Origin of the sequence: Streptomyces sp. NPDC050418, from assembly GCF_044458745.1 — a bacterium.
Taxonomy (GTDB): domain Bacteria; phylum Actinomycetota; class Actinomycetes; order Streptomycetales; family Streptomycetaceae; genus Streptomyces.
The window spans coordinates 57672-115342 of sequence record NZ_JBITIG010000017.1 but is presented as its reverse complement, the minus strand read 5'-3'; the positions used below and the strand labels follow the sequence as shown (position 1 = coordinate 115342).

The following is a 57671-nucleotide window of genomic DNA, read 5'->3' as shown; positions in this document are numbered from 1 at the left end:
GCACCGCCTGCGCCACGGCCTGCCGCATCACCGCCGCCGAACCGGTCACGCAGTCGAGCCGGGTCGCCGCCACCATCCCGATGATGGTGCGCACCCCGCGCCCCTCCTCGCCGACCCGGCGCGCCCAGGTGCCCGCGAACTCGACCTCGGCGGACGCGTTGGACCGGTTGCCCAGTTTGTCCTTGAGGCGCTGGAGCGCGAACGGATTGCGCGTGCCGTCGTCGAGGACCCGCGGCACGAGGAAGCACGTCAGCCCGCCCGGCGCCTGCGCGAGCACCAGGAACGCGTCCGACATCGGCGCCGAACAGAACCACTTGTGCCCGGTCAGCGTGTACGTCCCCGCCTCGGCGAGCGGTTCGGCACGAGTCGTGTTGGCCCGAACGTCGCTGCCGCCCTGCTTCTCCGTCATCCCCATCCCGACGAGCGCACCGGCCTTGCCCGCCACGGGCCGCAGCGCCGGCTCGTACACGTCCGACGCCAGCTTCGGCTCCCACAGGGCGGCGAGCGCGGGATCATTGCGCAGCGCGGGCACCGCCGCGTTGGTCATCGACAGCGGACAGCCGTGCCCCGCGTCGGTCTGCGTCCACACCAGGAACCCCGCGGCCCGCCGCACGTGACCATGCTCACGGGTCCACGCCGAGGTCAGACCCGCCGCGACGCCCTTGCCGAGCAGCCGGTGCCAGGCCGGATGGAACTCCACCTCGTCGATCCGGTGCCCGTACCGGTCATGGGTACGCAGCCGCGGCGGATGACGGTCGGCCTGAACTCCCCACTCCTGGGCCTGGACCGACCCGGCCGCGCGCCCGAGCTCGCTCAGCTCCCGGCGTACGGGGGCGTGCAGCCGCTCGGGCAGATGGCGCTCGACGCCCTCCGTCAGGGCGCGGTCGGCGGCGAACACGTCGTATCCGACCAGCGGCTCGGCCTGGTTGGTGACGGTGTGGGTGGGTGCGGTCATGCGGATACGGTAAGGACGTGCACCAGGCAAAAGAAACACCCGAGCGGCCCTCGGGGCGGCTCCACCGGGCCCGCGCCGTTTACCGCAACGTGTCCAAGCGCAGGACCGCCTGGCTGCTCCTCAAGGACACGGTCAACTCCTGCATCGAGTACCGCATTCTGGGCCTGGCCGCGGAGGCCGCGTTCTTCACGCTCCTGTCCGTGCCGCCGCTGCTCCTGTCCCTGGTCGGGCTGCTCGGCTACGTGGACGCCTGGACCGGCGCGGAAACCATTCAGTCGGTCCGCGAGAACATCATCGAGGCCGCCCGTACCGTCCTGTCCGACAAGGGCGTCCACGACATCGCGGAGCCGATCCTCGACGACGTCCTCAAGGGCGGCCGGCCCGATGTGATCTCGCTCGGCTTCATCCTCGCGCTGTGGTCGGGCTCGCGCGCGGTCACCGTCTTCATCGACACCATCACCGTCATGTACGGGCTCGACGGCGTCCGCGGCATCGTCAGCACGAGGCTGCTCGCCTTCCTGTTGTTCCTTGTCGCGCTGGTGATCGGCTCGGTGGCGCTGCCGCTGATGGTGGCCGGGCCCGACGCGGTGCTCCAGGTCGTGCCGATCAGCGACGGCGTGGTGCAGGTCCTGTACTGGCCCGTCGTGATCGTGCTCGGCATCGTCTTCCTGACGACGCTCTACCACGTGTCCGTGCCGGTGCGTTCGCCGTGGATCGAGGACGTGCCGGGCGCTCTCGTCGCCCTCGGGATGTGGGTCCTCGGCAGCTTCCTGCTGCGGATCTACCTCACCAACACCGTGGAGGGGCCGACGATCTACGGCTCCCTCGCCGCCCCGGTCGCCGTCCTCCTGTGGATCGGCGTCTCGGCCTTCGCGGTCCTGGTCGGCGCGGCGGTCAACGCGGCGATCGACCGGGTCTGGCCGTCCATCGCCACGGCCGCCGCGCGCGAGGCCAACGAGCGGATAAGGGAGGCCAAGGCGGCCGATCTGGTCGCCCGTGCGGCCGCCGCCCGCGCCGCGCAGGAGGAGGACGACCCGGATGATCCGGACATGCCCTCCGAATTCCCCGAGCGCTGGGCGCAGTTCCTGCCCCCGGACGACGTCAGCGCCCGTCTGCGGACGCACGCGAAGCGCCACGGGGAGCAGCGCGGCCCGAAGCACGCGTCCCCGAAGCACCCCTCAGCGAAGGACTCCTCGTCGGGAGACCCGTCCTCGAAGGATGCTCCGGGGGAGCGCAGCGCGCCGTAGCGCCGTACTTCAGGAAGCGCCGTACCTCAGGGAGCGCCGTACGTCAGGGAGTCAGGGCCTCAGTCCTTCCACGTCCCGGCCGCCACGTGCTCGCGGACGAAGTCCTCGAACGAGCGCGGCGCACGGCCGAGGGCCTCCTGGATGCCGTCCGTCAGCTGCGAATTGTGGCCGTCGAGCATCGTCTCGAAGAGCTCCACGAGGAACGCGACCTCCGCCTCGGGCACCCCCATCTCGGCGAGGATCTCCCCGAAGGCCCGCGCCGGCACCGGGATGTACGGGATCTCCCGGCCGGTCGCCGCGCTGATCTCCTCGACGGCCGTACGGAACGAGAGCAGGCGGGGCCCGGTGACGTCGTACGACCGGCCCACGTGCCGGTCGTCGCTCAGCGCGGCCACGACGAGATCGGCGATATCGCGTACGTCGATGAACGGTTCGGTGACCTCGCCGCCGGGGAACGCCAGCTCACCGGTCGCCCGCAGGCTGCCCAGCAGGTCGCCCTCGCTGAAGTTCTGCATGAACCACGCGGCCTGCACGATCGTCCACTCGGCGCCCGATTCGCGCACTGCGCGCTCGGCGGCCTCGGCGTGCGTCTCGCCGCGTGCGGAGAGCAGCACGATCCGCCGTACGCCCTTCTCGACGGCCTTGGCCGCGAGGGCCGCGACATCCTCGGCGGCCTGCGGGGCGCCGATGTCGAAGTAGTACGCGAAGTAGGCGGCGTCCACGCCGTCGAGCGCCGCGTCCCACGTCGAGCGGTCCGTCCAGTCGAACGGGACGGCCGCGGAGCGCGATCCGCGCCGCACACGGAACCCGGCCAGTTCGGCGGCCTCCGCAACTACGCGCCCGGTCCGGCCGGTCGCCTGGGTCACCAATACGGTCTGCTTGCTGTTCGTCTGCTGTGTCATGCCTCCAGTGAACTTCGGCGGCCCGCCCGCTCCCATCGCCGAGGCGCTCGGGGGCATACGCGTGCGTCTTGCTCTCAGAGAGCGAGTACGGCGTGGGCTGCGTCCAGTGTCCGTCCGACGTAGTTGTGGCCGAACAGGGCGGTGTGCACCAGGAGTGGAAAGAGCTGGTGGAGGCGGATGCGGGCCTGCCATCCGTCCGACGGCCGGGCGATCTGCCCGTAGCCGTCGAGGACGGCGGACAGGTGGGGGCAGCCGAAGAGGTGGAGCATCGCCAGGTCGGTCTCGCGGTGACCGCCGTGCGCCGCCGGGTCGATCAGATACGCGGGCCCTTCGGCGCTCCACACCACGTTGCCGTTCCACAGGTCACCGTGCAGCCGGGCCGGTGCTTGAGGCGGTCCCGCCACCTCCGGAATGCGGTCGCAGGCCTGCTCCACGAGCCGCGCCGTGGCCGAGTTGACGATCCCCTGGTCCAAGGCGCTGCGCAGATACGGCAGCACGCGCTGCGTCACGTACCACTCGGGCCAGCTGTCACCGGTGACGTTGCGCATCGGCGCCTGGCCGATGTACGCGTCCACCGGACCGCCGGGCGGCGCCGCCCCGAACCCGGGCGCGCCCGCGGCGTGCAGCCGGGCCAGGGAGCGGCCCAGTTCGACGGCGGCGTCACGCGTCGGCGGTCCCTCCGCGATCCGCTCCGTCACCAGCCAGCACGCGTCGTGCCCGAGCACCGTGGGCACCCGCACCGTGCCGGAGTCGGCGAGCCAGCGCAGACCTGCCTTCTCGGCGCGGACCGCGCCCGGCGCGTCGTCCCGTTTCACCATCACCCGCCGCCCGTCGGCGAGTCGGACCTCGCTGAGCGCCGTAGAGACGTTCCGTGCGTCCGTCGCCGCCTGTCCCGTGTGAAGGGCGGCCGCGGCGCGGGGATCGGCGGGGAGCATGCCGTCAGCGTACGGCGGGACGGGAGGACGGAGGGTGGTGGGTGGTAGGCGGTGGTGCAGTGGTGCGGTGGGCGGCGGGCCTTCGCCGGATGCGCGGCGCGGCATACGCTGGGGCCATGGACGCTCTCGCCGGCTTGCTGGAAGGCCCCCGCGCCAAAGGTGCGTTCCTCATCAGGGCCTGTTTCGACCCGCCGTGGTCCGTACGGATCGAGGACGAGGCGCCGGTCAGCGTGATGGTGATGCTGCGCGGCGAGGGCTGGCTGATCCCCGACGACGGCGAGAAGCTCCACATGGGCACCGGTGACATCGCCATCGCCCGCGGCCCCGCCCCGTACGTCTGCGCCGACGACCCGGCCACGGAGCCGCGCGCGGTGATCCTGCCGGGCGGCCTCTGCGCCGCGCCGGACGGCCGCGAGATGAAGGACTACCTCGACCTCGGGACGCGCACCTGGGGCGGCCGGACCGACGGCGAGGCGGTGATGCTGGTCGGCACGTACCAGCCCGCGGGCGAGATGAGTTCACGGCTGCTCGACGCGCTGCCGCCGCAGCTTGTACTGCGCGAGGAGGTCGCCGACTGCCATCTCCTGCCGCTCCTGGAGGAGGAGATACTGCGCGACGAACCGGGCCAGGACGTCGTGCTCGACCGTCTCCTCGACCTGCTCCTGATCACCTCGCTCCGCGCCTGGTTCGCCCGTCCCGACGCCTCACCGCCCGCCTGGTACAAGGCGCTTGGCGATCCTGTGGTGGGCGCGGCGCTGCGCCTCATCCAGGACGACCCGGCCCACCCGTGGACGGTCGCCGAGCTCGCGACGAAGGCGGGTGTCTCGCGCGCGGCGCTGGCCCGGCGGTTCACGGAGCTCGTCGGCGATCCGCCGATGGCCTACCTCACCGCGTGGCGGCTTGCCCTGGCCGCGGATCTTGTGCGGGACACGGACCTGACGCTGAGCTCGATCGCCCGGAAGGTCGGATACGGGAGCCCGTTCGCCCTGTCGACCGCGTTCAAGCGGGCGTACGGGGTGAGCCCGGTGGAGCTGCGGGAGGGGTGAGGCGTGTACCGCGAGCGCGCGTCGGCGTTTCCCGGGGCCGTCGTCTGGACCGCGAGCCGTACGGGCGGGCAGGCCCCGTACCCCGTCCTGCCCGACGGCTGCATGGATCTGCTCTGGTCCGAGGGGCGGCTGATCGTCGCAGGGCCCGACCGCCGTGCCTATCTGCCGGAGAGCGGCGCGGACGTGTCCGGGATCCGTTTCGCGCCCGGCACCGCGCCCGCGCTGCTCGGCGTTCCCGCGCATGAACTCCTCGATCAGCGCGTCGAGTTGAGCGAGCTCTGGCCCGCCGGCCGCGTACGGCGTCTGGCCGGGCGGATCGGCGCGGCGGGCGATGCCCGGACGGGTCTTGAGGAGCTCGCGCTCACCCTCGACACCGCCCCGCCCGACCCCGCACTGCGGCACACGGCGAAGCTCCTGGCCGAGGGCGCGACGGTCGCGGAGGCCGCGGCCGTGACCGGCCTCGGGGCCCGGACCCTGCACCGCCGCTCCCTCGTCGCCTTCGGCTACGGCCCCAAGACCCTCGCCCGCATCCTCCGCCTCCAGCGGGCGCTCGGCCTCGCCCGCGCCGGAGTGCCCGTGGCCGCCGCGGCGGCGGCCACGGGCTACGCCGACCAGGCCCATCTCTCCCGCGACGTACGGGACTTGACGGGAATGACCCTCGGCGCCTTGCTCGCACTCCGCTCCTGAACGGCCCCCGTCGCCGAGCAGGCCGACGATGCCTGCGGACGCCCGTACAGGACAGGCTACTGGGCAGTACTGTCCGTACATGAACAAGTGGCGAAGCGCACGCACACGTTTCCGAAGGTCCCTGTTCGGCACCGCCGCCTGTGCCGCCGCGGTGACCGTCCTGGCCGCCTCCACGCCCGCGGCCGCCAAGACCGGCCCCGAGCAGAGCAACTTCATGCCCGCCCTCGGCCATTCGATCCTCAACCTCGACCTCGACCCGCCGGGCGCCAACGACTGGAGCTGCCGTCCGGACGCGGCCCACCCGCGCCCCGTCGTCCTCGTCCACGGCACATACGAGAACCGCTACAACAACTGGGCCCGTATGGCACCCCGGTTGAAGGACCAGGGCTACTGCGTCTACGCACTCGACTACGGCGACACCGACGACGCGGGCGTGAGCCTGGGTGCCGCCGTCAAGGGATACGGGGACATCAAGCAGTCCTCCGGGGAACTGGCCGCCTTCGTGGACAAGGTGCTCGCCGCGAGCGGCTCGAAGCAGGTGGACCTCGTAGGGCACTCCCAGGGCGGGATCCTGGCCCGCTGGTACGTGCAGGAACTCGGCGGCGCGAACCCGGCCGACCCGTCGGGGAACAAGGTCAAGAAGGTCGTCCAGCTCGGCACGCCCAACCACGGCACGACGCTCAGCGGCATCGAGACGCTCGCCGACGCCTTCGGCATCCTGGAGTCCGGCGCGCAGATGCTCGGGAAGGCGGGCGTCCAGATGTACGAGAAGTCCGAGTTCATCAAGGAGCTCAACGCCCGCGGTGACACCGTGCCCGGCGTCGACTACACCGTCATCGCCACGAAGTACGACGAGATCAGCACCCCGTGGCGGAACGGGTTCCTGACGGCGGGCCCCGGGGCGACGGTCCGCAACGTCACGTTGCAGGACGGCTGCCCCGTCGACCTCTCCAGCCACATGGGCCTGTCCTACAGCCCGCGCGGGATCGGCCTGGTCGAGCAGGCCCTGGACACCTCGGCGCCGGCGGCCCCGTGCGTACCGCAGGCGCCCATCCTGTGAGGAGCCCGCGCGCTCACTGATCCGGGAGAGGCGCGAAGAGATCCACACCGTTCCCGTCCGGGTCGAGGACCGTCGCGTACCGCTGTCCCCAGAACGCGTCGAACGGCTTGAGCTCGCTGCCGTATCCGGCCGTCGTGAGCGCCTCGTACTGGGCGTCCACGGCGGCCGGGCCGTCGCACAGGAACGCCAGGCCGATCCGGCCCGCCGAGGCGGGCGGCCGCCAGTCCGGCATGAACGAGCGCAGCGTCGCCTCCGTGTCGAGGGCGAAGCGGAGCCCGCCCGGCAGCGTCACCTCCACGTGCGGGGCCTGTTCGGCGCCCTCGGGGAAGGCGAGCCCGAGGCGCCGGTAGAACGCGACGGACGCGGCCATGTCCGAGACGACGATGCCGATCATGTCGAAGCGAGGGGTGGGCTGCGGGGCCTGGTTCGTGGTCATGCCCCGACCGTATGCCGATCCGCACGCGGGCGTCTTGAAGGAATCGGACACCGCGGGCGGGCGGGGAGCGGACACGGCATGCGCATAGAGTCGGGCGGGTGAGCGAGATCCTCCGGTTCGGAACGGCCGCCCTGCCGGCCGAGCCGCCCACGGCCCCCGCGGTCTGGTCGGTGCGCGGCCTCGCGGGCCGGGCGCCCGTCCTCGACGCCGAGGAGCGGCGCAGGGCCGCCGGCTTCCGGCGCGCCGAGGACCGCGAGACGTACGAGGCCGCGCACACCGCCCTGCGGGTCCTCACCGGCGCGTACCTCGGAGAGGACCCGGCGGCCGTACGGTTCGTCCGCGAACCCTGCCCCGGCTGCGGCGGCCCGCACGGACGGCCCGCCCTCGCGCACGGCCCCCTGCACTTCTCCCTCTCGCATACGAGAGGACTCGCCCTCCTCGCCTTCGCCCTCGCCCCGGTCGGCATCGACGTCGAACTGCTGCCGGACGAAGCCCTCGTCACCGACGCGGCGGCGGCCCTGCACCCCGACGAACAGCGGGAGCTGCGCCAACTGCCCGCTCCCGGGCGCCCGTTGGCGTTCGCGCGCTGCTGGACCCGCAAGGAGGCGTATCTCAAGGGCACGGGCGAGGGCATCGCCGACGGGGGGCTCGCCCGGACCCTCATGGGGACCGGGCCCCGCCCGCTGCCGGTCGAGGGCTGGACCGTCATGGACCTCGCCGCACGCACCGGATGCGCGGCGGCCCTCGCGGTCGCGGAGCCGTCCGTGGAGCCGCCGAAGCCGACGCAGGAGGAACCCTGATGACACCTCCCCGCACCCGCCTCCTCGTACACACCCGCACCACCGGCTACCGCCACGCGTCGATCCCGGCCGCGCTGCGGGCCGTACGCGCCTTCGGCCACCCCGTCGACGCGACCGAGGACCCGGCGGCCCTCGAACGGGACCTGTCCCCGTACGCCGCCGTCGTCTTCCTCCTCACCAGCGGCGACATCCTGAGCGACGACAGCCGCATGGCGCTCCGCGCGTACATGGACGGGGGCGGCGGCTTCGTCGGCGTGCACTCGGCGGCCTGCACCGAGACCTCCTGGCCGTACTTCGGCGAGCTGCTCGGCGCCCGCTTCACCCGCCACCCCGCGTACCAGCCGGGCCGCGTCCGCGTCACCGACCGCACGCATCCCGCGACCGCGCATCTGCCGGAGCGCTGGGAGTTCACGGACGAGTGGTACGACTTCGACCGCCGTCCCGCGGACGCCCGCGTCCTCGCCCACGCCGACGAGACCTCGTACGACCCCGAAGGCGGCGGCATGGGCGCGGACCATCCGCTGGTGTGGTGCCGGGAGCAGGGCGCGGGCCGGGTGTTCTGCACGGCGCTAGGCCACGCGGAGGCGGCCTATGCCGACCCGGACTTCCGCGCCCATCTCCTCGGCGGCCTACGCTGGGCGGCGCGGCTCCTGTGACCCGCGGACGGAGAACTGGACGGCGAGCCGAGCCGGCCGCGTGGCGTCGAGCCGGTGGTCGGGAAGCACCCCCGGACCACAGGACTCACTGCCGATGCCGTGGTGCGCCGCGTCGAGGTGCAGCCACACCGTGTCGCCTGCCACCAGGTCCGTGCGGTGCGCGGCCGCGTCGAGCTCCGCGGTCGACCAGGGGCGTGCCGTGAACGAGAACGTGCCGCCGTCCACGAGCAACGGCCGTTGCCCGTCGGTGAGTTCGAGCCACCGCACGTCGGCGCGCGCCCCGTTCTCCTGCGGCCGGACATAAGGCGTCTGCAGCTCCGGCACGCTCGCCGACCAGATGCCCTGCATCGCCGCGGAGCCCGTGTCCGGATAGGACTCGCCGGGTCCCGCGCCCCACCAGGTCGTACGGTCGTACGCGGCGGGCAGTCCGAGCCGCACCCCGATCCGGGGCAGCGGCACCTTCCACACACCCTCGGGCTCGACGTCCGCGCGCAGGGCGAGCCGGATCCCGTTGGAGATCCAGTGGTACGTGACCCGCAGCGCGAGATCGCTCGCCGCGGGCGCCACCCGGGTCCGTACCGTCAGAGCGTCGGTGCCCGACTCCACGGCATCCACCCGGTGGTGCATCCGGTCCAGGCCCAGCGCCCGCCACTTCACCGCGACCGACGAGCCGGTCAGCCAGGACATCCCGTTGTCGTTGTCCGTCGGCGCCCGCCACACGTCGAGTCCGAACCCGCGCACCGGGATCCCGCCGACGGCGAGCAGCGTGCCAGTCCGCGCGTCGAACGTGCCGCTGCCGAGCGTGATCCGCGCCCCGTCCGCGACCGGGGCGCTGCCGCCCGGGACGGGAGCGCCCATGCCGTACTCCACGGGCAGTTGGGCCCACGCCACCAGGTGCCCGCGCGCCGCCCACGCGGTGTCGCGCGCGAGCCGCGCCCGCAGCGTCCACTGCGTCGCCGCGTCCGGATCGCGGCGCGGCGGCTCGGGCAGCTTGACCTCGGTGCTGCCGCCCGCGGGGACGGCGGGCACGTCGAGGACGCCTTCGCGGACGGTTTCGCCGTCCTTCTCGTACGACCACGTGAAGGTGAGGTGCGAGAGATCGACGACGTCGTACAGATTGCGGATCGTGACGACGCCTTCGTGACCGTCGCCCTCCATCCGCACCGGCTGGATCACGGACTTGAAGTCGAGCAGGCCGGGGGACGGGGTGCGGTCGGGGAAGAGGAGGCCGTCGCAGACGAAGTTGCCGTCGTGGAGCTCCTCGCCGTAGTCGCCGCCGTACGCGTACCCGAACTCCTCGTGCGCGAGGCCGTGGTCGATCCACTCCCAGACGAAGCCGCCCTGCAGCCGCGGATACCGCTCGAACAGCGCCTGGTACTCGGCCAGTCCGCCCGGGCCGTTGCCCATCGCGTGCGCGTACTCGCACTGCAGGAACGGCAGGCCGCGGCGGCGCGCGTCGAGACCGGCGTCCGGGAGCGGGTCCTCGGCGCCGCGGCCGATCGCGTCGACCTCCGCGTGGTCCGCGTACATCCGCGAGTAGAAGTCGGTGTCCTTGCACGACAGATCGCCCTCGTAGTGGATCGGCCGCGACGGGTCGCGCTCACGGATCCAGCCGGCCATGGCGGTGAGGCCCTCGCCGGTGTCGCACTCGTTGCCGAGCGACCAGATGACCACCGACGGATGGTTCTTGTCGCGCTCCACCATGCGCGCCGCCCGGTCGAGCAGCGCCGGCGTCCAGCGCGGGTCGGCGACCGGGTTGCCGTGCCAGCCCACCGCGTGGAAGCCGTGGGTCTCCAGATCGCACTCGTCGATCACCCACAGGCCCAGCTCGTCGCACAGGTCGAGGAAGGCGGGGTGCGGCGGATAGTGGCTGGTGCGGACGGCGTTGATGTTGTGCCGCTTCATCAGGAGCACGTCCTCGCGCATCGTCGCGAGATCGAGGGTGCGGCCGGTCTCCGGATGGAACTCGTGCCGGTTGACGCCACGGAAGAGCAGCGGCCGCCCGTTCGCCTTGATCAGACCGTCCTCGACGCGGACGGTTCGGAACCCGACCCGCAGCCGCACCCGCTCCCCGCCCGTCACCAACTCGCCCTCGTAGAGGCGGGGCTGCTCGGCGGACCACGGTTCCGCGGCGACGGTCACGCTCTCGCCGCTCGCGATGTCGATCCCGAGCCCGGGGATCAGCACGCGCCCGGCCGGTTCGCTGTCGACGCGCAGGGTGCCGGTCCCGCTGTCGTGGTCGTACGAGGCGTGCACGAAGTGGTCGCGGACCGCGTCCTCCGGCCGGTGCAGCAGCGTCACGTCGCGGAAGATGCCGGGCATCCACCACTGGTCCTGGTCCTCCAGATAGCTGCCCGATGACCACTGGTGGACACGGACCGCGAGCACGTTGCCGCGCGGCCGCAGCAGTGGGCCGACCGCGAACTCGTGCGGCAGCCGCGACCCCTTGAACTCACCCAGCTCCGTGCCGTTCAGCCACACCCGGGCACAGGACTCCACGCCGTCGAAGCGGAGCACGGCCCCGCCGTCGGACGGCCAGCCGGCGGGCAGGTCGAAGCGGTGCAGATGGTCGCCGGTCGGGTTCTCGGTGGGGACGTACGGCGGGTCCAGCGGGAAGGGGTAGAGGGTGTTCGTGTACGCGGGGGAGCCGTACGTGCCGTCGTGCGTGCCCTGCCCCCGTCCCTGCAGCACCCAGTGGCCCGGCACCCGCACCTCGTCCCAGGCGGACGGGTCGAAGTCCTCGTGCGCGAACCCGGTGTCCAGGGCGGCGTGTTCGGAGAGCCGGAAGCGCCAGGTGCCGTTGAGGGAGAGCCGGGCGGCGTCGGATCCCGGCGGCCAGGCGCGCGGCGGCAGGGTGCCGGTGCCCGGGGAGACGTCGACGAGGTACGCGATGTCGTTGTCCGCAAAGGTCATACATCGGATCCTCACCCGGTCCTGGGCCCCGCGGAAGGGCCCGAGGCTTGGACATACGGGCCAATGATTGGACGAATGCGCGGGCATGACGAAGGGCCCGTCGGTCAGGCCGCCACAGCCGGCCGACGGGCCCTTCCACCCCGGTGCCCGGCCAGGCACCGGCTCCGCCGGTACGGGGGTGCCGACAGCAACGCCCCGTACCGGAAGCAGGGTTGAACGGATCAGACGGATGGAGCAGGACCGTGCGGATGGCGCACGGCGGTCAGTGGAGCCTGCGCCCCTTGGCCTCCATGGCCGCGCGGCCGATGGCCTGCTTCATCTTCCAGTCGCGGCGGATCTCCGCGCGCAGCCGCACGTCGGTCTTGGCGAGCAGCCGCTGGTTCTCGCGCAGCAGCTTGCGGTAGCTCTCCAGACGCCGCTCGGACAGCGAACCGTCCTCCAGCGCGGCCAGCACCGCACAGCCCGGCTCCGCCTCATGGGCGCAGTCGTGGAAACGGCACCGCTCCGCCAGCTCCTCGATCTCCGAGAAGACCTGGCCGACACCGGACTCGGCGTCCCACAGCCCGACACCCCGCAGACCGGGAGTGTCGATGAGGACCCCGCCGCCGGGCAGCGCGAGCAGATTGCGCGTGGTCGTGGTGTGCCGGCCCTTGCCGTCCACGTCACGGATGGCCTGGACCTCCATGACGTCCGCGCCGAGCAGCGCGTTCGCCAGCGTGGACTTGCCCGCGCCGGACGGGCCGAGCAGCACGCTCGTACCACCCGAGATGACGGCCTGCAGGATCTCGATGCCCTCGCCCTCGGCGGAGCTGACGGGCAGCACCTGCACTCCGGGGGCGGTGGACTCGACGTCCTCGACGAGATAGGAGAGCGCCACCGGGTCGGGCACCAGGTCGCACTTGGTGAGCACGATCAGGGGCTGGGCGCCCGACTCCCAGGCGAGCGCCAGGAAGCGCTCGATCCGGCCGAGCTCCAGGTCCCCGGTCAGGGGGACCGCGATGATCGCGTGGTCGACGTTGGCGGCGAGGATCTGGCCCTCGGACCGCTTGGACGAGGTGTTGCGCACGAAGGCCGTGCGGCGGGGCAGGCAGGTGCGCACCAGCGGCGGGTCGGCGACGGTGTCGACGGCAGCCCAGTCACCGGTGCAGATGACCTTCAGCGGATCGCGAGGCGTGACGAGCGCGGTGTCGGCGCGCAGCGTGCCCTCGGCGGTCACGATGTCGCACAGCCCGCGGTCGACGCGCACCACACGGCCCACGGTCAGGCCCTGCTCCGCGTACGGCGCGAAAGCGGCCTCCCAGTCCGTGTCCCAGCCGTGGCCGGTCAGGGGGTGGGAGGAGGAAGCGGTATTCAACTCAGGGGGACCCTTCGAAGGGAAGTGGCCCCGGCAGTGCGCCGCTCAGCGGCGGCGCGAGGTTCGTTGTGGGATCAGCCGGAGACCACGAGGGGGTGGGTGATGGTCTTCTGCGTGCGGACGTGGTCCGCCGGGGTGACGACAGTCATCAGTCACACCTCCCGGTTCTCCAGCGCTGATGGTCAGGGCCGCGGCCTGGTGGCGGCGCGGTCCTTCGTTCGACGGGATGAACGGTAACGCGGTGGGCGGGGGCGGCGCCAAATGTTTTTCGCGGGCACCCCGCCGGCCGCAAAAAGATCATTGACGGGGTCGGGGGCCCTGCCTACTGTCGGCCTCCATGCCTTCTGACGCTGCGCACGCAGACCTTGTCCTCCGCCCCATAGCCGGGCCCGAGGAGATCGACCTCTTCAACTCCCTTCCGTACACGATCAACCACGAGCTGGCGGACGACCTCGCCGAGGACCGCCGCCGCGCGGGCTGGATGTGGCTCGCGCTGCGCGGCGACCGTGTGGTCGCCCGCCTCGCCTGGTGGGCACGGACCGGGACGGGGGAGCCGCTGTTCCTGGACATCCTCGACATCGACGGCACGGACCCCGAAGCCGCCGACGCCGCCCGTGCCCTGTACGCCGCGGCGTCGGCCGCCGTCCTTCCGGCAGGGGCGACGCCCCCCGAGTACGAGCGCTTCATCCCGGCCGACTGGCGTGAGGAGCCGGTCGCGCGGCGCGCGGTCGAGACCCGTATGGAGGTCCTCGAATCCGCGGGCGCCCGTCTCGTCGTCGAGCGGCTGCGCCTGGAGTGGCGCCCCGGTACGGAGCTGCCGCCCCGCGACCCCCGGCTCGCCTTCCGCCCCGCCCTGGACGACGCCGAGCTGCTCGCGCTCCAGACCCGCACGCTCGAAGGGACCCTCGACTTCCACAGTCAGGACGACCTGAAGAAGATGCCGGCGGCGGAGGTCGCGCAGCAGCAGTGGGACGACGAGTTCGCCCGGTACACGACGCCCCGTGAGTGGTGGCAGATCGCGACGCTCGCGGACACCGGTGAGGCGATCGGCTTCGTGATCTGCGCGCACAACGGGTACAACCCCGTGCTCGCGTACATCGGCGTCGTGCCCGAGCACCGGGGCAAGGGCTACATCCACGGCATCCTGGGCGAGGGCACCCGCATCCTCGCCGCCCAGGACGTCCCCCGCATCCGCGCGGCGACGGACCTGGGCAATGTGCCGATGGCGGCGGCGTTCGCGCGCGCGGGGTACGTGAACTTCGAGCGGGCGATCAATATGGCTTGGGACACCAGCCCCGCCGGCGTGTGAGGCGATCTTTCAGCCCCTGCGGCGCTTGAGCAGATGCGAACGTAGGCCGGGTGTGGGGGTTCCGGGGGAGCCCCTGGAACCCCATGTCCGATTCCCGCCAGCGACAGCACACCGCGGGGCCCACACTGGACGTGTGATCGACCAGGAAACCGCCTACGAGGCGGTACGCAGCAGGGACCCCCGCTTCGACGGGGCGTTCTTCTTCGCCGTGTCCACGACCGGGATCTACTGCCGCCCGAGCTGCCCGGCCGTCACCCCGAAGCGCCCGAACGTCCACTTCTATCCGACGGCCGCCGCGGCCCAGGGCGGCGGTTTCCGTGCCTGCCGGCGCTGCCGCCCGGACGCCGTCCCCGGCTCCGCCGACTGGAACGCGCGCGCCGATGTCGTCGGCCGCGCGATGCGCATGATCACCGACGGGGTCGTGGACCGCGAGGGCGTGCCGGGCCTCGCGACCCGCCTCGGCTACAGCGCCCGCCAGGTCCAGCGCCAGCTCACCGCCGAGGTGGGCGCCGGACCCGTCGCCCTGGCCCGCGCCCAGCGCGCCCACACGGCACGCGTCCTGCTGCAGACCACCGTGCTGCCCGTCACGGACGTGGCCTTCGCCGCCGGTTTCGCCTCGGTCCGCCAGTTCAACGACACCATCCGCCAGATCTACGCCCGCACCCCGAGCGAGCTGCGCACGGAGACGGGCACGAAGACCGCCAAGCCCGCCGCGAGCGGCGCCGGCGTACCGCTGCGGCTCGCCTACCGCGGCCCGTACCACGCGGCCTCCGTCTTCGATCTGCTCGCCGCCGAGGCGATCGACCGGATCGAGGAGGTCACGGGCGGGCCCGGCCGGCGTACGTACCGCCGCACCCTCCGCCTCCCGCACGGCACCGGCATGGCAGCCGTCGACGAGCACGCGCCGGGACCCTGGCTCGAGGCCCGGATCCACCTCACGGATCTGCGCGACCTCACCACCGCGGTGCAGCGGCTGCGGCGGCTCTTCGACCTGGACGCCGACCCGTACGCCGTCGAGGAGCGCCTGTCCGAGGACCCGCGCCTGGCGCGGCTGATCGCCGAGCGCCCGGGCCTGCGCTCGCCGGGCGCCGCCGACCCGCAGGAGTTCGCCCTGCGCGCGGTCCTCGGCCGCGTGGAGTCCGAGCGCCTGCTCGACCAGTACGGCACCCCGCTGGCCAACCCCTGCGGCACCCTCACCCACGTCTTCCCCGAAGCCGCCGTCCTCGCCGGTGAGTTGCCCCTCGCGAAGGCGCTCACCGACGGCACCGTACGACTCGATCCGGGAGCCGACCGCGACGACGCGGCCGCGGAACTGCGGGCCGTCGCGGGCGTCGACCCGCACACCGCCGCCGCCATCCGCACCCGTGCGCTCGGCGACCCCGATGTCGCACCGCCGGACGAGGAGTCCGACGACCTCTGGCGCCCCTGGCGCTCCTACGCCCACCGCCACCTGCAGACGGACCGCAACGAGACGGACCGCAACGAGAGGGACCAGCAGCAATGACCACGTACTACACGACCGTGCCCAGCCCTCTCGGAGAGCTGCTGCTGACCGGCGACGGCAGCGGTGCGCTCAGCTCCGTGTCCGTGCCGGGCCAGAAGGGCGGCCGAAGCGTCGAGGACGGCTGGGTGCGCGCGCCGGAGGCCTTCACCGAGGCCGAACGGCAGCTCGGGGCGTACTTCCGGGGCGAACTCAAGGAGTTCCACCTGGAGTTCCGTACCGACGGCACCGCGTTCCGCGAGCAGGTCTGGGCCGCGCTCGACGCCGTCCCGTACGGCGCCACCACCACGTACGGCGACATCGCCCGCACCATCGGCGCCTCGCGCGCGGCGGTACGGGCGGTCGGCGGGGCGATCGGCGCCAACCCGCTCCTCATCGTCCGCCCCTGCCACCGTGTGATCGGCGCGGACGGCTCCCTCACCGGATACGCGGGCGGCCTGGAGCGCAAGGAGCGGCTGCTCGGCCTTGAAGGGGTGCTCTGACGCGCTCTCGAAGGGGTGCTCCTACGAGCCCTCGAAGGGTGCTCCGAGCCGAGCCGAAACGCAGCGTCGACCCGCCGGGCCGCCACCCGGTGAGTCGACGCCTGTGCCGGAGAACCGGCTCCCTACGTGGCGAGCCCGCCCCCGTCCTCGGATTCGGCACCGGCCCCGGTACGACGGGTCCGCCGTACCGCGTACCAGCCTCCCGCGACCAGCAGCGCGGCCGCGGCGGCGAGCGAGGCGACGGTCGCGCCCGTCGAGGCCAGCGAACCGCTGCCCGCACCGCCCGTACCGCCGACGGACCCGGCCGACGAGCCGCCCGCCGAACCCGCGCCACCGCCGTCGGCGCCACCGCCGTCCGCACCGCCGGATCCCGCGCCGCCCGCGAAGTCGACCGCGACGCGCACGTCCTGCGAGCGGTCGGCCGATTTCGTGTGGTCGGCGCGCGTGGCGATCACGCACTTGGTCTTCAGGCAGTCGGTGTACTCGTCCTTGGCGTCCACGGTCAGCTCGACCTCGAACGCACCGTCCTTGCCGTAGGGCTTGGCGATGTCCTCGTAGCCCGCCGGCGGATCATTGCTGATCCACACCGACGCACCGCCCTCACCGGTCATGTCCGCGCCGCCGACACACGGGGTGGGCACCTCGCCCGCTCCGTTGTCGACGCACAGGGCGACGTAGATGCCGATGGACTCGTCGTAGCCGGTGCCGGAGATCTGCACCTTCTGCTGCTCGACGGCCAGGTCGTGCACCGGGGTCACGGTGAGCTCCTGCCCCTTCGGGCCGGTGCCCTTCCCGGTGCCGTTCGGCTCCTCGCCGCCGCCGCTGCCGCCGTCGGATCCCTCCGAACCGCCGCCCGGTGCCTCGGCGTCGACCGTCAGGGTGGCCGCGCGCGTACGGGTCTTGCCGGCCGCGTTCTCGAACTCGGCCCGGTACTGGTAGCCGTTCTGCCCGGCCTTGGCGGCGAAGTCGAAGGTCTTCTCCGTCGCGCCTTCGACGTCCTTCCAGGTCTGCCCGCCGTCCGGGCTGACCTGCCACTGGACGGACGGTTCCGGCTCGCCCTCGGCCTCGGCCGACAGGGTCACGGCGTCTCCGGCCGTGACGGACAGATCGGTCGGCGCCTCGACCACCTTCGGCGAGGTCTGCCGTACGAAGCGGTGGAGCGTCCCGTTCAGCGGGTTGCCCGTGTAGACGCTGCGGCCGCCGTCGGCGACCTCCACGACCGCGGAGCCGAGCCCGCCGTCGTACCCGTCGAGCGCGAGAGTCTCGGCGGCCTTCTCGAGGTCGCCGGTGTCGCTGACGGTCAGTTCGCCGTTGCCGTCGGAGCCCGCGTCGCCACTGTTCGCCGGGTCCTGCCAGACCGTGTAGGCGCGGTTGCCGGCGAAGGCCACATCGGAGGGCAGGTCCACGCCGTTGCCGTCGACCGTGCCCTTGGGCGTGCCGTCCTGGCCGAACACGTGGAGCCCGGTGCCGTGTCCGTACCAGACCGAACCCGTCGCCGGGTCGACCTCGAGCAGCCGCTCGGACGCGTCGCCGACGGGGAGTTCCACGGTCCTGGAGACGGTGAACGTGCCCGTGTCGACGCGGTACAGCTTCTTGTTCGCCGGGTCGGCCCACCACACGGCCTTGCGCGCGGCGTCCACCGCGAACAGGGCGCCGCCGTCCAGGGTCAGTGACCGCTTGACGGTCCCGGTGGCGGTCTCGATCTCGCCGAGCACCGGGGGCGCGGACTTCTGACTGACGAGCGTGGTGCCCGCGGTGACGCCGGGACCGACGTCGCCGACGGTGCTGCCGGTCAGCCACAGGCCGTCGGCGTTCTCGTCCCCGTCCTTCGCCCACGCGAGTCCGCGCAGACCCCAGGTGAAGACCACGCCGTCACCGGGCAGGGCGTCCGCGATCCGGTTGACGATCATCGGGCCGAGCGTGCCGTTGGCCCGCGGGCCGTTCTGGACGTACGTCCTGAGCGCGCCGGTCGCGGGGTCGAGGACGTACAGGCCCTGCTGCATGCCGTCCTGGTCGAGCAGATCGTTGGCGGCCGCGTAGAGCTTCTTCGACTCCGGGTGGACCAGCAGATCGGTGACACGGCCCGCCGTATTGGCCGCGAAGCCCGCGTCGGCGCGGTAACTCACCGTCCCCTCGGGCCCATCCACGCCTTCGCCCGGATCGCCCGGGGCCTGGCCCTCGAACGTCACGGGGATCCGGACGTCCTGGGAGCGGTCGCCGGGCGCGCGGTGGTCGACCCGGGTGACCACGGAACATGTCACCTTCGTGCAGTCGAGCCCGCCGTCCTTGGCCTTCAGCTCCAGATCGACGGCGAAGGAGCCGTCCGGGCCGTAGGCGTCGGCGAGTTCACCGACGTTGGGGTCGTTCGCGGGCACGATCCACGCGGAGGATTTCGTGCCGCCCTCGACGGCGGCGCCGCCGACGCAGGGCGCCGGGACGCGGCCCGCGCCGTTGTCCCGGCAGAAGGCGACGTAGATGCCCTTGGACGCGTCGTAGCCCTCGCCCGTGATGTGGACCGTCTCGCCCGCCGGGTCGAGGCCGGCCGACTTGGCGACGGTCAGTTTCTGACCGTTCTCGCCCAGGCCGGTCTTGGCCGAGTCATCGGCGGCGGCCGGGCCGGTGAGCAGGCCCGCGACGGCCGCGCCGAGCGTGAGCGCGGCCGCGGTCACGGCGGCGGTCCTGCGTCTGCGGCGGGTCGTCTCCCGCCTCGTTCTCGGTGATATCGATGTCATGGAACGTCAACTCCGCAGGGTCTACTGGAAGGTGACCGGCAGGACGACATCCGATTCGCGCTGCTCCGGGGCGAAGTGGTCGGCCTTGGTGACGATCGAGCACTCGACCGTCTCGCCGCAGACGTTGCCGCTGCCGAGGTCGGCCTTGACGAAGATCTGCGCGGAGAAGCCGCCGCCCTCGGTGAAGCGGGAGCTGTTGGGGACGGTGCCGCCGAGGACGTTGCTCACCCAGTGCGAGGCGCCGGTGGAGCCCGTCTCGTCCTGGCCGCCGAGGCAGGGCGTCGGCTTGTTGGTGCCGGGCGCGCCCGCGGGAGTCACGCACAGGGCGACGTATATGCCGCGGGCGGTGTTGTAGCCGCTGCCGGTCACGGTGATGACCTGGCCGCTCGCGGCGAGCGAATCGGGCGCGTTCAGGATCAGGTTGTACGTCGTTCCGCCTTCGGAGACCGTGCGGTTCGCGGTGGCGGCGGAGGCGGAACCGGCGAGGCCGAGGGTGAGCGCGCCGGCGGCGAGGGCGGCGACGGCGAGTCGGGCAGGGGTACGGGAGGGCAGGAGGGCACGCATGGGAATGAGTACCTTTCGGTCATGAGCGCCACGAAGGCAGCGCTTAGGTAAGGCATACCTAAGTTCACCTTCGTTCAGCTGTCAATCACGCGTGCACCGAAAGCCCCACGAAGCGCCGACTACCGCGCCACCCAAGCCCGTTCGTACGCGTGCCACCCGAGCTGAAGCCGTGTCGTCACCCCCGTCAGCTCCATCAGCCGCTTCACGCGCCGCTGCACGGTCCGCAGCCCCAGATCGAGCTGCTTGGCCACGCTCGCGTCCGTGAGGCCCGCGAGCAGCAGCGAGAGGATCTCCAGGTCGGTGGCGTCGGGGCCGTCGCCCTCCTCCGCGTGAACCGAGTCGTCCTCGCCGAGCCGCAGCGGCAGCGCCTCGCGCCACACGGACGTGAACAGGCCGTAGAGCGATTCGAGCAGCCCGCTCGCGTGCACCACGAGCGCGGCCGGCTCCGCGTCGCGTGAGGTCAGCGGGACCATGGCGAGCGAACGGTCGGCGATCACCAGCTTCGTCGGGACCCGGTCGACCACCCGCACCTGCTCGTCACGGCGCAGCGCCGTGGAGAGTTCGAGGAGTCCGGTCGGCAGATCGAGCACCGCACGCTCGACGATCACGCGGTACGTGACACCCCGCGCCGTCGCCTGTTCCTCGGCCTCGTTGTCGTACCCCGAGACCACCGTGGGCCGGCCGGTGACCAGCGCGCACACCTCCTGCGTGGCACCGAGCTGCAACTGCAGGAAACGCTGCGCGACCGCGCCCGCGCCGGTGACCACCTCGACGAGATCATGCACGGACGGCTCGTCGACCTGCGCCCGGTACTCCTCCGCGAGCAGCGCCGCCGCCAGCTCCGCCTGCTCCAGCTCATGGCGCTGCTGGATGAGCAGCGCGCCCAGGGCGACGCCCGGGGGAGCGGCGACCCAGCGGCCCGGCCGCGCGGTCGACTGGGCGGCCAGACCGTGGTGTTCGAGCCGGCGCAGCGCCCGGTCGGTGTCGCTCTCCTTGAGTCCCAGACGGTCCGCGAGGTGGGGCACATCGGCCGCTCCGAGCGTCACCAGCGCGCGGTAAGCGGACTCCTGCACCTCATCAAGTCCTATGGCCCCCAGCATCGTCCGCACCCCTCATGTACGTACAAACCCACCCCAGGGCGCACCGCCCCGTGGCGGGAAACGGCCACGGCGCAAACCCGCCTCAGCACATCATCCCTGCACCACCCGTTTCTTTGCCAATGTGGCGCCACCGCAGGCTCTAGTGGGGAGACTTATGCGTCCCATATCCAGAAAGGCCCTGGTTGCGGCCACCGCCGCAGCCCTGGCCGCGACCCTCGCCGCGCCGTCCCAGGCCGCGCCGAGCGGCCCTGAGCAGGACGGCCGGCCGCTGGTCGGCAGCGAGGCCGCCCAAGCCGCCGGCAAGGGTGCGCAGGAGACCACCGTGACTCTGGTCAACGGTGACAAGGTCCTCGTCACGACCGGCACGTCCGGCCGCAGCTCGGCCGCCGCGCTGCCGCGCGAGGACGGCACGGTCCCGTTCCTGCAGACCCGCACCGTGGGCAAGGACCTCTACGTCTACCCCGAGGGCGTCACCGAGGCGCTGGCCGCCGGCAAGGTCGACGAGCAGCTCTTCAACGTCACGGGCCTGATCCGCCAGGGCTACGACGACCGGCACGCCAAGTCGCTGCCGCTGATCGCCGTCTACGACAAGTCCGTGGACGTCGCACGCTCCGCACCGGCCGCCCCGCGCGGCGCGAAGCGCGAGCTGGTCCTCGACGCGATCGACGGTGTCGCCCTGGAGGCGGACAAGGAGAAGGCAGCCACCTTCTGGTCCGATGTCACCGGCGCCAAGTCCCGTGCCACCGGCGACCTGAAGAAGCTGTGGCTCGACAAGAAGGTCGAGTCGACCCTCGACAAGTCGACCCAGCAGGTCCACGCCCCCGAGGCCTGGGCGGCCGGCTACGACGGCAAGGGCACCAAGGTCGCGGTCCTCGACACCGGTTCGGACTCCGAGCACCCCGACCTCAAGGGCCGGATCGCCGACGCCAAGAACTTCACGGACTCGGACACCACCGAGGACCGCGACGGCCATGGCACCCACACCATCTCCACCGTCGGCGGCTCCGGCGCCGCGAGCGACGGCAAGAAGAAGGGTGTCGCGCCCGGCACCGAACTGCTCAGCGGCAAGGTCCTCAACGACTACGGCCAGGGCGCCGAGTCCTGGATCATCGCCGGTATGCAGTGGGCCGTCGACAGCAAGGCCGACGTCGTCTCGATGAGCCTCGGCACCGGCACCCCCAGCGACTGCTCCGACCCGATGAGCCAGGCCACCGAGCAACTCGCCGCGGAATCCGGCACGTTGTTCGTCGTCGCCGCGGGCAACCTCGGCCCGAGCGCCAACACGGTCTCCTCGCCGGGCTGCGCCCCGAGCGTCCTCACCGTCGGCGCCGTCGACCGCGACGACAAGACCGCGCAGTTCTCCAGCCGCGGCCCCGTCACCGGCACCCACACCCTCAAGCCCGAGATCGCCGCGCCCGGCGTGGGCATCTCGGCGGCCGCCGCCGGCGGACGCGGGGTGTACGCGTACCAGTCCATGAGCGGTACGTCGATGGCCACCCCGCACGTCGCGGGCGCCGCCGCCATCCTCAAGCAGAAGCACCCCGACTGGACCCCGCAGCAGCTCAAGGCGGGCCTCGTGGCCTCCGCCGACCAGGACATCCCCGGTGACGTCCGCGAGGTCGGCGGCGGACTGCTCGACGTGAAGGGCGCCATCGACCAGAAGGTGCTCTCCGCGCCCGCCGTCCAGGGCGGCAGCTTCAACTGGCCGCAGGACAGCAGCGACCGCACCAGCGTCGACGTCCCGTACACCAACACCACCGACGCCCCCGTCAAGCTGAGCCTGTCCGTCGAGGACCTCACTGGCAACGACGGCAGCCGCATCCGCTCCTCCGTGGCCCGGCCCGAGCAGCGCTCGGTGACCGTCCCTGCGGGCGCCACGGTCAAGGTCCCGCTGACGATCGACCCGTCCGCCGACCTGACCCGCGGCCAGTACGGCGACCTCGCGGGCCGGCTCGTGGCCGAGGCGCGCGGCATCACCGTCTCGACCCCGTTCTCGCTGTACGTCCAGCCCGAGACCGTCACCCTGCGCGTCAAGGTGATCGACCGCGAGGGCAAGCCCGCGGACAACGGCTCCTCGGTCGACGTCATCAACATGGACGCCAACACCGGAGAGCGCCGCTTCAACGAGGGCGCCGCGGACCAGACGTTCGAACTGCGCCCCGGCAGCTACTTCCTGTCGAGCTACGTGGCCACGGCCGACGCGGTCGAGAACCCCGAGCTCCTCGACTCGCTCACGTACGTGGGCCGTCCGCAGGTGGAGCTGAAGAAGGACACCACGATCGTCCTCGACGCCCGCAAGGCGCACCGCCTCGACGTCGACACCGACAAGCCGGTCGAGCAGCGCGGCACCACCCTGTCGTTCCTGCGCTCGTGGGACGGCATCTGGGGTCACTCGGGCACCGCGAGCGCCGGCCGTGAGATCCGCGGCTACTACGCCTCCGTCGAAGGCCGCGCGTCCGAGGGCGACTTCGAGTTCGGCAGCCACTGGCGGGCTGCCGCCCCGCAGATCTCCGAGCTGAAGGTCACCGGCGGCCAGGTCCTGCACCCGGTCACCGGCTCGATGACCTCGATGAACAACCTCGACGGCACCGGTTCCGCGCAGCTCGTCGACGCGGGCGCCGGCTCCAAGGCCGAGCTCGAAGCGGCCGGGGTGAAGGGCAGGATCGCGCTGGTGAAGCTGCCCGCGGGCAGCACCTCGGCGGCCGTGATCGCCCGGGATGCCAAGGCCGCCGGCGCCGTCGCCGTGATCGTCCACCGCGACGCACCCGGCCGCTGGTACCCGTCCGCCGGCTTCGTCGGCGGCATGCTGCCGGTGCTCGGTCTGCAGACCGAGGAGGCCAAGTCCCTGCTCGACGCGCTCGGCAAGGGCGAGGTCGAACTGTCCTGGAAGGCCACGGCGCAGAGCCCGTACCTCTACAACCTGTCGTTCACCGAGGACGGCGCCCTGTACCGCGACCGCACCTACAAGGTCCGCGACAGCAAGCTCGCCGCCGTCGACTCCAAGCTGCACGCGATGGGCGTGGGCACGGACTTCGTCGACATCCTCCGCTCCGTGCAGCCCAGCGGCCAGGAGATCTCCTTCGGCGGCATCGAGACCGTCGCGGCACCCGGTGAGCGCACCGAGTACTACACGGCGCAGGACGACGCCCGCTGGCAGCGGATGATCTCCAGCAGCTTCCCGTGGGGCGAGTTCATGGTCGGCGCCGAGCACACCTACAAGTCGGGCCGGAAGACCACCGAGCGCTGGTACGACGGCGTCATCGCACCGAGGGCCGCGATCGACCCGGCCACCGGCAAGCCCGTCCTCACCGCCGAGCGCCAGGGCAACCTCGTCGGCTTCGACCCGGGCATGTACGGCGACGGCACGCACCACGGCGTCCCGGGCTCGTTCGGTGACATCGGCAACGTCACCCTGAAGCGCAACGGTGAGGAGATCGGCAGCAACGGCTGGCCGTTCGGCGCCTTCGAGGTGCCGGCCGAGGAGTCCACCTACGAACTCACCCAGCGCGTTGCGAAGTTCGGCTCGCCGGCCGCGGTGTGGCAGCGCTCGCAGGAGATCCAGACGAGCTGGACCTTCCGCTCGAAGCTGGACGAGTCCCAGTACTCGGTCGGCCTTCCGCTGATCTACCCGCGTCTGGCCCTGCCCGAGGACGGCATGAAGACCCTCGCCCCCGAGGACGGCCAGAAGATCGGCCTGAAGGTCACGGGTCACGCGGGCTACACGCCCGGCGCCATCAAGTCGGCGTCCCTGTCGTACTCCTACGACGGCGGCGAGACCTGGACCGAGGCGAAGGTCTCCGGCTCCGGTGACACCCGGACCGCGACCGTCGACCACGCCGGCGCCTCCGGCAAGCAGGTCACGCTCAAGACCACGGTGACCGACACCAATGGCAACACCGTGGAGCAGACGGTGATCCGCGCGTACGACGTGCGCTGATCCGTCAGCTGTAGGACCGGTCCGCCGGGCGTCCTTCCCGTGGGGGGTGGGGTCGTCCGGCGGACCTTTGCAGTGTCACTCGATGGGGTGGTGGGTGGGGAACGTGTGGTGGAGGGTGGTGTGGGTGTCTACGGTCGGTGATCGTGAAGATCGTGGCGCAGGTCAAGCTGATACCGGAGGCCGAGCAGGCCGCCGCGCTGTCGGCGACCTTACGCACGGTCAATGACCTGGCGTGCTGGGTGTCCGAGGTGGCGTTCGCCCTTGGTGTGCAGCGTGAGTACGAGCTGCGCAAGCACACTTATGCCGGATTGAAGGCGCGGGGTCTCGGGGCGCAGGCAGCGCAACACGTGATCAAGAAGGTGTGCGACGCGTATACGACGTTGCACGCCAACATCCGCGCCGGAAACCTTGGCAAGCCGAAGTCGAAGCGTCGGATCAAGGCGGAGTCCAAGCCAGTCAGGTTTCGGCCGGACGCCGCGCAGCCGTATGATGACCGGTGTCTGAGCTGGCAGTACGACCAGCAGACCGTGTCCCTCTGGACCATGGCCGGGCGTCTGAAGAACGTGCGCTTCGTCTGTTCCGCCGATGCTCTCAAGACGCTCCGCGAGTACCGCAAGGGCGAAGCGGACCTGATCGAACGTGACGGCGCGTACTACCTGATCGCCACCTGCGACGTGCCCGAGACCGAGCAGTACGAGCCGAACGGCTTCCTCGGCGTGGACCTCGGCATCGCCAACATCGCCACCACCTCCACCGGATACCAGGCCGCTGGACGCGGCCTGAACCGCTACCGCAGGCGACAGCTTGCCCTGCGGGCCAAGCTCCAGAAGAGGGGCACCAAGTCCGCCAAGCGCCGGTTGAAGGAGCGCTCCCGCCGTGAGCAGCGGCACGTCAAGAACACCAACCACGTCATCGCAAAGACGATCGTGACCGAGGCTGAACGCACCTCGTCCGGGATCTCCCTGGAAGACCTCAACGGAATCCGGCAGAGGGTACGGCTCCGCAAGCCCCAACGGGTCGCGCTCCACTCCTGGGCCTTTGCCCAGCTTGGAGGTTTCATCGTCTACAAGGCCAGGCGGGCAGGTGTGCCCCTGGTCTTCGTTGATCCCGCGTACACGTCGCAGACGTGTGCCGAGTGCAGCCATGTCGACCGGCGCAACCGCGTCGATCAGGGGCTTTTCATCTGCCGGGCGTGCGGGGTCGTTGCCCATGCCGACCGGAATGCTTCCCACAACCTCGCCGCCCGTGGCGTAGCCGTGTGGAATGCGGGGCGTGAGTCACGCGTCCCTGCCACCCATAACGGGGTGTCTGGACGGAGGAGCCAACCCAGCAGCCAGTTGGGCGCTACTTCCAAGCCCGGTCCTTTAGGGCCGGGTCAAGTTGACTAAGGGTGTGAGAAGGAAGTCGTCTTGGCCTCGGTGCTCCGCACGCTACCTGTCAGGCCGGAATCACGTCGCGCGGACCGTTGCCCGAAACCCGGATGCCCGAGCGGCCCTCCGGCTGCCATCCTCCGCGCATGACACGAAAGACGAGACCCGGGCTCTACATCTCCGTCGACATCGAGGCCGACGGCCCCATCCCGGGCCCCTACTCCATGATCAGCTTCGGCGCGGCGGTCGCGGGCCGCCACGACCCGGACGGCACCTACGTCCCGTACGACCCCGAAGCGCACACCTTCTACCGCGAACTGCGTCCCATCAGCGAGGAGTTCGTCCCGGAGGCCCTGGCCGTCAGCGGCCTCGACCGCGACCGTCTGGTGCGCGAGGGCGCCGAACCCGGCGCGGCGCTGCGGGAGTTCAGTACCTGGGTGCGCGAGGTGAGCACGGGTGCCCAGCCGGTCATGTGCGGCTACCCGGCCTCGTACGACTGGACCTTCCTCTACTGGTACCTGCTCCGCTTCACGGGCGAGAGCCCTTTCGGCCACTCCGGCTGTCTGGACCTCAAGTCCCTGTACGCGGCCAAGGCGAACCTCCCGCTGCGCGCCGTCGCGAAGCGCACGATGCCGCAGGAGCTCCTCTCGCGCCGCCGCCACACCCACCACGCCCTGGACGACGCCGTGGAACAGGCCGAACTGTGCAGCAATCTGCTGCAGTGGCGGCCGCAGGGCTGAGGCGTACGGGAGCCGGCGACCGCGGCGGATCAGCGGCGGACGAGGATGGCGTGCGTGACGTTCGGCGAACCGACCAGTTCCGCCACCCGGTAGCCGTCGATCCCGTCGTCCAGCTGGTCGAAGAGCCGCGCCCCGCGCCCGATCAGCATTGGTGCGATGACGAGATGCAGCTCGTCGATCAGCCCGGCGCGCAGATATTCCTGGATGACCGCCGCACCCCCGCCGACCCGTACGTCCTTGCCGCCCGCCGCGTCGAACGCGCGCCGCAGCACCGTCTCGGGCGGCTCGTCGGTGAAGCGGAAGGTCGTGCCGCCCGCCATTTCCAGGTCGGGGCGCGGATGGTGCGTGTGCACGAACACGTCGTGGTGGTACGGCGGGTTGTCGCCCCACCAGCCCTGCCAGGACTCGTCCTGCCAGGGGCCGCGCTGTGGTCCGAACATGTTGCGGCCCATGATCGTGGCGCCGATGTTGCGGTCGCCCTGCACGTAGAAGTCGACGTCGATGCCGGTCTTCCCCGCTGCGGCGTCCTGCGAGGCCGCGACGAACCAGGCATGCAGCTCGTCGCCCCAGCCGACACCGTCACCGAAGGGGGCGTCGAGGCGCTGGTTCGGTCCCGCGACGAATCCGTCGAGGGAGATGGTCACGTTGTGTACGCGTACTTTGGGCATGGTCCTCGCCTCTCAGCGTTGTCAGGTGTCAGCGTTTCGCTTTCGTCCTCTCACTCTTACGTCGAACGAGCCGCGCCCCCATCGACACACGCCGAGAGGAAATTTCGGTTGGCTCACCGACGGGCGGCACCTAGCCTCGTGGTTCCCACGACGACACGTAGCTCAGCAGCAGAGCACCGGGCTCGGGACCCGGAGGGCGCAGGGGCGGAACCTGCCGTGTCGGCTTATGAACGACAACGCTGACCAGCAGCGCACCACCGACGCCGGACCTTCCGCCCACACCTCCGTCTCCGCGTCCTACGCCGCCCACCAGCTGGCGCAGGCCTACAGGACCGCGCTGACCCACGACGACCCCGCCACCCGCACCCGCGCCGGCGAGCGCGGCAAGCGGTGGCGTGCGGTGCTCGCGGGCATGGCCGACGGCAGTCTGCGGATCGGCTCGCGCACCCCCGTCGCCGAGCTGCCCGCCTGGGTGACACCCGAGGTCGTACGGGGCGGCTTCGCGACCGGGGCCGCGAGCGCGGGCGGCCCGTTGGAGCCGTACGAGCGCAAGCTGGCCCGTACGTTCGGTGTGGAGGCGGACCGGGCCGCGCTCTTCGCGTACGGCCTGGGCGAGGACGGACTGGCCTGGCTGGACGGCCTGTTGGAGAGCGGCCGCTACCACGTCGCCGTGCCCGAGGAGGCCGCGCTGCTCACCGTGGCCTGGCTGGTGCGGCGCGGGCAGGTCGAGGAGGCCGCCGAACTGGTCGGCGAGCTCGGTCCGTTCGCGGGCCGGCTGCGCTTCCTGCCGCGCCCGGCCGCGCACCCGCGCCCCGACGCGGACGCCGTGCACCGCCGCACGGCCGGCGACGCCGGCGCGGCGCTGGCGCTGCGCGGGCCCAACGAGGCGATCGAGTCCCAGCGCGAGGCACTCACCGTATGGCAGCCGTTCGCGGACGAGCTGCTCGCGCTCTGGCTGGAGACGGCGGAGCACGCGGAGACCGGGGACGTCCTGGCCCGCGTCCCGGACGAGGACTGGTACCGGCGCGCGGCGGCGCTCCTCTCGCGGTACGAGGAGCTCGCCGCCACGCATCACCGCTGCGCCAAGCGCCGTGGCCCCAAGAGCAACCTGGGCATCATGCGCGGCGCGCTCGACGAGACCGTGGCCGCCCGGACCCTCACCCCGCGCCGCCTCGGACTGCTGCGGCACGCCGTCGCCTCCGCCGTGCGCAAGCGCGGGCTGCCCGGCTCGACGCGGCACGGAGAGCTGCGCGCCGCCCAGGCGCAGCAGGCCGCGCGGCCGTCCCATCACGCGCTGGCCCAGCTGGTGATCCGTCGTCTCGCCCGGCTGCCGCAGGAAGCGGGAGTGACCGACCTGGCACCGCTGCTCGCGCCCGTCGACGCCGGCGAGGAGCGCGACACCGGGCTGCCCGCGGGAGCCGAACTGCCGCCCGCCGTACGCAAGGTGGTCGGGCCCGTGCTCAGCGCGCCCGTAGAGGTCCTGGTGGAGCGCGGTGTCGTGCCTTCCGCCGAGGTGCTCGCCGAGCTCGTGCCGCAGCTCGTCGCCGCCGCGTCCGCGCAGGCGTACCCGGAGGGTGCGCTGCGGAGTCTCGCCGACGCGAACTACCGGGCGTTCCGCACGCGCCGCTCGCTGCTCCTGCTCAATCTGCAGCACCAGGTGCGGATCGACGAACTGCCGTGGGTCCGCGCCTTGCTGCCGCACCGCAGCGCGTCCGCGGGACAGGCGCCGGCCCGGCAGACCCTGGACCGGGTCGCCGCACTGGCCGTCACCGGCTTTCCCGCGACGCTCCTGCCCAACCCGCTCATCCGTGAACTCTCCTTCCTGGCCCGCGAGTCCGCGCTCGACGCACCGCTGGTCGAGGAGCTGGCCGCGGACATCTTCGAGGGCACGTTCAGCCGCAAGTACGTCGCCGCGGCCGGGGTCGCGGCACGGCTGCTCGGCGGCTCGCTGTACGAGCGGTACTACGGGATCGACTACGCGGCCGTCGGTGAGCTCGCGCCGGGGGAGGGGAAGGCGGGCGGGGAGAGCACCGCCGCCTTCGCTCAGCTGTGTGCGCGGCGTGCGGGCGGGGAGGGCGGCGGCTGGTCCGTCGCGGCCAACGGCAAGGTGATCGAGCAGGCGCAGATCCTCACCACGCACAACCTCGCCGTCCTGGTGCACAGCGCGGGCCTGGAGTCCGCCTGGGAGGACCTGGCGCGGCGCACCTTCGCGCGGACCTGCCGGATCGTGCGCCAAGTGCCGGGCAATCCGCGGGCGTTGCGCAAGGTGAAGGACGCGGCGTACGCGTGGCGGCAGCTCGTCTTCTTCCTGTCGCTGTGCGACAAGGCGGCGCGCGAGCGCGTCCTGGCGTGGCTCGACGAGGAGACGGCCGCGCACCCGCCCGAGGTGGCCCGCCGCCTCGCGCCCGCCGTCGCGGGGCTGCGGCACACCGCGGCGGGCGGATCCTTCGGCGCCGACGGGACGGCGGGGCCCGGCGCGCGGCGCTTCCTCGGCTGGTCGACGCGGGGACACTGGCTGCTCGCCGGTCCGGATGCCGGGGCCGCGCACTGACGGATGGTCACTTTCCGACACCTGACGCTCATAACCGGCCGCGACGGCTGAAACTTTGAACGTATTGCGGCGATCTTGTGCCGTATCGGCCGACGAGTTTCGGCCGGACCTCCATCAACCCGCCACGCGATGCCGTTTGTTGATCTATGGTCAGGCTTCCCCGTCGTATGGGCGTTCGGTGTCAGGGAAAGGTTCACTCCACGTGGCAGTTGTCTTCGAGGTCGCCGGGCGGAGTGGGGCACGGTGAACGCCGCAGTGCTGTCGGGAGTGCTCGCGACGGTCGCCGTCCTGCTGCTCGCAGCGGTCCTGCTCGTCCTGCGCAGCCGCGCCGCCGAGCGCTCCGCCCGCATTCAGCTCCGCCGCACCCTCGACGCGCGGGACGCCGAGCTCGCGCATCTGGTCGCGGCACGTCTTCCGGCGATACGGGAGCGGGTGAGCGCAGGCCGCGGTCTCGACGGCGTCCCGGGCGCTCTGCGGGCGCCCGCAGAGACCGGCGAGGACTTCGCCGCGGCCGTCGGCGCGCTCGTCGCGGCGCTCGGCTCCGACGAAGGCGTACGACGCGAACGCGTCCTGCGCGACTCCGTGCAGGCCGCGTTCGAGTCCGTGGCCCGCACCATGCACGCGATGGCCACCGTGCAGCAGCAGGTGCTCGACCAGGTCGAGCGCGCCATCGACAACAACCCCGCGCTCATGGCGAACGTCATGAAGGCCGACCACGCGGCCGCGCAGATGACCCGCAAGGCCCAGACCCTGCTCGTCATGTGCGGGGTCTGGCCGGCCCGCCGCGAGACCCAGCCGGTCTCGCTCTACGACTGCGTGCGCGGCGCCATGTCGCGGATCGTCGAGTTCCCGCGCGTCGAGGTGCACGGCGGACAGACGCTGTACGCGGTGCCGCCCGCGGTCGAGGGCCTGATGCACGCCCTGGCCGAACTCCTGGAGAACGCCACGGTGTTCTCGCCCTCGCCGTCCACCGTCATCGTCTCCGTGCGCGAGGTCGGTGCGGGCGCGGTCATCGAGATCGACGACGCCGGACTCGGCATGCCGCCGGACGTCCTGGCCCGCGCGACCGCACAGCTCCGCGACGACGTGGACCTCGCCCGCCTCGGCGCCGTCCCGCGCCTCGGGCTCGCCTGCGTGGGCCGCTGGATGCGCGAACTCGGCTTCGACGTCCAGCTCTCCGGCGCCTCCGCGTACGGGGGGACGCGGGCCGTGGCGTTCATCCCGTTCCGGCTGCTCACGGAGCCGCTGGCGCAGGTCCAGGGCGGCGGCCGGACGGGTGTGGCGCAGGTGTCCGTGCCGCATCAGCGCACCGGAGACGGTCTGCCCGCGCCCTCGGACGCCGAGGGTACGGAAGCCGCCGCCGGACTACCGCGGCGCCGGAGCCGGCGTACCCCGGTCGCGCCTCCCGTGGCCGCACAGCCCGCTCCCGTACCGACACCCGCACCCACGCCCGCCGTCGCACCCGAGCCGCCCGCCCCGGCCTGGACGCCGGAAGCCGCGCAGGCGTCGATCGCCAGCGTGCTCTCCGGGTCGCGCCGCGGCCGCACGGCCGTCGACGAGAACGACCTGGCGGGGGAGGGGCCGGCCGCAGGCCCGCTGCAGCCCACGGATCCCGCACCCACACCCCGTACACCCCACGCACCCGCACCCATCGCACCAACCGCAACGACGCACACGCCCGACGGAGGCCAGCCGTGACCGGCACCATCGCCCGACTTCCCGACCTGGGCTGGATGCTGCGCCCCCTGACCGCGATCCCGGGCGTACGGCACGCGGTGGTGGTCTCCGAGGACGGGCTGCGGCTCGGGCACGCCTCGGCCGAGGACCTCAACGGACCGGTCGCCGCGCTGAGCGTCGGCGAGGCGGAGGCGCTGGCCGCCGCGAGCGCCGCGCTGACCATGACAGGCCGCTCCACGGCCGTGCTGCTCTTCGGCGACGGCGCCCGCGTACGGCAGATCATGGTCGAGTCCGACCTCGGCTTCGTCCTGTTCACCCATGCCGGGGTGGGCGCGCAACTCGGGGTCGCGACCGCGAACGACGCTGACGTGGCCCTGGTCGCCCAGCAGATGCAGCTGCTCGTCGCCAAGATCGGCGAACAGCTGAGCAGCCGGCCGCGGGAGCAGGGCGCCGAATCGTCATGAACGACGGTCCGGTGGAACGGACTTCACCGATCCGCCCGTATGTGATCACGGGCGGCCGGGCCGAGTCCGAGGGCGAACCGCTGGCCTGGGAATCCCTGGTGATGGCGACGGACGCGCCGTTCCCCGCGGCGATGCAGCCCGAGCACCAGGCGATCCTGCACCACTGCCAGGGCCTGCTGTCCGTCGCCGAGGTCGCCGCGCACCTCGGGCAGCCGCCCGCGGTGGTCCAGGTGCTGCTCTCGGATCTCCACCAGTGGGGTCTCATCGTGACCCGGCCGCCCATCGCACCCGCCGAACGTGCCGATGTGACCATGCTCAGAAAGGTCCTCCGTGGACTCGAAGCACGCCTCTGACCCGCGGCCCGCTCCGGCCGGCGTCACATCGGCCCCCACAGCGGGAGCGGTGGCCCGAACCGCCCCCTGGCCCGCGCCTCCGGCCGCGCCGCACGCACCCCGGACGCCCGGGAAGTACGTCCCGTCGACGGTCGCGGGCGCCGCGAAGATCCTTGTCGTCGGGCCGCTCGGGGTCGGCAAGACCACACTCATCGGAACCGTCTCCGAGATCAGGCCGCTGGCGACCGAGGCCGTGATGACACAGGCCGGCGCGCGTGTCGACAGCCCCGCCGAGCGCTCCAAGACGACCACCACCGTCGCCCTCGACTTCGGCCGGATCACCATCGACGAGGACCTGGTCCTCTACCTCTTCGGCACCCCCGGCCAGCCGCGCTTCCTGCCCGCCTGGCGCGACCTCGCCCGCGGCGCCCTCGGTGCGCTCGCCCTGGTCGACACCCGCGACCTGGCCGCGTCCTTCGACGCCGTCGGCCACCTCGAGGACCTCGGGCTGCCCTTCGCCATCGCCGCGAACGTCTTCCCCGGGAGCCCCGACCACTCGGCGGACGAGCTGCGTTCGGCCCTCGACCTGCTGCCCGACACCCCGCTCGTGGCCTGCGACGCCCGCGACGCCACCTCGTCCGTGAAGGCGCTCATCGCCCTCGTACGCCACCTGGTCCACACCACAACGGAGACGTCTTGAGTACGCCGCTGAACTCCACCGGGCCGAGTACGACACCGCACCCCGCCGAGCCCGCGGGCGCCCCCGCGTGCCCGGTCACCGGTGCCACCGCGGCCCAGGGCGCCACCCCGCTGTACGGGCCCGGACTCGACGGCGACATGCTGCCCGCCCTGTACGAGCAGCTGCGCGCCGCCCATGGCCCCGTCGCCCCCGTGTCCATCGCCCCCGGCATCGACGCCTGGCTCGTCCTCGGCCATCGCGAACTGCTCCAGCTCACCCGCGACGAGCAGGACTTCTCGCACGACCCGCGCCGCTGGACGCTGCTGCGCGAGGGCCGGGTCCCCGCGGACTCACCGCTCCTGCCGATGGTCGGCTGGCGGCCCGCGCTCCTGTTCACCGACGGACAGCAGCACCGCCGGATGCGTACCGCCGTCTCCGACGCGCTCTCCGGCATCAACGGCCACGAACTGCGCCGCCAGGTACGCGACACCGCCGAGCACCTGATCTCCGCGTTCACCGCGCGCGGCGAGGCCGACCTCGTCGCCGACTACGCCCGGCTGCTCCCGCTGCAGGTGATCACCGGACTGCTCGGCCTCGACAAGGACACCGGACGCGCCCTGGTCGAGGCCATCGCCCAGACCGTCTCGGCCACCGCCGCCTCCGCCGACGCGAGCAAGCGCATGGGAGCGATCCTGCTCCAGCTCATCGACGAGAAGCGGCGCCGGCCCGGCCCCGACATCACCTCGGCGCTGCTGCATCACCCCGCGCGGCTCACCGACGAGGAGGTCCTGCACAACCTCGTCGTCATGTTCGTCGCGGGCAACCAGACCACCGTCAACTGGATCGCGACCTCGCTGCGCATCCTGCTCTGCGACCCGGCCTTCCGCTCCTCGCTCAGCGGCGGCCACATGACCGTGGACGACGCGCTCGACCTGGTCCTGTGGAAGTTCCCGCCCACGCAGAACTTCCCCGCCCGCTACGCCACCCGCGACATGACCTTCGGCGGCCAGCCGGTCCGCACCGGCGACATGCTCATCCTGGGCCTGGCCGCCGCCAACGCCGACCCGCGGATCCTGCCCGCCGCGGGACGGCCCGTCGTCGGCAACCGCTCGCACCTGGCGTTCAGCGCGGGACCGCACACCTGCCCGGCGCAGGACCCGGCGCGGCTCATCACCCGTACCGCCGTCGACACGATCCGCCACCGGCTCCCCGACATGGAACTCTCCGTGCCGGAAGCGGAGTTGGAGTGGATCAAGTCCCCGTGGAGCCGCGGCCTGGCCGCGCTCCCGGTGCACTTCGGCGCGATCTCGCGGCCCTGAGGACCACAGCTCCGCAGCCGCGCCCCAGGAAGCCCCACAGCTCCGCAGCCGCGCCCCAAGAAGCCCCACAGCTCGGCCACCGTCTTCTTCCCGACCGTCTGGAGACTCCGTTGGACACCTCACCGGCAAACGCCCCCGCGCCGCACCGTATGGACGCCGCGGGCGGCTGTCCGCACGCGGCCAACGCCCGGCTGCTCGCCGAGGGCGCCGTCGCCTCCGTCGTCCTGCCCGGTGACGTCAGCGGCATGGCCGTGCTCGGCCACGAGGCGCTCAAGGACTTCCTCTCGCACCCCGAAGTCGCCAAGAACGCGAGCCACTTCGCCGCGCTGCAGGCCGGCGAGATACCCGACGGCTGGCCGCTGCGGACCTTCGCCACCGTGCAGGGCATGACGACCGCCGACGGCGCCGACCACAAGCGGCTGCGGTCCCTGATGAGCCGCGCGTTCACCCCGCGCCGCGTCGAGTCGCTGCGCCCGCGGATCGAGGAGCTGACCGCCGGACTCCTCGACGGCCTCGGCCGCGCGGCCGCCGAGGGCGACGGCGTCGCCGACCTGCGCACCCACTTCGCGCTGCCGCTGCCGATGAGCGTGATCTGCGAACTCCTCGGCGTGGACGGCGAACACCACGACAAGCTGCACCATCTGTCCAACCAGATCGTCGCCACCGACATCCCGCCGGCCAAGGCGCTCGCCGCGAACCGCGAGATGATCGAGGTCCTCGGCCAGGTGGCTGCCGCGCGCACCGCGAACCCGGGCGACGACCTGACCTCGGCGCTGATCGCCGCGCGCGACGACGACGGCGGCCGGCTCAGCCCGCCCGAACTCATCGGCACGCTCATGCTGATGATCATCGCCGGGCACGAGACCACCCTGAACCTGATCACCAACGCGGTACGGGCCCTGTGCACGCACCGCGACCAGCTGCAGCTCGTCACAGCGGGGAAGGCGAGCTGGGCGGACGTGGTCGAGGAGACCCTGCGCTGGGACAGCCCGGTCAGCTTCTTCCCGTTCCGCTACCCGACCAGCGACCTCACGGTCGACGGCACCGTCATCCCCAAGGGCACGCCCGTCCTCGCCGGTTACTCCGCCGCGGGCCGCGACCCCAAGACGTACGGCGACGACGCCGACCGCTTCGACGTCACCCGCGACCGCTCCACCCGGCACCTCTCCCTCGGTCACGGAGCGCACTTCTGTCTCGGCGCGCCGCTCGCCCGGATGGAGGCCACCACCGCACTCGAACAGCTCTTCACCCGCTACCCCGCGCTGGACCTCGCGGTTCCCGAGCCCGAACTCCCGCGCCACGCCTCGTTCGTGGGCAACAGCGTGCAGCGGCTGCCGGTCCGCCTGGCCTGAGCGCCTGTCTTCGAAGGCGGCGCGCCCGGGGCGAGAATTTTCGGGATGCCCCGTTTTCGTACGGCGCGTGCGGTGGACAATAGGGGCATGAGCCAGCAGGGGGACAGGCGCCAGGATGCGACGGGGCACGGGGACGACTGGTGGGACGAGCTGTACGGCGACTTCGCCGATGACACCGGCCGGTCCTCGGACTCCTTGGACGACCGCTTCGAGTCGGCGGCGGACACGGTGATCGAGGAGCCGCCGCCGGCGCCGGGAGAGCGCACGACGCAACTCCGCGGCGGCGCGCAGTCCGACCCGCCGCCGCGCGACGACCCGCGCGCACCCGCCGCGCCGGACACGGGGTCCGCCACCGGGTCCGCCGCGCCCGAGGACGCCCCGCCGTCCGGCGCCTCCGCGCCCCGCTCGTCCTGGCCCCCACTCGGCGACCGCTCGCCGTACGCCGCGCCGGGCACGGAGCCGCGGCGGCCGGACGAACTCCCTTCGCGTACGGACTCGTCGGCGCCGGGTGAACTCCCTTCGCGTACGGACTCGTTCGCGGCGGGTGAGCGCCCCTCGCGTACGGATCCGCCGGCCCCGGGTGAACTCCCTTCGCGTACGGACTCGTTCGCGGCGGGTGAGCGCCCCTCGCGTACGGATCCGCCGGCCCCGGGCGAACTCCCGTCACGCACCGCCCCGATGGCCCCTGGCGAACTCCCGCCACGCACCGCCCCGTCGACCCCGGGCGAGCCGCCGTCCCACGCCGACCGCGAGCCCGCACCCACCCGCGAGCCCCGGCCGTACGTGGACGCCGCGCTGCCCCCGCTGCCGGACACACCACCGACGGCGGACCCGCCGCGGCCGTCCGGCACGCCGCTTCCGCCGGACCCGCCGCGGACAGTCGATGCGCCCCGAGCACCGGATGCGCCAGACTCGGCCGCTGTGCCCCTGCCTCCAGATGAACCCCCGGCCGCTCCCGCCCCCGCACTCCCCGGCGACCCGCCGCCGCCCGCCCTTCCGCCCCGCCCCCGCACCTGGACCCCGCCGCCCCGCACCCGGGTCCCCGAGCCGGCCGGTACCGCGGACGAAGCCCTCGTTCCGGCGTCCGAGCGCGCCGACGCCCCGGAGCCGGCACGCGCCGAGCCCGTGCGTACGTCGAAGGGCACCCCCGCCCCGCACGAGCGTGATCTCAGCACACCCCCCGCCGCCGAACTCCCCAGCGACCAGCCCTCCGCGAGCGGGCCGAAGCACGCCGGGGCCGCGGATCTCGGGGAGCTCGCGCCCCGCGTGGTCGCGCAGCCCACCTATGTGGGCGACGGGCCGCCCACGTACGACGCCGAGCCCGCCACCCTGCCGCCCGCGGACCCCGACGAGCTGACGGACCTCGTCGCCGACACCGTGCTCGACGGTGCCCGCTACGGCACGTACACCTTGCGGGCCACCTCCGTCCGCGGCGACTCCGCGCGCTACCGCGGCGAGGTCCGCCGCGACTCGCTGCTCACCGCGCGGTTCGGCAGCGGCGACAGCGCCCTGCTCCTGGTCGCCATGGCGACCGGCGCCCGCGCCACACCCGGCGCGCACCTCGCCGCCGCCGAGGTCTGTCACTGGATCGGCCGAGCGGTCGGCCGTAGCCATGGCCGGCTCGCCGAGGACATCCGCGCGGCCCGCCGCGGCGACCTCAAATCGGGCCTGCACCGCCTCACCGACCGCAGCCTCGGCAAGCTCCGCGCCGGCGCCGCCGAACGGGGCCTCGAACCCGACGAGTACACGGTCACCTCCCTGCGCTGCCTGCTGCTGCCCGCCGACCCGGACTGCCGTACGCGCGTGTTCTTCGGTGTCGGCGGCGGCGGTCTGTTCCGCCTCCGGGACGGCGAGTGGCAGGACATCGAGCCGAAGATCGCCGACGCCGCGGGCGAGCCGCTGCTCAGCTTCGGCTCCGTGCCCTCCGAGACCCCGGACGGCGACCGGCTCACCATGGACTTGCAGATCACCACGCCCCCGAGCCCGTACGACGAACCCCCGGGCCCGCCCCGCGAGCCCTTCCGCTTCCGGGCCTCCGTCGCCCGCCCGGGCGACACCCTGCTCCTGTGCAGCGGCGGTCTCGCCGAGCCACTGCGGGGCGAGCCCGCACTCGCCGGGCTGCTCAGGGAGCGCTGGTCCGAGAGCGGCCCACCGGGCCTCGCCGGGTATCTCGCCGACATCCAGCTGCGCGTGAAGGGGTACGCCGACGACCGCACGGCCGCCGCGGTCTGGGAGACATAACGCGCCACTGCACGGATCATGGGCTGCAACCGCCACAACCGTACGGATCGCCGCAAACGATGTACGAGGAGTGCAGACCCCATGGCCAAGCAGAACGTCGCCGAGCAGTTCGTCGACATCCTCACCAAGGCAGGCGTCCGCCGGCTGTACGGAGTCGTCGGCGACAGCCTCAACCCGGTCGTCGACGCCATCCGGCGCAACAGCGCGATCGAGTGGATCCAGGTGCGCCACGAGGAGACCGCCGCGTTCGCGGCCGCCGCCGAGGCGCAGGTCACGGGCAAGCTCGCGGCGTGCGCGGGCTCCTGCGGCCCGGGCAATCTGCACCTCATCAACGGTCTCTACGACGCGCACCGCTCCATGGCCCCGGTCCTCGCGCTCGCCTCGCACATCCCCTCGGCCGAGATCGGGCTCGGCTACTTCCAGGAGACCCACCCCGACCAGCTGTTCCGCGAGTGCAGCCATTACAGCGAGCTGATCTCCAACCCGAAGCAGATGCCCCGCCTCCTGCAGACCGCGATCCAGCACGCGGTGGGGCAGCGGGGCGTCAGTGTCGTCTCGCTGCCGGGTGACGTGGCGTCGGAACCCGCGCCGGAGAAGGCCGCCGAGACCGCCCTGGTCACCTCGCGCCCCACGATCCGTCCGGGCGACGACGACCTGGAGAAGCTCGTCGCGATGATCGACGAGGCCGACAAGGTGACGCTGTTCTGCGGCAGCGGCACGGCGGGCGCGCACGCCGAGGTCATGGAGTTCGCGGAGAAGGTGAAGTCACCGGTCGGGCACGCGCTGCGCGGCAAGGAGTACATCCAGTACGACAACCCGTACGACGTCGGCATGAGCGGACTGCTCGGCTACGGCGCCGCCTACGAGGCCACCCACGAGTGCGATCTGCTGATCCTGCTCGGCACCGACTTCCCGTACAACGCGTTCCTGCCGGACGACGTGAAGATCGTGCAGGTCGACATCCGGCCCGAGCACCTCGGCCGCCGCTCCCGGCTCGACCTCGCTGTGTGGGGCGATGTGCGCGAGACGCTGCGCTGTCTGACCCCGAAGGTGCGGGCCAAGACGGACCGCAAGTTCCTCGACAAGATGCTCAAGAAGCACGCCGACGCGCTGGAGGGCGTGGTCAAGGCGTACACCCGCAAGGTCGAGAAGCACGTCCCGATCCACCCCGAGTACGTGGCCTCGGTGCTCGACGAACTGGCCGCCGACGACGCCGTGTTCACCGTCGACACCGGTATGTGCAACGTGTGGGCCGCCCGCTACATCAGCCCCAACGGCCGCCGCCGCATCATCGGTTCGTTCTCGCACGGCTCGATGGCCAACGCGCTGCCGCACGCGATCGGCGCCCAGTTCACCGACCGGGGCCGCCAGGTCATCTCGATGTCCGGCGACGGCGGCTTCTCGATGCTGATGGGTGACTTCCTCACCCTGGTCCAGTACGACCTGCCGGTGAAGGTCATCGTCTTCAACAACTCCTCGCTCGGCATGGTCGAGCTGGAGATGCTCGTCGCGGGCCTGCCCTCCTTCGGCACCGGCAACCACAACCCCGACTTCGCGGCGGTCGCCCGCGCGTGCGGCGCCTACGGGGTGCGGGTGGAGAAGCCGAAGCAGCTCGCGGGCGCGCTCAAGGACGCCTTCAAGCACAAGGGCCCGGCACTGGTCGACGTGGTCACCGACCCCAACGCCCTGTCCATCCCGCCGAAGATCAGCGCCGAGATGGTGACGGGCTTCGCGCTCTCCGCCAGCAAGATCGTCCTGGACGGCGGGGTGGGCCGCATGCTCCAGATGGCCCGCTCCAACCTCCGCAACGTGCCCCGCCTCTGAGTGTCTGCCTCCGAACCACCTGCCCGGCCCCGCACCACGCGGGACCGGGCAGCAGCTCGTACGGGCCGGCCGGTCAGGCGGGCCGCAGCCTCAGTGTCATGATCTGGAAGGGCCGCAGTGTCACCGTGAGCCCCTCCGCGTCCGTGTCCGCCGCGCCCAGCGGCCGCTCCAGGAGGTCGGTCACCTCCGCCCGCGCCACCGGGAACGACGCCGTGAGCCGGGCCGTCGCCCGGCCGCCGCGCGACTCGTAGAGCCGGACGACCACATCGCCGCTGCGGTCCTCGGCGAGCTTCACCGCCTCGACCGTCACCGCCGGATCGTCCACCGTGATCAGAGGCGCCACCGCGGGTGCGTCCGTGATCCGCAGCGGCAGGTTGAGCGCGAGCCCCTCGGCGACCGCGTCACCGGTCGACGCGCCCGGGAGCAGGGCGTAGGTGAAGCGGTGCGTGCCGAGGTCCGTCTCCGGGTCGGGGGAGTGCGGCGCCCGCAGGAGCGTCAGGCGCACGGTCGTGCCGAGACCCTCTGCGTGCGGGGTGCGGGTCACGTCATGGCCGTACGTCGAGTCGTTGACCAGCGCGACGCCGTACCCCTCCTCCGCCACCCGCAGCCACCGGTGCGCGCAGATCTCGAAACGGGCCGCGTCCCAGCCGGTGTTGGCGTGCGTGGGCCGGTGCACATGGCCGAACTGGATCTCCGCGGCCGACCGTTCGGCCTGCACATCCAGCGGGAACGCGGCCTTGAGCACCTTCTCCGACTCCCGCCAGTCCACGTCGGTGACGACATCGAGCCGCCGGCCGCCGGTCGCGAGCCGCAGCTCCTGGGTGATACGGGACGAGCCGAAGGCCCGCACGACACGGACCGTTGCCCGCAGCGGGTTCGCCTCCACCAGCTCCACGGACTCGGCTGCCGTGAGGTCGGTGTGCTTGCGGCGGTAGTGCTTGTCGATGTCCCACGCGTCGTACTCGTTGGGGTGGTCGGGGTGCAGCTGCAGCAGGTTCCCGCGCGCCCCGGGCGCGAGCACCTCACGGCCGCCGGCCGCCAGGTCCCGTACGGACGTCAGCAGGCCGTCGCGGTCGATCACCACGGACAGGTGCTCGTTGGCGAGCGTGATCCCCGCCTCCGCCTCCTCGGCGGTCACCTCGCCGCTCGCGGCGGCGGGCAGCGTGGTGGAGGCGAGTCCTTCGACGTGCACCCGCACCGGACCGTCCGCCGCCTCCACCACCTCGGTGCGGGCGTACGGCGAGGAGTTGAACACCGCGGGACCCTCACCCGCGCCCAGCGCCCGTACGGCCTCGGCGGTCAGGCCGTCGAGCTCGGCGAGGACGCTCGTGTAGGTGTCCCGTGCCTCGCGGTGCACCCAGGCGATCGAGGAGCCCGGCAGGATGTCGTGGAACTGGTGGAGCAGGACCGTCTTCCAGAGCCGGTCGAGTGCGTCGTACGGATACGCGTAGGACGCCGAGCGCAGCGCGGCCGCCGTGCACCACAACTCGGTCTCGCGCAGCCGGTGTTCGCTGCGCCGGTTGCCCTGCTTCGTCTTGGCCTGGCTGGTGTACGTGCCCCGGTGGAACTCCAGATAGAGCTCGCCCGACCAGACCGGCGCGGCCTGTGCGTACTCCTCTTTGGCCGCCTGGAAGAACGCGGACGGCTTCTCGATCTCCACGCGGGGCGAGCCCTCCAGGGAGCGCAGCCGCCGGGCCCGCTCCAGCATCTCGCGCGTGGGACCGCCGCCGCCGTCACCCCAGCCGAAGGGCACGAGTGAGCGTGAGGCGCGGCCCTTGTCGGCGAAGTTCCGTTCGGCGTGCGCCAGTTCGCTGCCCAGGAACTGAGAGTTGTACGTGTCCACGGGCGGGAAGTGCGTGAACACCCGGGTGCCGTCGATGCCCTCCCACCAGAAGGTGTGGTGCGGCATCTTGTTGCTCTGGTTCCAGGACAGCTTCTGCGTCAGGAACCAGCGCACCCCGGCGAGCTTGGCCAGTTGCGGGAAGGCGGCGGTGTAGCCGAAGGAGTCCGGCAGCCAGATCTCCTCGGTCTCCACCCCCAGCTCCTCCTGGAAGAACCGCTTGCCGTGCACGATCTGCCGTGCGAGCGCCTCGCCGCCCGGCATGTTCGCGTCGGACTCCACCCACATCGAGCCCACCGGGGCCCAATTGCCGTCCGCCACCGCCTTCTTGATCCGCTCCCAGATGTGCGGCTGATGCTCCTTGACCCACGCGTACTGCTGCGCCTGCGAACAGGAGAAGACAAGCTCGGGATAGTCACGGGCGAGCGCGGTGACGTTGGCGAAGGTGCGCGAGGCCTTGCGGACCGTCTCGCGCAGGGGCCAGAGCCATGCCGAGTCGATGTGCGCGTGACCGGTCGCCGAGACCCGGTGGGCGCTGGCGGCGGCCGGCTTCGCCAGCTCACCGGCGAGCGCGGCCCGTGCGGCGGCTGCCGTGCCCGCGACATCGTGCAGATCGAGCGCGTCGAGCATGTCCTCCAGGGCGCGCAGGATCTCGTGATACCGCGGCCGGTCCGACGGAAGCTCCCGCATCAGCTCGGAGAGCACCTCCACGTCCAGGACCAACTGCCAGACCTCCGGCCGCAGTACGGCGAGATCGGCAGACGCGAATCGGTAGATCGGACGATCCCCGGCAGTCAGGACGTCCCCCAGATCGTTCGGCTCGAAGTCGCGCAGTACCGCCGGATTCGCGGCGGCCTCGAACAGCAGCCGCACGTCCTCACCGCCCGTCGCGGAGGCGGCCACGGTGAGGTGCCGGTTGCGCGGATGAACGCCCTTGAGGGGTACGCCGTCCGCGTCGTACAGCATCCCCTCGGCCTGGAACCCCGGGCCGTCCCCGCTGAACCCCGGATCGACGACCACCTCCACATGGCGGCCCGCCCACTCCCGCGGCACGGAACCCTCCATCCGGAACCAGCTGGTGGACCACGGACTGCCCCACTTCGTCCCGGTCTCGAACGGGACGTACTCCGCCGTGAGCGCCTCACCTACCGGCACCGGTTCGCCCGGTGCATGCCAGACGGAGAGGCTGAGCGGCACCCGCTCCCCGTACTGCGCGGGGCGGATGAACTGCCGCAGAGCGCGCTCCAGACGTCCCTGCACCAGCTGTCGGTCGTCGTGCATGAATCATGCCTCCTGTTCGATGCCGGCCGGCTCTCCCGCACTGCTCCTGATGTTCCCCGCTTCCCGTCCGGCGCCCTCGATACGCCGCGCCCCCGGGATTGGTTGAGGAATCGACATGCGTGCTGTCCGGGGTGGGCGGGAATGCATTCCGTGTACCTGTTCGAGGAGATGCTCCGGGCGGTTCGCCGGGGTCTCCGCAGAGCACGTGAGCACGTACGACCGAACATGCAGAAGGGGAGCAGTCATCGGCGCACGGGGCGGGGTCATGACAAGGCAGGCAAGGCAGCGGTCGGCCGACGACGTCAGGGAACAGGGGGACAACGCCTCGCTCAAATGGCGGCTCGGGCGGTCCGATCTACGCGCGGTGCCCCAAGTGCGGCGCGCGCTGAGGGAGTTGCTCGCGCACTGGGGCAGCTCCGGACGCTCGGATGTGGCGGAGCTCCTGACCAGCGAGATCGTCACGAACGCACTGGTGCACACGGACCAGGACGCGGTCCTGACCGCGACCGTGGCTCCGGAGAGGCTCCGGGTCGAAGTGAGGGACTACACGGGCCGCAGGCCCAAGGCGCGGGTACCGCACGCCGACGACGGTACGCGCACCGGCGGCAGGGGCCTCCTGCTCGTCCAGTCCCTGGCGGACGCCTGGGGCGTCATGTCGTACGGAACAGGGAAGGTGGTGTGGTTCGAACTCGACAGCGGACCGGCGTGAACGGCGCCGGACAGAAAGTGGGGGCACCCCGCCGACGACGCGGGATGCCCCCAACTGCTGTGACGCTCAGCCGAATTGCTGCTCCAGATCCTTGAGCTTCTGCTCCAGGGAGTCCAGTCGAGGAAGCGTCTGGGTGTCGTCCTCCGCGGTGAGGTCGACGGTGACGGGTCCGACCGGCCCGTCCGTGGTCACGGCCTGCAGAGAAGGCCGGGTCCGTACGGGCAGTTGCTCCGCGGCCGCAGTGGCGTACCCGGTCGTCGCCGTGCCCGATAAGGCAGGCTCCCCGAGGCCCGGCGCGCTGCCCGCACCCGAGGATCCCGCCTCCACCTCCAGGCGGCCGCCGGTGCGCCGGCCGCCGTTGAACGCATGGCCCCGGCTCAGCGCCTTCAGGCGGGCCCGCTCCAGGCGCTCGTGCTCGCGCTTGCGGAGACGGTTCTCCTCCTTGGCCTTGCGGTCCTCCCGTACCTCCTCGACCGCCTCGTCCAGACTGCGCACCCCTTCGAGCAGCATCAGCGACCAGGCGCCGAAGGTCTCGCGGGGAGCGCGCAGCCAGCGGACGATACGGATCTGCGGCAGCGGACGCGGCACCAGACCCTGCTCGCGCAGCGCCGCCCTGCGGGTCTGCTTGAGCGCACGGTCGAACAACACGGCGGCGCTCAGCGACATCCCCGCGAAGAACTGCGGTGCGCCCGCGTGGCCCAGACCGCGCGGTGCGTGCACCCAGTTGAACCAGGCCGCGGCACCGGCGAAGGTCCAGACGAGCAGCCGCGAACCGAGCGCCGCGTCACCGTGGCTGGCCTCGCGCACGGCGAGCACCGAACAGAACATCGCGGCGCCGTCGAGGCCGAACGGGACCAGGTACTCCCAGCCGCCCGACAGGTTGAGGTTCTGCCGGCCGAAGCCGACGAGTCCATGGAAGGAGAGCGCGGCCGCGACCGCGGCACAGCAGAAGAGCAGCAGATACGAGGCCGATCCGTAGACCGCCTCCTTGCGCCGCCGCCGCTCCTCGCTGCGCTCCCAGGAGTCCTGCTCCGCCGCGGCGGCCTTCGCACCGGCCCGCTTGCCGCGCGTGAGCACCGCGACCGCCACCAGCATGCCGAGCAGCAGCACCCCGCCGGGAAGCAGCCAGTCCAGCGATATGTCGGTCATTCTCATCTGGGGTCCCTTGCGTCACCTGAGGGGGGCTTTCGGGCGTCATCCTGACGCAGACGCACAGGCCGGCAGAGGGTTTCCGGGGAAGAGAACGCCAAGGGGGCCACGAGGGCTACGGATGGGTGGTTTCTGCTCGAACTGCCGTACTGGGCAGGGGAGTTGAGTTCGAGCACGGCCACCCGATCGGGTGGTTCAACGAGAGCCGCTTGCGGTCAGCTTGACGATCCGCTCGGCATCGCACGTCCGAGGGCAGGTGACGCAGGTGTCGTCCGGGCGCAGCGTGTAGAAGAGGCAGCAGCTGGCGCGGTCCCGGGTGGGCAGCGCCTCGCCGTTCGGGCCGGTGAGCTCGCGGAACGCAGGCGTCCCCACGTACGGCTTCGTCGTGCCGGGGAGCAGCTCCTCCAGCTCGGACATCGCACGGCGCTCCTCGCCGAGCAGATGCGCGATGTACCAGAGGCCCTCGACGATCTCGTCGGTCGCCATGCCCCACAGGGCGCGCGGCCCGCGCCGCATCCGCGGACCGAAGCCCTCGAGGACCGGACCCAGGTGCTCCGCGACCGCCGCCCGTACCTCCGCCATCAGCGCCGCCTCGTCGGGCACGACCCGTGCACCCGGCGAAGCGGCCAGTGGATCTCCCGGCAGGCAGGCGAACTCCTCGATGCGGACGGCCATCTTTCCGAGGGTGCGCTGGAACGTGACGTTCGCCACGGGCACACGCGGGACGCGGCGGCGCAGGAACCACGGCACCGTGATCAGGAGGCAGGCCGGCCACGCGTACCGGTGCAGCCCGAAACTGGCGATCACGTCCGGGCGCGCCTGCTGCCCGTAGTCCCGCAGGACCTGCGCGTCGTCCCAGGCGAGAAAGGTGTCGAGAGCGGCCCCGCCTTCCGCGAGCCGGGCGGCGGCGACCCAGCCGCTGCCCTGCGGGGCCTGCTCACCGGCGCCGAGTTCGTGCACCACCAGTCCCGGGAACACCTCGGTCAGGCGCGCGTACGCGTCAGCCACAGCCGAAGAGGCTGCGCGTACGGCGCCTGGCAGGGCGGCGTCAAGGGACATGCGGGGACCACCGAATCGCGATCGTTTGCAGGTTAGCCTTACCTTACCCGACGCATTCGATGTTTGAACTGCGGGCGGCCCGCTCTATGGTCGTGGGGGTGGACCGCCGGGGTCCGCTGTACACACCGCGCGCCGGGGAGGTGGATCCGAGTGGAGCAGGCCCGACCGCGTGCCGCCGTTCGGGTGCCCGCACAGGCGGCGCGGGCCGCGCAGCCGGACGGATCCACGCGGGGTGCGCAGCCGGACGGATCCACCCGTGGCGAGCACACCCACAGCGAACCGCCCGCACCGGCCGCCCTGCCCGCGCAGCGCGCGGCCGAACGCGGGCAGGTCCAGCGTCACTCCGTACGCGGCCAGATCCTCGAAGCGCTGCGCGCGGCCCTCGTCGGCGGTGAACTCGCACCCGGCGAGGTGTACTCGGCGCCCGCCCTCGCGTCCCGCTTCGGGGTCTCGGCTACGCCCGTACGGGAAGCGATGCAGCAGCTCGCGCACGAGGGTGCCGTCGAGGTCGTGCCCAACCGGGGCTTCCGGGTCGCCGAGCGCAGCGCGCGCGAGCTGGCCGAACTGATCGAGATCCGCTCGCTGTTGGAGGTCCCGGTGATGCTGCGCCTCGCGCGCACCGTGCCCGCCGGACAGTGGGCCGCCCTGCGGCCGCTCGCCGAGGCCACGGTGACGGCGGCGGCGCGCGGTGACATCACCGCGTACGTGGACGCGGACCGCGCCTTCCATGGCGCGATCCTCTCCCTCTCGGGCAACCGGCAACTGGTGATGGTCGCCGACGACCTCCACCGCCGCTCCCAGTGGCCGCTGGCCACCGGCCCGGTCCACGTCGGCCGCGCCGACCTGATCGCGGACGCGGCCGAACACACCGCGCTCCTGGACGCGTTGGTGGCGCAGGATCTGACGGTGGTGTCGTCGTTGGTGCGGGAGCACTTCAACGGGGCGCAGTAGGGGGTGCGGCGAAGCCGCCACCCAGGGGCGCGGGGAACTGCGCGCGGCAGGGCCACCGGCCGGCAGCCGGGAACGTTCCGTACTCTGGCGGCGAGTTGCCGCACCACACAAGGCGTCAGGTCGCCGAGAAACCCCCATCGACGTACAGCGTCTGACCCGTCATGTAGCGCGACGCGTCGCTCGCCAGGAACAACGCCGGGCCCGCGAAATCCTCCGGGGTGCCGTTGCGGCCCATCATCGTGCGGTTCGCCATCGCCTCCACACGGGCCGGATCGCTGAACACGGCCTCGGTGAGCGGGGTTTCGACGAAGCCCGGGCCCAGCGCGTTGACGCAGACGCCGTGCCGTGACCAGGCCTCCGCCTGTGAGCGCGTGAGGGCGCAGACGGCCGCCTTTGAGACGCCGTACGCGCCGCTGTTGCCGAAGGCGCGCAGGGACTGCTGCGAGGCGAGGTGGATGATGCGGCCCCAGCCGCGTTCGGCCATCCCCGGGCCGAAGCGCCGGCCGAGCAGGAAGGGCGCGTCGAGGTTCACGGCCATCGTCGTGTCCCAGTCGGCGGTCGTCAGATCGTCCATCGGGGGACGGAGGTTGATGCCGGCCGACGTGACCAGGATGTCCGGCTCGCCGTAGGGGCGTACGGCCTCCTCGGCGGCCGCGGCGATGGCGTCGCGGTCGGCCATGTCGGCGCTCACGGCGGTGGCCTCCAGGCCCTCCTTGCGGAGCTCGGCCACCGTGTCGTTCAGGGGCCCCGCGGTGCGGGCCATGACGACGACCCGCGCGCCGGCGCGGGCCAGGGCCGTGGCGATCGCCTTGCCGATACCGCTGCTGCCGCCGGTGACGAGGGCGGTGCGGTCGGTCAGGCCGAAGTGCGTGGTGAGGTGGGTGTGCATGGGTGGATCTTGCCGGACGGTGGGTGATCGGTCGCGGGTGGGGGCTCCGCGGGGCCCTACTGGGCACCCGCCGGGCTGGGACCGCTGAAGCGGCCCGCGAGCCACGTCGGTACGCCTCCGAGGAGGCGGAACAGGCGTGCGGCCTCCTCCAGGAGGCGGCCCGCCTCCGGTTCCGGCTCCGCCTCCGCGAGGGCCACCAGGGCCGGGGCCGTGCCGACGAGGTAGCCGAGGTCCTCTCGTATGCGGAGGGATTCCGTGAAGCCGTGGCGGGCCTCCGCCAGTTCGCCCTCGCGCAGGGCGAGGCCCGCGAGGTGGCGCCAGGTGAAGGAGAGCAGCAGGGGGTCGTCGTGCGCCACCGCACCCGCGTGCGCGCGGCGGTACGCGGCGAGGGCCGCCTGCGGGGAGTCCGCGATGTGCTCCGCGATCAGGCCGCGCCGGAAGTCCAGGAGCGGGCGGCCGGGCGCGCTCGGGTGGAGCAGGGCCGCCGCGCGGCCGAGGGCGGCGCGAGCTTCGTCGGCCCGGTCCCGTACACCCAACACCGTGGAGGCGTACGCGAGTTGGCCGCGCTCGCAGGCCGCGGCGCCGCGCTCCTCGTCGCCCTGCGCGACGGCTTCCGCGGTGCGCAGCGCGTCCTCGGCCTCGGGCCAGCCCTGTTCGGTGAACAGGCAGCGCTCGACGAGCAGGGACGCCCGCTGCAGCGCCGTCGCGGCGGACGGGTCGTGGGCGAGCAGGGCGGCCGCGTCCGTCCAGCAGCCACGCGAACGCAGCCGCCAGACCGCGGTCTGGAGCGCGGATCTCTTCAGAGCGGGTTCAGGGGGTGGGGTGGCAGCCTTCGCTTGCGAAGGTGTGGACCCTGACACGGAATCCGAGCCAGACACGGCGGTGTCCGCCACATTCCCCTCCCCAGGAGCGCGTCATTGAGCTGTGGCCCGCATCTCAGCACGGAATCAGGTGGGGCGCCAAGAGGGTGGGTGAAGGATTTCACAATCTTGGTCCGGGGCTGGGTGACGCAAGGGGCGGGTGCGACCGGCACACCCGCCCCGTGCTACTCGCGCGCCCCGGCGGGCGCGCGCGGTCAGCTCATGCGCAACGCGAGGAAGAAGTCCAACTTGTCCTCCAGGCGCGACAGATCACGCCCCGTCAGCTGCTCGATCCGCCCGACGCGGTAGCGCAGCGTGTTGACGTGCAGGTGCAGACGCGAGGCGCACCGGGTCCACGAACCGTCGCAGTCGAGGAACGCTTCGAGGGTCGGGATGAGCTCCGCGCGGTGGCGCCGGTCGTAGTCCCGCAGCGGGTCGAGGAGGCGGGCCGTGAACGCGCGGCGGACGTCGTCCGGCACGAACGGGAGCAGCAGCACGTGCGAGGCCAGCTCCTGGTGCCCGGCGGCGCAGACCCGGCCGGGGCGGGCGGCGGCGACCCGGCGGGCGTGCCGGGCCTCCTCCAGGGCGCCCCGCAGGCCGTCCGCGGAGTGCACGGACGCCGAGACGCCGAGCGTCAGACGGCCGTCGTCCGACAGACCCGCCGCCAGCGGGTCCCGTACCGCCGCGAGCAGCGCGTCCGCCAGCAGACTCGGCTCCGGGCCGTCCTCCGGCGCCACGGCGGGCAGCGGTACGAGGGCGATGGCCTCGTCCCCGGTGTGCGCGACCGCGATCCGGTCCGAGGGCTCGGGCCCGGCGGCCGTCGGGTCGACGAGGATCTCCTCCAGGAGCGCCTGGGCGACCGGGCCGCCCTCGATCTCGCCGCCGTCCCACTCGACGCGGGCGACGACGACCTGCCAGTGCGGGGCCGCGCCCAGACCGGGCAGCAGCACCGGCGCGGCCACGCGCAGACGCGCCGCGATCTCGGCGGGCGCCGCGCCCGTCTGCACCAGCTCGAGGACCTCCTGGGCCAGCCTGCGCCGTACGGTGCGAGCCGCGTCACGGCGGTCGCGCTCCACGGAGATCAGCTGCGTGACGCCCTGCAGCAGGTCGAGCCGCTCCTCGGGCCAGTCGCCCGCGTCCGCCTCGACCGCGAGCAGCCAGTCCGAGAGCACCGTCTCGCGCACGTCACGCGAGGCGGCGGCCGCTCCACGGCCGCTCGAATGGATCGGGAAGAGCGAGTACGTCGAGCCCTGGACATTCACACGGTGGGGGCCGCGCCGGCCCGTACGGATGGCGGCCAGATGCTCGGCCGCCAGGGCGGCGCACACATCGGCGGGCAGCGGCTCGCCGACCGAGCGGGAGCCCGCGATCGGGCGGCCCGCGGGGGACAGGACCCACGCGCGTAGATCAAGATCGGTGCCGAGCAGGTCGAGGACCACGTCCGGGCCGCCGCCCGCCGGGCCCGAGGTCATCAGGCGGCGGTGGCGGTCCACCACGGCGGCCAGATCACCGGCGCGCTCGCCCGAGACCTGCCGTACGACGTGCTCGGTGATCGTGGCGAACGCGACCCTCTCGTTCACCGCGAAGAGCGGCAGACGGTGGCGTACGCAGGCCTCGACGAGGTCGTCGGGGATGTCGCCCAGCTCCGCCTCACCGGCCGCGAGCGCCGCGACCCCGGTCTGGGCGAGGATCCGGACGAACGGCTCCGAGTCGGCGGCGCTGCTGCGCCAGGCCAGACCCGTGAGCACCAGCTCGCCGCCGGAGAGATAGCGGCTGGGGTCGCGCAGATCCGTGGTCATGACGCCACGGACCGTACGGTCCAGCTCGTCCTCGCCGCCGAGGAGCCGCAGGCCGAGCACGTCGGTCTCCAGTAGGGCGCGCAGGCGCATGTCGTACCTCTCCGCTGTCCTGGCTTGTTTTCGTGTCGCTGATCTGAGTGAAGCGGTTCCAAAGGAAACAGATGGGGTTGGTGGGACCCGCCCTTCATACGAATCTACAAGATGGAAGCAGCGACCAGGGAACTCCTTCATGGTTTCGGTGACTGACCGGGACCAAGGTCCCGGCGGTGTACTTGCGCTATTCCGCGTTAACAGCACGTGAACGAGTCAGGTCGGGGCTTAGGCCCTGACAGCCGAATGGCTCGAAAAGACCCTCAGAACGACCCGATACGTAGAAGAGAGCCACTAATGGACTTCCTTCGCCCCGCCAGCTGGGAGGAGGCGCTCGCCGCCAAGGCCGAGCACCCCACAGCTGTGCCGATTGCGGGTGGCACCGATGTCATGGTCGAGATCAACTTCGACCACCGTCGCCCCGAGTACCTCCTCGACCTGAACCGCATCGCGGAGCTGGTCCAGTGGGAGGTCGGCGAGGAGAAGGTCGTCCTCGGCGCCTCGGTTCCCTACACGCAGATCATCGAGAACCTGAAGACCGAGCTGCCGGGCCTGGCCCGCGCCTCGCACACGGTCGCCTCGCCGCAGATCCGCAACCGGGGCGGCGTCGGCGGCAACCTCGGCTGCGCCTCGCCGGCCGGTGACGCCCACCCGGCCCTGCTCGCCTCCGGCGCGCACGTCGAGGCCGAGTCGCAGGCGCGCGGCGTGCGCCTCATCCCGATCGACGAGTTCTACAAGGGCGTCAAGCGCAACGCGCTCGAGGCCGACGAGCTCATCAAGTCGGTCCACATCCCCAAGGCTTCCGGGCCGCAGGAGTTCTCCAAGGTCGGTACGCGCAACGCGATGGTCATCGCGGTGTGCGCCTTCGGCCTGGCCCTGCACCCGGAGAAGCGCATCGTGCGCACCGGCATCGGCTCGGCGGCTCCCACCCCGGTCCGTGCCAAGGAGGCCGAGGAATTCCTGAACGCCGCGCTCGAAGAGGGCGGCTTCTGGGACAACGGCAAGATCATCACCCCGTCCATCGCGAAGCAGTTCGCGCAGCTCGCGTCGGGTGCCTGTAACCCGATCGACGACGTGCGCGGCTCGGCGAACTACCGCCGCCACGCGGTCGGTGTCATGGCCCGCCGCACGCTGATGTGGACGTGGGAGTCGTACCGCGGCAACGCAGAAGGCCGCACGCTTGAAGGAGCCGCGTAACCATGCGAGTCAATTTCACGGTCAACGGCCGCAAGCAGACGGCCGACGACGTCTGGGAGGGCGAGTCCCTCCTGTACGTGCTGCGCGAGCGCATGGGTCTTCCCGGCTCCAAGAACGCCTGTGAGCAGGGCGAGTGCGGTTCCTGCACCGTCCGTCTCGACGGCGTGCCGGTCTGTTCCTGTCTCGTCGCCGCCGGTCAGGCCGAGGGCCGCGAGGTCGTCACGGTCGAGGGTCTCGCCGACTACGCCGCACACCGCGAGGACGCCCACCCGGGCGGCGCCTGCGGCACCGGCTCCTGCGGCACCTCGCTCGACCAGGCGCAGCGCTGGCAGGCCAAGGGCACCGACGGCCAGGCCGGTGAGGGCACCGAGCTCTCCCCGATCCAGAAGGCGTTCATCGACGCCGGCGCCGTCCAGTGCGGCTTCTGCACCCCCGGTCTCCTTGTCGCCGCGGACGAGCTCCTGGAGCGCAACGCGTCCCCGTCGGACGCCGACATCCGCGAGGCCCTCTCCGGCAACCTCTGCCGCTGCACCGGTTACGAGAAGATCCTCGACGCGGTCCGCCTGGCGGCCGCCCGTCAGGAAGAGGCGGTCTGATCATGGCTGGCACCAAGACCACTGCGACTGCCCCGGCGGGGTCGCCGACGAACGTCACCCAGAAGCACAACAAGGGCGGCATCGGCGAGTCCACGCTGCGCCCCGACGGCACCCTCAAGGTCACCGGTGAGTTCGCGTACTCCTCGGACATGTGGCACGAGGACATGCTGTGGGGCCAGACCCTGCGCTCGACCGTCGCGCACGCCGAGATCGTCTCGATCGACACGTCCGAGGCCCTCGCCATGGACGGCGTCTACGCCGTCATGACGTACGACGACCTGCCGGCCGAGATGAAGAACTACGGCCTGGAGATCCAGGACACGCCGGTTCTCGCCCACGGCAAGGTCCGTCACCACGGTGAGCCGGTCGCCCTCGTGGCCGCCGACCACCCGGAGACCGCCCGCCGCGCGGCCGCGAAGATCAGGATCGAGTACAAGGAGCTGCCCGTCATCACCGACGAGGCCTCCGCGACCGCTCCCGACGCGGTGCTCGTGCACGAGGGCCGGGACGACGAGTACATCAAGTGGGTCTCGCACCCGAACATCGTCCACAACCAGCCGATCATCCGCGGCGACGCCGACGAGGCGGCCAAGAAGGCCGACTTCATCGTCAAGGGCGAGTACACCTTCGGCATGCAGGACCAGGCCTTCCTCGGCCCGGAGTCCGGCCTCGCCGTGCCGTCCGAGGACGGCGGTGTCGAGCTCTACGTCGCCACGCAGTGGCTGCACTCCGACCTGGAGCAGATCGCCCCGGTCCTCGGCCTGCCCGAGGAGAAGGTCCGTATGACGCTCTCCGGCGTCGGCGGTGCCTTCGGCGGCCGCGAGGACATCTCGATGCAGATCCACGCCTGCCTCCTGGCGCTGCGCACCGGCAAGCCGATCAAGATCGTCTACAACCGGTTCGAGTCCTTCTTCGGCCACGTGCACCGCCACCCGGCGAAGCTCTACTACGAGCACGGCGCCACCAAGGACGGCAAGCTCACGCACATGAAGTGCAAGATCGTCCTGGACGGCGGCGCCTACGCGTCGGCCTCCCCGGCGGTCGTGGGCAACGCGTCCTCCCTGTCGGCCGGTCCGTACGTGATCGACAACGTCGACATCGAGGCCGTCGCCCTCTACACGAACAACCCGCCCTGTGGCGCCATGCGCGGCTTCGGCGCCGTCCAGGCCTGCTTCGCCTACGAGGCCCAGATGGACAAGCTCGCCGACAAGGTGGGCATGGACCGGGTCGAGTTCCGCCAGCTCAACGCCATGGAGCAGGGCACGATCATGCCGACCGGCCAGCCGGTCGACTCTCCGGCCCCGGTCGCCGAGATCCTGCGCCGCGTCAAGGCCCGTCCGCTGCCGCCCGAGCGCCAGTGGGAGTCCAGCGAGGGTGCGGACGTCCGTGCGCTGCCCGGCGGTCTGTCGAACACCACGCACGGCGAAGGCGTCGTCCGCGGCGTCGGCTACGCGGTCGGCATCAAGAACGTCGGCTTCTCCGAGGGCTTCGACGACTACTCCACCGCCAAGGTGCGCATGGAGGTCATCAACGGTGAGGCCGTCGCCACGGTCCACACCGCGATGGCGGAGGTCGGCCAGGGCGGTATCACCGTCCACGCGCAGATCGCCCGCACCGAGCTGGGCGTCCAGCAGGTGACCATCCACCCCGCCGACACCCAGGTGGGCTCGGCCGGTTCGACCTCCGCGTCCCGTCAGACGTACGTCACCGGCGGCGCCGTCAAGAACTCCTGCGAGCTCGTCCGCGAGCAGGTCCTGGAGATCGGCCGGCGCAAGTTCGGCTCGTACCACCCGGCCTGGGCCACCGCCGAGCTGCTGCTCGAAGGCGGCAAGGTCGTGACCGACGGCGGCGAGGTCCTCGCGGACCTGGCCGAGCTCCTCGAAGGGGAGACCGTCGAGATCGAGGCCGAGTGGCGCCACCGTCCGACCGTGGCGTTCGACAAGCGGACCGGCCAGGGCAACGGCCACGTCCAGTACTCGTTCGCCGCGCACCGCGCGGTCGTCGAGGTGGACACCGAGCTCGGCCTCGTCAAGGTCATCGAGCTCGCCACCGCCCAGGACGTCGGCAAGGCGCTCAACCCGCTCTCCGTCGTCGGCCAGATCCAGGGTGGCACCACCCAGGGCCTGGGCGTCGCGGTGATGGAGGAGATCGTCGTCGACCCGAAGACCGCGAAGGTGCGCAACCCCTCCTTCACGGACTACCTGATCCCCACCATCCTCGACACGCCGACCATCCCGGTCGACTACCTCGAGCTGGCGGACCCCCACGCCCCCTATGGCCTCCGCGGCATGGGTGAGGCTCCGACCCTCTCCTCGACTCCGGCCGTCCTCGCGGCGATCCGGAACGCGACGGGTCTGGAGCTCAACAAGACGCCGGTGCGTCCGGAGCACCTCACCGGTACGTGATGCACCACGGGCCGGGGGAGGACCGCACGGTCCTTCCCCCGCCCACCGGGGCGGGCGCCCCGTACAACAGGGCGCCCCACCCACCGCTCCGGGCCACGGAGTCGCCGGCAGTAATAGGTCAAGTCTTCCGGTGGCAGTCAGTACTCCCCGCCCGCAGCAACCGGCCCGCGCACCGCTCGCGCCGGCCGTGAGGAGCCCGCAGCTCCTCGAAGCACTCCCCCCGTTCGTCTCGGGCCGTCCCCCGGGTCGTGCAGCCCAGAGCAATCCCAAATCTCGCAGCACGCATGCGGGTGCCCCTATGAACCTTGGGAGTAGGCACCATGACCCAGCAGTACACAGAGCCGAAGGTCTCCGAACCCGATGACTCGGGCAGCGGCAACACGCCACCATCCGGTGGCTCATGGCTCGACAAGTACTTCTCCATATCCCTCCGTGGTTCCACGGTCGGCCGGGAAGTCCGTGGCGGCATCACCACCTTCATGGCGATGGCGTACATCCTCCTGCTCAACCCGCTGATCCTCGGCGGGCCCGATGTGGACGGCAACAAGCTCAGCCAGCCGGCCCTCATCACCGCCACGGCCCTCGCGGCCGCGGTCACCACCCTGGCCATGGGCTTCATCGGAAAGGTTCCGCTCGCGCTCGCCGCGGGTCTGAGCGTCTCCGGTGTGATGGCCACCCAGGTGGTTCCGGACATGACCTGGCCGCAGGCCATGGGCATGTGTGTGATCTACGGCGTCGTGATCATGCTTCTCGTGGTCACCGGTGTCCGTGAAGTGATCATGAACGCGATCCCGTTGCCGCTCAAGCACGCGATCACCATGGGTATCGGTCTCTTCATCGCGATGATCGGCTTCGTCAAGGCCGGCTTCGTCGGGATCGGCAACCCCGCCGCCCCGGTCACCCTGGGCAAGGCCGGCGAACTCGCCGGTGCGCCCACCCTGCTGTTCTGCATCACGCTCGTACTGATCTTCATGCTGCAGGCCCGCAAGGTGCCCGGTGCGATCCTGATCGGCATCGTCATCGGCACCATCGCGTCCGTCGCCGCCACCTCCTTCGGCTGGATCTCGGAGAAGGCCTGGAACGGCGCCGCACCCGAACTGCACGGCTCGATCACCTCGATGCCCGACTTCAGTCTCTTCGGCGACGTGGAGTTCGGCGGCTGGGCGGACCTCGGTTACGTCACCGTCGGCATGATCGTCTTCACCCTGGTCCTCGCCGGCTTCTTCGACGCGATGGCCACCATCATCGCGGTGGGCTCCGAGGCCAAGCTGGCCGACAGCAAGGGCAAGATGCCGGGCCTCAACAAGGCCCTGTTCATCGACGGTGCCGGCGGCGCCATCGGCGGTGTGTCCGGTTCCTCCGGCCAGACCGTGTTCATCGAGTCCGCGACCGGCGTCGGTGAAGGTGCCCGTACGGGCCTCTCCGCCTCGGTCACCGGACTGCTCTTCGCAGCCTGCCTGTTCTTCACCCCGCTCACCCAGCTGGTGCCCGGACAGGTGGCCGCCGCAGCCCTCGTCGTGATCGGCGCGATGATGCTGCAGAACGCCCGCCACGTGGACTGGAGCGACTACTCCGTCGCCGTCCCGGTCTTCCTCACCGTGGTCCTGATGCCCTTCACCTACACCATCACCACCGGTGTCGGCGCGGGTGTCATCGCCTACGTCGCCATCAAGGCCGCGCAGGGCAAGTGGCGCGACCCCTCCCCGCTGATGTGGATCCTCTCCGCGGTCTTCATCTTCTACTTCGCCTTCGGCGGCTCGCACTAGCGACCGCCAGGGTGCCTCTCCACACACCCGCATCCGTCAGTCAAAGGAGACCGAAATGCTGGACATCGCCGACGAGTTGAACCGGTGGGTCGAGCAGGGACGCGACTTCGCGATCGCCACCGTCGTGGCGGTCAGCGGCAGCGGGCCCCGGCAACCGGGTGCCGCGCTCGCCGTCGACAGCGAGGGCACGGCCATCGGTTCGGTCTCCGGCGGGTGTGTGGAGGGAGCGGTGTACGACCTGTGTCAGCAGGCGCTCGAGGACGGCGAGACCGTGCTCGAACGTTTCGGATACAGCGACGAGGATGCCTTCGCCGTGGGTCTGACCTGCGGCGGGATCATCGACATCCTCGTCACCCCGGTACGTGCGGACGCTCCGGGACGGGGAGTGTTCGCCGCTGCGCTGGCTGCGGCCGCCTCGGGGGAGGCGGCCGCGGTCGCGCGGATCACCGACGGCCCGGCCGAGGTCATGGGCCGCGCCCTGCTCGTCCGTCCCGACGGCTCGTACGAGGGCGGCCTCGGCGGCCACCCGGAACTCGACCGCACCGCCGCGGCCTCCGCCGCCGCGATGCTCGACGGCGGCCGCACCGGCACCGTCACCATCGGCGAGGACGGCTCCCACTGCGGACAGCCGCTCACGCTCCTCGTCGAGTCCTCCGTGCCGGCCCCGCGCATGATCGTCTTCGGCGCGATCGACTTCGCGTCCGCCCTGGTGCGGATGGGCAAGTTCCTCGGCTACCACGTGACGGTCTGCGATGCCCGCCCGATCTTCGCGACGCGGACCCGCTTCCCCGAGGCGGACGACATCGTCGTCGAGTGGCCGCACAAGTACCTGGAGCGCACCGAGGTCGACGGCCGTACGGTCCTGGCCGTGCTCACCCACGACGCCAAGTTCGACGTGCCGCTGCTGCAGCACGCACTCAAGCTTCCCGTCGCCTACATAGGCGCGATGGGCTCCCGCCGCACCCACGAGGACCGCAACAAGCGGCTGCGCGAGGTCGGCGTCACCGAGCTCGAACTGGCCCGCCTGCGCTCGCCGATCGGGCTCGACCTGGGCGCCCGTACGCCCGAGGAGACCGCTCTGTCGATCGCCGCCGAGATCGTCGCCAACCGGCGCGGCGGCAGCGGCGTCTCGCTCACCGGCGCCCACACACCGATCCACCACGACCCGGCCTCGGTGCCGGCCGGACGGATCGGCTCGGTGGCCTGACCACCCCCTGAGTGGCCTGACCACCCCCTGACTTCGGACC

General features: G+C 71.9%; 44 protein-coding genes and 1 tRNA gene (1 of these 45 only partly in view). 29 read left to right on the top strand and 16 right to left on the bottom strand.

The annotated features are described in order from the left end of the window. Nucleotides 1-955 carry the 5' portion of an acyl-CoA dehydrogenase family protein gene (locus ACIBI4_RS32920; RefSeq protein ID WP_399207871.1) on the bottom strand. 683 nt of this gene lie to the left of the window's left edge, so the window shows 955 of its 1638 coding nt (coding positions 1-955); its start codon is at nucleotides 953-955; its stop codon lies beyond the left edge, outside the window. A gap of 17 nt (nucleotides 956-972) precedes the next feature. On the opposite strand from ACIBI4_RS32920, the gene ACIBI4_RS32915 reads away from it, so the two are divergent. Beyond that, nucleotides 973-2202 (top strand): YihY/virulence factor BrkB family protein, encoded by a 1230-nt coding sequence (locus tag ACIBI4_RS32915; RefSeq protein ID WP_399207870.1) that lies wholly within the window; start codon nucleotides 973-975, stop codon nucleotides 2200-2202. 59 nt (nucleotides 2203-2261) lie between these two features. Here the strand turns inward: ACIBI4_RS32915 and ACIBI4_RS32910 are convergent, their stop codons facing one another. Beyond that, nucleotides 2262-3104 (bottom strand): NAD(P)H-binding protein, encoded by an 843-nt coding sequence (locus tag ACIBI4_RS32910; protein WP_399207869.1) that lies wholly within the window; start codon nucleotides 3102-3104, stop codon nucleotides 2262-2264. 74 nt (nucleotides 3105-3178) lie between these two features. Beyond that, a complete protein-coding gene (locus ACIBI4_RS32905) occupies nucleotides 3179-4039 on the bottom strand; it encodes a fructosamine kinase family protein (protein ID WP_399207867.1) in 861 nt (286 codons plus the stop codon). A 116-nt stretch (nucleotides 4040-4155) separates the two neighbouring features. On the opposite strand from ACIBI4_RS32905, the gene ACIBI4_RS32900 reads away from it, so the two are divergent. The 3 genes from ACIBI4_RS32900 (at nucleotide 4156) to ACIBI4_RS32890 (ending at nucleotide 6832) form a co-directional block, all read left to right on the top strand. Further along, the gene (locus tag ACIBI4_RS32900; RefSeq protein WP_399207866.1) at nucleotides 4156-5085 is read left to right on the top strand and encodes an AraC family transcriptional regulator; all 930 of its coding nucleotides are present in this window, start codon (nucleotides 4156-4158) and stop codon (nucleotides 5083-5085) included. A 3-nt stretch (nucleotides 5086-5088) separates the two neighbouring features. After that, on the top strand, nucleotides 5089-5772 hold the full coding sequence (locus ACIBI4_RS32895; protein ID WP_399207865.1) for a helix-turn-helix domain-containing protein: 684 nt from the start codon (nucleotides 5089-5091) through the stop codon (nucleotides 5770-5772). Between the two features lie 79 nt (nucleotides 5773-5851). Next, entirely contained in the window at nucleotides 5852-6832 is a 981-nt protein-coding gene (locus ACIBI4_RS32890) for an esterase/lipase family protein (protein WP_399207864.1), read from the top strand. A 13-nt stretch (nucleotides 6833-6845) separates the two neighbouring features. Here ACIBI4_RS32890 and ACIBI4_RS32885 read toward each other — a convergent pair whose 3' ends face one another. Further along, nucleotides 6846-7268, bottom strand: a complete 423-nt coding sequence (locus ACIBI4_RS32885; RefSeq protein ID WP_399207863.1) for a VOC family protein — start codon at nucleotides 7266-7268, stop codon at nucleotides 6846-6848. Between the two features lie 98 nt (nucleotides 7269-7366). Between ACIBI4_RS32885 and ACIBI4_RS32880 the strand changes: the two genes are divergently transcribed. After that, nucleotides 7367-8068, top strand: coding sequence for a 4'-phosphopantetheinyl transferase family protein (locus ACIBI4_RS32880; RefSeq protein ID WP_399207862.1), 702 nt, complete (start codon nucleotides 7367-7369; stop codon nucleotides 8066-8068). Continuing rightward, entirely contained in the window at nucleotides 8068-8724 is a 657-nt protein-coding gene (locus tag ACIBI4_RS32875; RefSeq protein WP_399207861.1) for a ThuA domain-containing protein, read from the top strand. The genes ACIBI4_RS32880 and ACIBI4_RS32875 overlap by 1 nt, the downstream gene beginning before the upstream one ends. Here the strand turns inward: ACIBI4_RS32875 and ACIBI4_RS32870 are convergent. Both ACIBI4_RS32870 and rsgA read right to left on the bottom strand, forming a co-directional pair. Further along, nucleotides 8698-11637, bottom strand: a complete 2940-nt coding sequence (locus ACIBI4_RS32870) for a glycoside hydrolase family 2 TIM barrel-domain containing protein (protein ID WP_399207860.1) — start codon at nucleotides 11635-11637, stop codon at nucleotides 8698-8700. The genes ACIBI4_RS32875 and ACIBI4_RS32870 overlap by 27 nt on opposite strands. 262 nt (nucleotides 11638-11899) lie before the next feature. Further along, nucleotides 11900-12991: a ribosome small subunit-dependent GTPase A gene (gene rsgA, locus ACIBI4_RS32865; RefSeq protein WP_399207859.1), complete on the bottom strand. Its 1092-nt coding sequence runs from the start codon at nucleotides 12989-12991 to the stop codon at nucleotides 11900-11902. 337 nt (nucleotides 12992-13328) lie between these two features. Between rsgA and ACIBI4_RS32860 the strand changes: the two genes are divergently transcribed. From ACIBI4_RS32860 to ACIBI4_RS32850, 3 genes are all read left to right on the top strand, one after another. Continuing rightward, a complete protein-coding gene (locus ACIBI4_RS32860; protein WP_399207857.1) occupies nucleotides 13329-14300 on the top strand; it encodes a GNAT family N-acetyltransferase in 972 nt (323 codons plus the stop codon). A 136-nt stretch (nucleotides 14301-14436) separates the two neighbouring features. After that, nucleotides 14437-15804, top strand: coding sequence for a DNA-3-methyladenine glycosylase 2 family protein (locus tag ACIBI4_RS32855; RefSeq protein ID WP_399207962.1), 1368 nt, complete (start codon nucleotides 14437-14439; stop codon nucleotides 15802-15804). Continuing rightward, nucleotides 15801-16283, top strand: coding sequence for a methylated-DNA--[protein]-cysteine S-methyltransferase (locus ACIBI4_RS32850; protein ID WP_399207856.1), 483 nt, complete (start codon nucleotides 15801-15803; stop codon nucleotides 16281-16283). Before ACIBI4_RS32855 ends, ACIBI4_RS32850 begins: the two co-directional genes overlap by 4 nt. A gap of 122 nt (nucleotides 16284-16405) precedes the next feature. On the opposite strand, the gene ACIBI4_RS32845 is transcribed toward ACIBI4_RS32850, so the two are convergent. The 3 genes from ACIBI4_RS32845 to ACIBI4_RS32835 all read right to left on the bottom strand — a co-directional run bounded on the left by ACIBI4_RS32845 (nucleotide 16406) and on the right by ACIBI4_RS32835 (nucleotide 20679). Next, the gene (locus ACIBI4_RS32845; protein ID WP_399207855.1) at nucleotides 16406-18952 is read right to left on the bottom strand and encodes an immunoglobulin I-set domain protein; all 2547 of its coding nucleotides are present in this window, start codon (nucleotides 18950-18952) and stop codon (nucleotides 16406-16408) included. Between the two features lie 84 nt (nucleotides 18953-19036). Continuing rightward, nucleotides 19037-19579 (bottom strand): hypothetical protein, encoded by a 543-nt coding sequence (locus ACIBI4_RS32840; protein WP_399207854.1) that lies wholly within the window; start codon nucleotides 19577-19579, stop codon nucleotides 19037-19039. A 119-nt stretch (nucleotides 19580-19698) separates the two neighbouring features. Further along, complete coding sequence (locus tag ACIBI4_RS32835) at nucleotides 19699-20679, bottom strand: helix-turn-helix domain-containing protein (protein WP_399207853.1); 981 nt, start codon at nucleotides 20677-20679, stop codon at nucleotides 19699-19701. A 154-nt stretch (nucleotides 20680-20833) separates the two neighbouring features. Between ACIBI4_RS32835 and ACIBI4_RS32830 the strand changes: the two genes are divergently transcribed. From ACIBI4_RS32830 to ACIBI4_RS32820, 3 genes are all read left to right on the top strand, one after another. Next, entirely contained in the window at nucleotides 20834-24616 is a 3783-nt protein-coding gene (locus ACIBI4_RS32830) for a S8 family peptidase (RefSeq protein WP_399207851.1), read from the top strand. Nucleotides 24617-24759: 143 nt separating this feature from the next. Beyond that, on the top strand, nucleotides 24760-26004 hold the full coding sequence (locus ACIBI4_RS32825; RefSeq protein WP_399207849.1) for an RNA-guided endonuclease InsQ/TnpB family protein: 1245 nt from the start codon (nucleotides 24760-24762) through the stop codon (nucleotides 26002-26004). Nucleotides 26005-26132: 128 nt separating this feature from the next. Beyond that, the gene (locus ACIBI4_RS32820) at nucleotides 26133-26726 is read left to right on the top strand and encodes a 3'-5' exoribonuclease domain-containing protein (protein WP_399207848.1); all 594 of its coding nucleotides are present in this window, start codon (nucleotides 26133-26135) and stop codon (nucleotides 26724-26726) included. A gap of 29 nt (nucleotides 26727-26755) precedes the next feature. On the opposite strand, the gene ACIBI4_RS32815 is transcribed toward ACIBI4_RS32820, so the two are convergent. After that, nucleotides 26756-27394 (bottom strand): dihydrofolate reductase family protein, encoded by a 639-nt coding sequence (locus ACIBI4_RS32815; protein WP_399207847.1) that lies wholly within the window; start codon nucleotides 27392-27394, stop codon nucleotides 26756-26758. Between the two features lie 151 nt (nucleotides 27395-27545). Here ACIBI4_RS32815 and ACIBI4_RS32810 point away from each other — a divergent pair. From ACIBI4_RS32810 to ACIBI4_RS32765, 10 genes are all read left to right on the top strand, one after another. After that, nucleotides 27546-27617: transfer RNA gene (locus tag ACIBI4_RS32810), tRNA-Pro, on the top strand. A gap of 3 nt (nucleotides 27618-27620) precedes the next feature. After that, nucleotides 27621-29945, top strand: a complete 2325-nt coding sequence (locus ACIBI4_RS32805; protein ID WP_399207846.1) for a hypothetical protein — start codon at nucleotides 27621-27623, stop codon at nucleotides 29943-29945. Nucleotides 29946-30188: 243 nt separating this feature from the next. Further along, nucleotides 30189-31643 (top strand): ATP-binding protein, encoded by a 1455-nt coding sequence (locus ACIBI4_RS32800; RefSeq protein WP_399207845.1) that lies wholly within the window; start codon nucleotides 30189-30191, stop codon nucleotides 31641-31643. Then, nucleotides 31640-32086: a roadblock/LC7 domain-containing protein gene (locus tag ACIBI4_RS32795; RefSeq protein ID WP_399207844.1), complete on the top strand. Its 447-nt coding sequence runs from the start codon at nucleotides 31640-31642 to the stop codon at nucleotides 32084-32086. The genes ACIBI4_RS32800 and ACIBI4_RS32795 overlap by 4 nt, the downstream gene beginning before the upstream one ends. Further along, complete coding sequence (locus ACIBI4_RS32790) at nucleotides 32083-32439, top strand: DUF742 domain-containing protein (protein ID WP_399207843.1); 357 nt, start codon at nucleotides 32083-32085, stop codon at nucleotides 32437-32439. Before ACIBI4_RS32795 ends, ACIBI4_RS32790 begins: the two co-directional genes overlap by 4 nt. Nucleotides 32440-32587: 148 nt before the next feature. Next, on the top strand, nucleotides 32588-33118 hold the full coding sequence (locus tag ACIBI4_RS32785) for a GTP-binding protein (RefSeq protein ID WP_399207961.1): 531 nt from the start codon (nucleotides 32588-32590) through the stop codon (nucleotides 33116-33118). Then, the gene (locus tag ACIBI4_RS32780; RefSeq protein WP_399207842.1) at nucleotides 33115-34416 is read left to right on the top strand and encodes a cytochrome P450; all 1302 of its coding nucleotides are present in this window, start codon (nucleotides 33115-33117) and stop codon (nucleotides 34414-34416) included. Before ACIBI4_RS32785 ends, ACIBI4_RS32780 begins: the two co-directional genes overlap by 4 nt. Nucleotides 34417-34565: 149 nt before the next feature. Then, the gene (locus ACIBI4_RS32775) at nucleotides 34566-35768 is read left to right on the top strand and encodes a cytochrome P450 (protein WP_399207960.1); all 1203 of its coding nucleotides are present in this window, start codon (nucleotides 34566-34568) and stop codon (nucleotides 35766-35768) included. A gap of 87 nt (nucleotides 35769-35855) precedes the next feature. Continuing rightward, nucleotides 35856-38009 (top strand): protein phosphatase 2C domain-containing protein, encoded by a 2154-nt coding sequence (locus ACIBI4_RS32770; protein WP_399207841.1) that lies wholly within the window; start codon nucleotides 35856-35858, stop codon nucleotides 38007-38009. 81 nt (nucleotides 38010-38090) lie between these two features. Next, a complete protein-coding gene (locus ACIBI4_RS32765) occupies nucleotides 38091-39833 on the top strand; it encodes a pyruvate dehydrogenase (protein WP_399207840.1) in 1743 nt (580 codons plus the stop codon). Between the two features lie 73 nt (nucleotides 39834-39906). Here ACIBI4_RS32765 and ACIBI4_RS32760 read toward each other — a convergent pair whose 3' ends face one another. Further along, on the bottom strand, nucleotides 39907-42954 hold the full coding sequence (locus ACIBI4_RS32760; RefSeq protein ID WP_399207839.1) for an alpha-mannosidase: 3048 nt from the start codon (nucleotides 42952-42954) through the stop codon (nucleotides 39907-39909). Between the two features lie 265 nt (nucleotides 42955-43219). Here ACIBI4_RS32760 and ACIBI4_RS32755 point away from each other — a divergent pair, with 265 nt between their 5' ends. Next, nucleotides 43220-43663: an ATP-binding protein gene (locus ACIBI4_RS32755; protein ID WP_399207838.1), complete on the top strand. Its 444-nt coding sequence runs from the start codon at nucleotides 43220-43222 to the stop codon at nucleotides 43661-43663. A 66-nt stretch (nucleotides 43664-43729) separates the two neighbouring features. Here ACIBI4_RS32755 and ACIBI4_RS32750 read toward each other — a convergent pair whose 3' ends face one another. Together ACIBI4_RS32750 and ACIBI4_RS32745 are read right to left on the bottom strand one after the other, a co-directional pair. After that, on the bottom strand, nucleotides 43730-44818 hold the full coding sequence (locus ACIBI4_RS32750) for a DUF2637 domain-containing protein (protein ID WP_399207837.1): 1089 nt from the start codon (nucleotides 44816-44818) through the stop codon (nucleotides 43730-43732). Between the two features lie 189 nt (nucleotides 44819-45007). Continuing rightward, complete coding sequence (locus tag ACIBI4_RS32745) at nucleotides 45008-45871, bottom strand: (2Fe-2S)-binding protein (protein WP_399207836.1); 864 nt, start codon at nucleotides 45869-45871, stop codon at nucleotides 45008-45010. Nucleotides 45872-46021: 150 nt separating this feature from the next. On the opposite strand from ACIBI4_RS32745, the gene ACIBI4_RS32740 reads away from it, so the two are divergent. Further along, a complete protein-coding gene (locus ACIBI4_RS32740) occupies nucleotides 46022-46822 on the top strand; it encodes a GntR family transcriptional regulator (protein WP_399207835.1) in 801 nt (266 codons plus the stop codon). A gap of 115 nt (nucleotides 46823-46937) precedes the next feature. On the opposite strand, the gene ACIBI4_RS32735 is transcribed toward ACIBI4_RS32740, so the two are convergent. The 3 genes from ACIBI4_RS32735 to ACIBI4_RS32725 all read right to left on the bottom strand — a co-directional run bounded on the left by ACIBI4_RS32735 (nucleotide 46938) and on the right by ACIBI4_RS32725 (nucleotide 50460). Next, nucleotides 46938-47711: an SDR family NAD(P)-dependent oxidoreductase gene (locus tag ACIBI4_RS32735; protein WP_399207834.1), complete on the bottom strand. Its 774-nt coding sequence runs from the start codon at nucleotides 47709-47711 to the stop codon at nucleotides 46938-46940. 56 nt (nucleotides 47712-47767) lie between these two features. Beyond that, nucleotides 47768-48514, bottom strand: coding sequence for a hypothetical protein (locus ACIBI4_RS32730; RefSeq protein WP_399207959.1), 747 nt, complete (start codon nucleotides 48512-48514; stop codon nucleotides 47768-47770). Nucleotides 48515-48786: 272 nt separating this feature from the next. Beyond that, the gene (locus ACIBI4_RS32725; RefSeq protein ID WP_399207833.1) at nucleotides 48787-50460 is read right to left on the bottom strand and encodes a PucR family transcriptional regulator; all 1674 of its coding nucleotides are present in this window, start codon (nucleotides 50458-50460) and stop codon (nucleotides 48787-48789) included. A gap of 297 nt (nucleotides 50461-50757) precedes the next feature. Here ACIBI4_RS32725 and ACIBI4_RS32720 point away from each other — a divergent pair, with 297 nt between their 5' ends. From ACIBI4_RS32720 to ACIBI4_RS32700, 5 genes are all read left to right on the top strand, one after another. Next, nucleotides 50758-51657 (top strand): FAD binding domain-containing protein, encoded by a 900-nt coding sequence (locus ACIBI4_RS32720; protein ID WP_399207832.1) that lies wholly within the window; start codon nucleotides 50758-50760, stop codon nucleotides 51655-51657. A gap of 2 nt (nucleotides 51658-51659) precedes the next feature. Continuing rightward, nucleotides 51660-52253 carry a (2Fe-2S)-binding protein gene (locus ACIBI4_RS32715; RefSeq protein ID WP_399207831.1) on the top strand — a complete coding sequence of 198 codons (594 nt, stop codon included), beginning with the start codon at nucleotides 51660-51662 and terminating at the stop codon, nucleotides 52251-52253. 2 nt (nucleotides 52254-52255) lie between these two features. After that, nucleotides 52256-54658: a xanthine dehydrogenase subunit D gene (gene pucD, locus ACIBI4_RS32710; protein WP_399207830.1), complete on the top strand. Its 2403-nt coding sequence runs from the start codon at nucleotides 52256-52258 to the stop codon at nucleotides 54656-54658. 320 nt (nucleotides 54659-54978) lie between these two features. After that, nucleotides 54979-56424 (top strand): NCS2 family permease, encoded by a 1446-nt coding sequence (locus tag ACIBI4_RS32705; protein ID WP_399207829.1) that lies wholly within the window; start codon nucleotides 54979-54981, stop codon nucleotides 56422-56424. A gap of 55 nt (nucleotides 56425-56479) precedes the next feature. Beyond that, nucleotides 56480-57631 (top strand): XdhC family protein, encoded by a 1152-nt coding sequence (locus ACIBI4_RS32700; protein WP_399207828.1) that lies wholly within the window; start codon nucleotides 56480-56482, stop codon nucleotides 57629-57631. Nucleotides 57632-57671: the final 40 nt, after the last annotated feature.

Coding starts and splice junctions, on each gene's coding strand:
- ACIBI4_RS32910 (WP_399207869.1), bottom strand. CDS start 3,104: ATGACACAGCAGACGAACAGCAAGCAGACCGTATTGGTGACCCAGGCG.
- ACIBI4_RS32905 (WP_399207867.1), bottom strand. CDS start 4,039: ATGCTCCCCGCCGATCCCCGCGCCGCGGCCGCCCTTCACACGGGACAG.
- ACIBI4_RS32900 (WP_399207866.1), top strand. CDS start 4,156: ATGGACGCTCTCGCCGGCTTGCTGGAAGGCCCCCGCGCCAAAGGTGCG.
- ACIBI4_RS32890 (WP_399207864.1), top strand. CDS start 5,852: ATGAACAAGTGGCGAAGCGCACGCACACGTTTCCGAAGGTCCCTGTTC.
- ACIBI4_RS32885 (WP_399207863.1), bottom strand. CDS start 7,268: ATGACCACGAACCAGGCCCCGCAGCCCACCCCTCGCTTCGACATGATC.
- ACIBI4_RS32875 (WP_399207861.1), top strand. CDS start 8,068: ATGACACCTCCCCGCACCCGCCTCCTCGTACACACCCGCACCACCGGC.
- ACIBI4_RS32870 (WP_399207860.1), bottom strand. CDS start 11,637: ATGACCTTTGCGGACAACGACATCGCGTACCTCGTCGACGTCTCCCCG.
- ACIBI4_RS32860 (WP_399207857.1), top strand. CDS start 13,329: ATGCCTTCTGACGCTGCGCACGCAGACCTTGTCCTCCGCCCCATAGCC.
- ACIBI4_RS32850 (WP_399207856.1), top strand. CDS start 15,801: ATGACCACGTACTACACGACCGTGCCCAGCCCTCTCGGAGAGCTGCTG.
- ACIBI4_RS32840 (WP_399207854.1), bottom strand. CDS start 19,579: ATGCGTGCCCTCCTGCCCTCCCGTACCCCTGCCCGACTCGCCGTCGCC.
- ACIBI4_RS32835 (WP_399207853.1), bottom strand. CDS start 20,679: ATGCTGGGGGCCATAGGACTTGATGAGGTGCAGGAGTCCGCTTACCGC.
- ACIBI4_RS32830 (WP_399207851.1), top strand. CDS start 20,834: ATGCGTCCCATATCCAGAAAGGCCCTGGTTGCGGCCACCGCCGCAGCC.
- ACIBI4_RS32820 (WP_399207848.1), top strand. CDS start 26,133: ATGACACGAAAGACGAGACCCGGGCTCTACATCTCCGTCGACATCGAG.
- ACIBI4_RS32815 (WP_399207847.1), bottom strand. CDS start 27,394: ATGCCCAAAGTACGCGTACACAACGTGACCATCTCCCTCGACGGATTC.
- ACIBI4_RS32805 (WP_399207846.1), top strand. CDS start 27,621: ATGAACGACAACGCTGACCAGCAGCGCACCACCGACGCCGGACCTTCC.
- ACIBI4_RS32790 (WP_399207843.1), top strand. CDS start 32,083: ATGAACGACGGTCCGGTGGAACGGACTTCACCGATCCGCCCGTATGTG.
- ACIBI4_RS32775 (WP_399207960.1), top strand. CDS start 34,566: ATGGACGCCGCGGGCGGCTGTCCGCACGCGGCCAACGCCCGGCTGCTC.
- ACIBI4_RS32770 (WP_399207841.1), top strand. CDS start 35,856: ATGAGCCAGCAGGGGGACAGGCGCCAGGATGCGACGGGGCACGGGGAC.
- ACIBI4_RS32765 (WP_399207840.1), top strand. CDS start 38,091: ATGGCCAAGCAGAACGTCGCCGAGCAGTTCGTCGACATCCTCACCAAG.
- ACIBI4_RS32760 (WP_399207839.1), bottom strand. CDS start 42,954: ATGCACGACGACCGACAGCTGGTGCAGGGACGTCTGGAGCGCGCTCTG.
- ACIBI4_RS32755 (WP_399207838.1), top strand. CDS start 43,220: ATGACAAGGCAGGCAAGGCAGCGGTCGGCCGACGACGTCAGGGAACAG.
- ACIBI4_RS32750 (WP_399207837.1), bottom strand. CDS start 44,818: ATGAGAATGACCGACATATCGCTGGACTGGCTGCTTCCCGGCGGGGTG.
- ACIBI4_RS32745 (WP_399207836.1), bottom strand. CDS start 45,871: ATGTCCCTTGACGCCGCCCTGCCAGGCGCCGTACGCGCAGCCTCTTCG.
- ACIBI4_RS32735 (WP_399207834.1), bottom strand. CDS start 47,711: ATGCACACCCACCTCACCACGCACTTCGGCCTGACCGACCGCACCGCC.
- ACIBI4_RS32725 (WP_399207833.1), bottom strand. CDS start 50,460: ATGCGCCTGCGCGCCCTACTGGAGACCGACGTGCTCGGCCTGCGGCTC.
- ACIBI4_RS32720 (WP_399207832.1), top strand. CDS start 50,758: ATGGACTTCCTTCGCCCCGCCAGCTGGGAGGAGGCGCTCGCCGCCAAG.
- ACIBI4_RS32715 (WP_399207831.1), top strand. CDS start 51,660: ATGCGAGTCAATTTCACGGTCAACGGCCGCAAGCAGACGGCCGACGAC.
- pucD (WP_399207830.1), top strand. CDS start 52,256: ATGGCTGGCACCAAGACCACTGCGACTGCCCCGGCGGGGTCGCCGACG.
- ACIBI4_RS32705 (WP_399207829.1), top strand. CDS start 54,979: ATGACCCAGCAGTACACAGAGCCGAAGGTCTCCGAACCCGATGACTCG.
- ACIBI4_RS32700 (WP_399207828.1), top strand. CDS start 56,480: ATGCTGGACATCGCCGACGAGTTGAACCGGTGGGTCGAGCAGGGACGC.